General features: G+C 59.2%; 51 protein-coding genes (1 of these 51 running past the window's edge). 38 read left to right on the forward strand and 13 right to left on the reverse strand.

The genetic code is table 11. The features are described from left to right. Nucleotides 1-286 precede the first annotated feature (286 nt). The gene (gene ppk2, locus DCO47_RS00500; protein WP_083352961.1) at nt 287-1,102 is read right to left on the reverse strand and encodes a polyphosphate kinase 2; all 816 of its coding nucleotides are present in this window, start codon (nt 1,100-1,102) and stop codon (nt 287-289) included. 189 nt (nt 1,103-1,291) lie between these two features. Here ppk2 and DCO47_RS00505 point away from each other — a divergent pair, with 189 nt between their 5' ends. Further along, nucleotides 1,292-3,418, forward strand: a complete 2,127-nt coding sequence (locus tag DCO47_RS00505; protein WP_116657204.1) for a TonB-dependent receptor domain-containing protein — start codon at nt 1,292-1,294, stop codon at nt 3,416-3,418. 96 nt (nt 3,419-3,514) lie between these two features. After that, a complete protein-coding gene (locus DCO47_RS00510; RefSeq protein ID WP_116657205.1) occupies nt 3,515-3,829 on the forward strand; it encodes a tetratricopeptide repeat protein in 315 nt (104 codons plus the stop codon). Nucleotides 3,830-3,880: 51 nt separating this feature from the next. Here the strand turns inward: DCO47_RS00510 and DCO47_RS00515 are convergent, their stop codons facing one another. Next, nucleotides 3,881-4,768, reverse strand: coding sequence for a lysophospholipid acyltransferase (locus DCO47_RS00515; RefSeq protein WP_024014955.1), 888 nt, complete (start codon nt 4,766-4,768; stop codon nt 3,881-3,883). Nucleotides 4,769-4,808: 40 nt separating this feature from the next. Continuing rightward, nucleotides 4,809-5,366 carry a DNA-3-methyladenine glycosylase I gene (tag, locus tag DCO47_RS00520; RefSeq protein WP_042607974.1) on the reverse strand — a complete coding sequence of 186 codons (558 nt, stop codon included), beginning with the start codon at nt 5,364-5,366 and terminating at the stop codon, nt 4,809-4,811. A gap of 81 nt (nt 5,367-5,447) precedes the next feature. Between tag and glyQ the strand changes: the two genes are divergently transcribed. The 4 genes from glyQ to DCO47_RS00540 all read left to right on the forward strand — a co-directional run bounded on the left by glyQ (nt 5,448) and on the right by DCO47_RS00540 (nt 9,859). After that, nucleotides 5,448-6,401, forward strand: coding sequence for a glycine--tRNA ligase subunit alpha (gene glyQ / locus DCO47_RS00525; protein ID WP_003187265.1), 954 nt, complete (start codon nt 5,448-5,450; stop codon nt 6,399-6,401). After that, complete coding sequence (gene glyS / locus DCO47_RS00530; RefSeq protein ID WP_083353886.1) at nt 6,398-8,452, forward strand: glycine--tRNA ligase subunit beta; 2,055 nt, start codon at nt 6,398-6,400, stop codon at nt 8,450-8,452. Before glyQ ends, glyS begins: the two co-directional genes overlap by 4 nt. Before the next feature lie 4 nt (nt 8,453-8,456). Further along, on the forward strand, nt 8,457-8,996 hold the full coding sequence (gene gmhB, locus DCO47_RS00535) for a D-glycero-beta-D-manno-heptose 1,7-bisphosphate 7-phosphatase (RefSeq protein WP_165839171.1): 540 nt from the start codon (nt 8,457-8,459) through the stop codon (nt 8,994-8,996). Nucleotides 8,997-9,079: 83 nt separating this feature from the next. Next, nucleotides 9,080-9,859, forward strand: a complete 780-nt coding sequence (locus DCO47_RS00540; protein WP_042607977.1) for a 1-acyl-sn-glycerol-3-phosphate acyltransferase — start codon at nt 9,080-9,082, stop codon at nt 9,857-9,859. A 167-nt stretch (nt 9,860-10,026) separates the two neighbouring features. Here the strand turns inward: DCO47_RS00540 and DCO47_RS00545 are convergent, their stop codons facing one another. Continuing rightward, nucleotides 10,027-11,562 (reverse strand): PAS domain-containing sensor histidine kinase, encoded by a 1,536-nt coding sequence (locus DCO47_RS00545; protein WP_116657206.1) that lies wholly within the window; start codon nt 11,560-11,562, stop codon nt 10,027-10,029. Between the two features lie 164 nt (nt 11,563-11,726). Here DCO47_RS00545 and DCO47_RS00550 point away from each other — a divergent pair, with 164 nt between their 5' ends. Further along, complete coding sequence (locus tag DCO47_RS00550; RefSeq protein WP_116657207.1) at nt 11,727-12,446, forward strand: response regulator transcription factor; 720 nt, start codon at nt 11,727-11,729, stop codon at nt 12,444-12,446. Between the two features lie 47 nt (nt 12,447-12,493). Continuing rightward, nucleotides 12,494-13,684 carry a glycosyltransferase gene (locus DCO47_RS00555; RefSeq protein ID WP_116657246.1) on the forward strand — a complete coding sequence of 397 codons (1,191 nt, stop codon included), beginning with the start codon at nt 12,494-12,496 and terminating at the stop codon, nt 13,682-13,684. Between the two features lie 71 nt (nt 13,685-13,755). On the opposite strand, the gene gyrB is transcribed toward DCO47_RS00555, so the two are convergent. The 4 genes from gyrB to dnaA are packed head-to-tail and all read right to left on the reverse strand — an operon-like array spanning nt 13,756 to nt 19,957. After that, on the reverse strand, nt 13,756-16,173 hold the full coding sequence (gyrB, locus tag DCO47_RS00560; RefSeq protein ID WP_024014948.1) for a DNA topoisomerase (ATP-hydrolyzing) subunit B: 2,418 nt from the start codon (nt 16,171-16,173) through the stop codon (nt 13,756-13,758). Nucleotides 16,174-16,178: 5 nt separating this feature from the next. Then, the gene (gene recF / locus DCO47_RS00565; protein ID WP_042607980.1) at nt 16,179-17,282 is read right to left on the reverse strand and encodes a DNA replication/repair protein RecF; all 1,104 of its coding nucleotides are present in this window, start codon (nt 17,280-17,282) and stop codon (nt 16,179-16,181) included. A gap of 14 nt (nt 17,283-17,296) precedes the next feature. Then, nucleotides 17,297-18,400 (reverse strand): DNA polymerase III subunit beta, encoded by a 1,104-nt coding sequence (gene dnaN, locus DCO47_RS00570; protein ID WP_016772390.1) that lies wholly within the window; start codon nt 18,398-18,400, stop codon nt 17,297-17,299. 39 nt (nt 18,401-18,439) lie between these two features. After that, the gene (gene dnaA, locus DCO47_RS00575) at nt 18,440-19,957 is read right to left on the reverse strand and encodes a chromosomal replication initiator protein DnaA (RefSeq protein WP_064365206.1); all 1,518 of its coding nucleotides are present in this window, start codon (nt 19,955-19,957) and stop codon (nt 18,440-18,442) included. Between the two features lie 566 nt (nt 19,958-20,523). Here dnaA and rpmH point away from each other — a divergent pair. The 5 genes from rpmH (at nt 20,524) to mnmE (ending at nt 24,448) form a co-directional block, all read left to right on the forward strand. After that, the gene (gene rpmH / locus DCO47_RS00580) at nt 20,524-20,658 is read left to right on the forward strand and encodes a 50S ribosomal protein L34 (RefSeq protein ID WP_003213577.1); all 135 of its coding nucleotides are present in this window, start codon (nt 20,524-20,526) and stop codon (nt 20,656-20,658) included. Nucleotides 20,659-20,674: 16 nt separating this feature from the next. Continuing rightward, nucleotides 20,675-21,076, forward strand: coding sequence for a ribonuclease P protein component (gene rnpA, locus DCO47_RS00585; protein WP_064365270.1), 402 nt, complete (start codon nt 20,675-20,677; stop codon nt 21,074-21,076). Further along, complete coding sequence (gene yidD, locus DCO47_RS00590) at nt 21,069-21,314, forward strand: membrane protein insertion efficiency factor YidD (RefSeq protein WP_010465488.1); 246 nt, start codon at nt 21,069-21,071, stop codon at nt 21,312-21,314. The genes rnpA and yidD overlap by 8 nt, the downstream gene beginning before the upstream one ends. Nucleotides 21,315-21,316: 2 nt before the next feature. Then, nucleotides 21,317-22,999, forward strand: a complete 1,683-nt coding sequence (gene yidC, locus DCO47_RS00595; RefSeq protein WP_064365205.1) for a membrane protein insertase YidC — start codon at nt 21,317-21,319, stop codon at nt 22,997-22,999. 81 nt (nt 23,000-23,080) lie between these two features. Beyond that, the gene (mnmE, locus tag DCO47_RS00600; RefSeq protein ID WP_116657208.1) at nt 23,081-24,448 is read left to right on the forward strand and encodes a tRNA uridine-5-carboxymethylaminomethyl(34) synthesis GTPase MnmE; all 1,368 of its coding nucleotides are present in this window, start codon (nt 23,081-23,083) and stop codon (nt 24,446-24,448) included. 44 nt (nt 24,449-24,492) lie between these two features. On the opposite strand, the gene DCO47_RS00605 is transcribed toward mnmE, so the two are convergent. The 3 genes from DCO47_RS00605 to DCO47_RS00615 all read right to left on the reverse strand — a co-directional run bounded on the left by DCO47_RS00605 (nt 24,493) and on the right by DCO47_RS00615 (nt 28,500). Next, nucleotides 24,493-26,928 (reverse strand): TonB-dependent siderophore receptor, encoded by a 2,436-nt coding sequence (locus DCO47_RS00605; RefSeq protein WP_116657209.1) that lies wholly within the window; start codon nt 26,926-26,928, stop codon nt 24,493-24,495. 118 nt (nt 26,929-27,046) lie between these two features. Further along, nucleotides 27,047-27,994, reverse strand: coding sequence for a FecR domain-containing protein (locus DCO47_RS00610; protein ID WP_116657210.1), 948 nt, complete (start codon nt 27,992-27,994; stop codon nt 27,047-27,049). Next, nucleotides 27,994-28,500 carry a sigma-70 family RNA polymerase sigma factor gene (locus DCO47_RS00615; protein ID WP_116657211.1) on the reverse strand — a complete coding sequence of 169 codons (507 nt, stop codon included), beginning with the start codon at nt 28,498-28,500 and terminating at the stop codon, nt 27,994-27,996. Before DCO47_RS00615 ends, DCO47_RS00610 begins: the two co-directional genes overlap by 1 nt. Before the next feature lie 569 nt (nt 28,501-29,069). On the opposite strand from DCO47_RS00615, the gene mnmG reads away from it, so the two are divergent. The 18 genes from mnmG (at nt 29,070) to DCO47_RS00705 (ending at nt 46,530) form a co-directional block, all read left to right on the forward strand. After that, on the forward strand, nt 29,070-30,968 hold the full coding sequence (mnmG, locus tag DCO47_RS00620; RefSeq protein ID WP_064365200.1) for a tRNA uridine-5-carboxymethylaminomethyl(34) synthesis enzyme MnmG: 1,899 nt from the start codon (nt 29,070-29,072) through the stop codon (nt 30,966-30,968). After that, complete coding sequence (gene rsmG / locus DCO47_RS00625; protein ID WP_064365199.1) at nt 30,965-31,609, forward strand: 16S rRNA (guanine(527)-N(7))-methyltransferase RsmG; 645 nt, start codon at nt 30,965-30,967, stop codon at nt 31,607-31,609. The genes mnmG and rsmG overlap by 4 nt, the downstream gene beginning before the upstream one ends. An 18-nt stretch (nt 31,610-31,627) precedes the next feature. After that, nucleotides 31,628-32,425, forward strand: a complete 798-nt coding sequence (locus DCO47_RS00630) for a ParA family protein (protein WP_016772400.1) — start codon at nt 31,628-31,630, stop codon at nt 32,423-32,425. Between the two features lie 9 nt (nt 32,426-32,434). Then, nucleotides 32,435-33,307: a ParB/RepB/Spo0J family partition protein gene (locus tag DCO47_RS00635; protein WP_064365198.1), complete on the forward strand. Its 873-nt coding sequence runs from the start codon at nt 32,435-32,437 to the stop codon at nt 33,305-33,307. A 148-nt stretch (nt 33,308-33,455) separates the two neighbouring features. Beyond that, the gene (locus DCO47_RS00640) at nt 33,456-33,863 is read left to right on the forward strand and encodes a F0F1 ATP synthase subunit I (RefSeq protein ID WP_042607990.1); all 408 of its coding nucleotides are present in this window, start codon (nt 33,456-33,458) and stop codon (nt 33,861-33,863) included. Between the two features lie 16 nt (nt 33,864-33,879). Continuing rightward, complete coding sequence (atpB, locus tag DCO47_RS00645; protein WP_042607991.1) at nt 33,880-34,749, forward strand: F0F1 ATP synthase subunit A; 870 nt, start codon at nt 33,880-33,882, stop codon at nt 34,747-34,749. A gap of 133 nt (nt 34,750-34,882) precedes the next feature. Next, nucleotides 34,883-35,140, forward strand: a complete 258-nt coding sequence (gene atpE, locus DCO47_RS00650; RefSeq protein ID WP_003097235.1) for a F0F1 ATP synthase subunit C — start codon at nt 34,883-34,885, stop codon at nt 35,138-35,140. Between the two features lie 58 nt (nt 35,141-35,198). Beyond that, on the forward strand, nt 35,199-35,669 hold the full coding sequence (locus tag DCO47_RS00655; RefSeq protein ID WP_016772403.1) for a F0F1 ATP synthase subunit B: 471 nt from the start codon (nt 35,199-35,201) through the stop codon (nt 35,667-35,669). A gap of 12 nt (nt 35,670-35,681) precedes the next feature. Then, nucleotides 35,682-36,218, forward strand: a complete 537-nt coding sequence (locus DCO47_RS00660) for a F0F1 ATP synthase subunit delta (protein WP_016772404.1) — start codon at nt 35,682-35,684, stop codon at nt 36,216-36,218. A 21-nt stretch (nt 36,219-36,239) separates the two neighbouring features. Then, the gene (gene atpA, locus DCO47_RS00665) at nt 36,240-37,784 is read left to right on the forward strand and encodes a F0F1 ATP synthase subunit alpha (RefSeq protein WP_016772405.1); all 1,545 of its coding nucleotides are present in this window, start codon (nt 36,240-36,242) and stop codon (nt 37,782-37,784) included. A 50-nt stretch (nt 37,785-37,834) separates the two neighbouring features. After that, nucleotides 37,835-38,695, forward strand: coding sequence for a F0F1 ATP synthase subunit gamma (atpG, locus tag DCO47_RS00670; protein WP_007911960.1), 861 nt, complete (start codon nt 37,835-37,837; stop codon nt 38,693-38,695). Nucleotides 38,696-38,722: 27 nt separating this feature from the next. Then, nucleotides 38,723-40,102 (forward strand): F0F1 ATP synthase subunit beta, encoded by a 1,380-nt coding sequence (atpD, locus tag DCO47_RS00675; RefSeq protein ID WP_116657212.1) that lies wholly within the window; start codon nt 38,723-38,725, stop codon nt 40,100-40,102. Between the two features lie 45 nt (nt 40,103-40,147). Further along, a complete protein-coding gene (locus DCO47_RS00680) occupies nt 40,148-40,573 on the forward strand; it encodes a F0F1 ATP synthase subunit epsilon (protein WP_016772407.1) in 426 nt (141 codons plus the stop codon). 119 nt (nt 40,574-40,692) lie between these two features. Then, nucleotides 40,693-42,060 (forward strand): bifunctional UDP-N-acetylglucosamine diphosphorylase/glucosamine-1-phosphate N-acetyltransferase GlmU, encoded by a 1,368-nt coding sequence (gene glmU, locus DCO47_RS00685; RefSeq protein WP_042607992.1) that lies wholly within the window; start codon nt 40,693-40,695, stop codon nt 42,058-42,060. A gap of 126 nt (nt 42,061-42,186) precedes the next feature. Beyond that, nucleotides 42,187-42,963 (forward strand): DeoR/GlpR family DNA-binding transcription regulator, encoded by a 777-nt coding sequence (locus DCO47_RS00690; RefSeq protein ID WP_042607993.1) that lies wholly within the window; start codon nt 42,187-42,189, stop codon nt 42,961-42,963. A gap of 2 nt (nt 42,964-42,965) precedes the next feature. After that, complete coding sequence (glmS, locus tag DCO47_RS00695; protein WP_064365195.1) at nt 42,966-44,798, forward strand: glutamine--fructose-6-phosphate transaminase (isomerizing); 1,833 nt, start codon at nt 42,966-42,968, stop codon at nt 44,796-44,798. A 75-nt stretch (nt 44,799-44,873) separates the two neighbouring features. Then, a complete protein-coding gene (locus tag DCO47_RS00700; RefSeq protein WP_042608016.1) occupies nt 44,874-45,800 on the forward strand; it encodes a LysR family transcriptional regulator in 927 nt (308 codons plus the stop codon). A 103-nt stretch (nt 45,801-45,903) separates the two neighbouring features. Continuing rightward, a complete protein-coding gene (locus DCO47_RS00705; RefSeq protein WP_116657213.1) occupies nt 45,904-46,530 on the forward strand; it encodes a glutathione S-transferase family protein in 627 nt (208 codons plus the stop codon). Here DCO47_RS00705 and DCO47_RS00710 read toward each other — a convergent pair. Then, the gene (locus tag DCO47_RS00710; protein ID WP_082367961.1) at nt 46,513-47,949 is read right to left on the reverse strand and encodes a glycosyltransferase family 1 protein; all 1,437 of its coding nucleotides are present in this window, start codon (nt 47,947-47,949) and stop codon (nt 46,513-46,515) included. The two genes, DCO47_RS00705 and DCO47_RS00710, sit on opposite strands and share 18 nt — an antisense overlap. 525 nt (nt 47,950-48,474) lie before the next feature. On the opposite strand from DCO47_RS00710, the gene DCO47_RS00715 reads away from it, so the two are divergent. The 6 genes from DCO47_RS00715 to DCO47_RS00740 all read left to right on the forward strand — a co-directional run bounded on the left by DCO47_RS00715 (nt 48,475) and on the right by DCO47_RS00740 (nt 56,761). Further along, nucleotides 48,475-50,052 (forward strand): glycosyltransferase, encoded by a 1,578-nt coding sequence (locus DCO47_RS00715; protein ID WP_256590069.1) that lies wholly within the window; start codon nt 48,475-48,477, stop codon nt 50,050-50,052. Beyond that, nucleotides 50,046-51,347: a glycosyltransferase gene (locus DCO47_RS00720; protein ID WP_116657215.1), complete on the forward strand. Its 1,302-nt coding sequence runs from the start codon at nt 50,046-50,048 to the stop codon at nt 51,345-51,347. Before DCO47_RS00715 ends, DCO47_RS00720 begins: the two co-directional genes overlap by 7 nt. After that, entirely contained in the window at nt 51,344-52,498 is a 1,155-nt protein-coding gene (locus tag DCO47_RS00725; RefSeq protein ID WP_064365191.1) for an acyltransferase, read from the forward strand. Before DCO47_RS00720 ends, DCO47_RS00725 begins: the two co-directional genes overlap by 4 nt. After that, the gene (locus tag DCO47_RS00730) at nt 52,492-53,319 is read left to right on the forward strand and encodes a class I SAM-dependent methyltransferase (RefSeq protein ID WP_042608021.1); all 828 of its coding nucleotides are present in this window, start codon (nt 52,492-52,494) and stop codon (nt 53,317-53,319) included. Before DCO47_RS00725 ends, DCO47_RS00730 begins: the two co-directional genes overlap by 7 nt. Nucleotides 53,320-53,454: 135 nt before the next feature. After that, nucleotides 53,455-54,639: a DUF3142 domain-containing protein gene (locus DCO47_RS00735; RefSeq protein ID WP_116657216.1), complete on the forward strand. Its 1,185-nt coding sequence runs from the start codon at nt 53,455-53,457 to the stop codon at nt 54,637-54,639. Further along, the gene (locus DCO47_RS00740; RefSeq protein WP_116657217.1) at nt 54,626-56,761 is read left to right on the forward strand and encodes a hypothetical protein; all 2,136 of its coding nucleotides are present in this window, start codon (nt 54,626-54,628) and stop codon (nt 56,759-56,761) included. Before DCO47_RS00735 ends, DCO47_RS00740 begins: the two co-directional genes overlap by 14 nt. On the opposite strand, the gene DCO47_RS00745 is transcribed toward DCO47_RS00740, so the two are convergent. After that, nucleotides 56,758-57,387 (reverse strand): LysE family translocator, encoded by a 630-nt coding sequence (locus tag DCO47_RS00745; protein WP_042608024.1) that lies wholly within the window; start codon nt 57,385-57,387, stop codon nt 56,758-56,760. The genes DCO47_RS00740 and DCO47_RS00745 overlap by 4 nt on opposite strands. A 143-nt stretch (nt 57,388-57,530) precedes the next feature. Between DCO47_RS00745 and DCO47_RS00750 the strand changes: the two genes are divergently transcribed. Next, a protein-coding gene (locus DCO47_RS00750) for an Lrp/AsnC family transcriptional regulator (RefSeq protein ID WP_116657218.1) crosses the window boundary here: on the forward strand, nt 57,531-57,671 show its 5' end (the start). It continues 333 nt past the right edge of the window; the window shows 141 of its 474 coding nt (coding positions 1-141); the start codon lies at nt 57,531-57,533; its stop codon lies beyond the right edge, outside the window.

Below are 57,671 nucleotides of genomic sequence, written 5' to 3' on the forward strand. Positions count from 1 at the left end.
GGGAGAAGGCACCGCAGGCCGCGGCGGGAAACAGGGGGTTGAGGGGGAGCGAAGCAAACGGGAGCCGGTGGGCCGGGATCGATCCCGCAGCGAAGGAACCCGAGCCTGCGAGGGCCGAACGCAGGAGCAAGCCTTTTCGGTTACCTTTTCGGCGCCTGGAAAAGGTGACTCGCCGTAAGGGCGAAACCGCCAGCCGCAGCACCGAAAAAAAACGGATATCCCCCCAAAACCCCAGCGCATGGTCGGCCCAAAGGCCGCCAAGCCCCCCCCAAAAAAACCGGCAATGTCAAAACCGCTCAGCCACCCGCTTATACGGATAATCCGGCTCCCGGTACTTGCCCGGCTTCTGCCGTTTCGGCAATTCGACCTTGTCACGCTCCACCTCTTCATAAGGGATGCGACTGAGCAGATCGGTAATGATGTTCAGCCGTGCGCGCCGTTTGTCATTGGAGTCGGCCACCATCCACGGCGCCCGATCGGTATCGGTGTGCTTGAACATCTCGTCCCGCGCCCGTGAATAGTCGAACCAGCGGCTGTAGGATTTCAGATCCATCGGCGTCAGTTTCCAGATCTTGCGCCCGTCATTGATTCGCGCTTCGAGCCGGCGGGTCTGCTCTTCGGGGCTGACCTCAAGCCAGTACTTGAGCAGGATCACCCCCGAATCGACGATGGCGTTTTCCACCCACGGGATCGACTTGAGAAACTTGTCGGCCTGTTCCTCGGTGCAAAAACCCATGACCCGCTCGACACCGGCGCGGTTGTACCAACTGCGGTCGAAGATCACCACTTCACCGCCCGCCGGCAGGTGCGGAAGATAGCGCTGCACATGCATCTGGCTCTTCTCGCGATCGGTTGGCGCCGGCAGCGCGACAACGCGAAACACTCGTGGGCTCACGCGCTCGGTAATCGCTTTGATCGTGCCGCCCTTGCCGGCACCATCGCGGCCTTCAAAGACGATACACACCTTGACACCCTTGGCGATGACCCACTCCTGCAGCTTGACCAGCTCCACGTGCAGCTTGCGCAACTGGTCGAGGTAGTCCTTGTTTTTCAAGCGCGGGCGTTCTATGGCCTTTGCGGGTTTCTTCCTGTCTTTCGCCATGAATCGATCCTCGCGCTTCAACAGCCCAGTGAAATTGTTTATTGACCCTGGAGGCCTGATCCGTGAGGTTAGTCCACGCCCGGTTGTTTGCCATTGCCGGGGAAAAAAGCCGGATCATCATGTGTTTCCTGCATTTGTTCTGACGTCGCACTGTTCATTGCCCGATCCCCTGTTTGCTGGAGTTTTTCGATGCCGTCGTCCAAATCACTGCCCACTGCCCTGCTCGGTCTGGCCCTGGCCTGTCCGGCAATGGCCGAGACCCAGGGTCTGGAACTGGGGCAAGTGCTGATTTCGGCGGATGAGCGCAGCGGCACGGATGCAGCGGTCGAAGAGGCTCGCGAACGCCTCGAACAGGTGCCCGGCGGCAGCAACGTGGTCGACATGCGCCAGCCATTGCAGGGCCGCGTGGCCAGCAATCAGGACGTGCTGGCCTTTCAGCCAGGGGTGTATGCGCAGTCGGCGGGCAACGAAGGCGTGAAGATTTCCATTCGCGGATCGGGGATCAACCGCGCACCCGGCGCCCACGCCTCGGGGCTGTATACGATGCTCGATGGCCTGCCGTTGACCGGCCCCGGCGGCACTCCGTATGAATTGCTCGAGCCGCTATGGGTCGACCATGTCGAAGTGCTGCGCGGCGCCAACGGTTTTGATCGCGGCGCGCTGGCGCTGGGCGGCGCTATCGATTACGTCAGCCACACCGGTTATACCGCGCCGAAACTGCAAGTGCGCTACGCCACCGGCAGCCATGGTTATCAGCAAAGACAGGTCAGCTCCGGGCAAGTGCTGGGGGATTTCGATTACTACGTGTCGCTGACCGGTGCCGACGCCGATGGCTATCAGGACCACACCGCCAGTGAAAGCAAAGGCCTGATCGCCAACTTCGGCTATCGCTTCAACCCGAACCTGGAAACCCGCTTCTACTTCCGCTACCGGGAAACCGACAACGACCTCGCCGGCCGCGTGACCAAACATTCCATCGAACACAGTCCTCGGGCAGCCAACCCGGCGTATGTGGCGCGCGACGACAGCCGCAAACAACCCGGCAGTACCTTCATCGGCAACAAGACCACGTTCTACCTCGATGACGATTCGAGCATCCAGACCGGCCTCGTCTACCACGACTACCCGATGGATTTGCGCGAAGGCCCGAACCGGCTGAAGGTGGCTTACACCGACGTCAGCGGCACCTTCGACTACAAGCGCCGCGACACCCTGTTCGGCCTGGAAAGCCGCAGCACTGTCGGGCTGCGCGTCACCAAGCACCTGCCCAACGATGGCGCCAGCGAGTTCGTGCGCATCCCGAGCGGCAACACCGCCAGCTATGCACCGGGCACGCGTATGCGCAACTTCACTTATCAGGGGTCGGACACCGTGCTGCATTTCGGTAACGACCTGGAAATCGCCGACGACCTCTGGCTGACCACCGGCCTCGCCGCCATCTACACCCGCCGCGAGAGCGCCGTGACCTACCCGCAGGGCGGCGGCAAAACCAGTCTCAACGACTGGGACTACGCACCGCGCATTGGCCTGCGCTACCAGATCACACCGGACGTGCAAGTGTTCGGCAACCTCAGCCGCTCCGTCGAAGCACCCCATCCGTGGTCATTGATCTACAGCTCCAACGTTCGCTTCCCTGCCGGCAACGGTGCCGCCACCGGCACCCAGCGCGACCCGATCGAACTGCAAAACCAGACTGCCACCACCCTGGAACTCGGCGGCCGTGGCGACAGCGCCTTCGGCGAATGGAGCCTTGCCTGGTACTACGCGCAAGTTCGTCACGAACTGCTCTCGGTACTGCCCGACGCCAACGCCGTCACGCCTTACGAACTCAACGCCAGCCCGACCGTGCACCAGGGCATCGAGGCCAGTCTCGACAGCAAACTCTGGACCGCCGCCGACGGGCGCCAGTTGAGCTTGCGCCAGGCCTACACGTTCAGCGATTTCCACTACCGCGACGATGAACGCTTCGGCGACAACCGCCTGCCCGGTTTGCCGATGCACTACTACCAGGGAGAGCTGCGCTACGACTGGCCGCAAGGTTTCTTCGCGGCCGTGAACACGCAGCTGGTATCCAAAGTGGCCGTGGACTACGCCAACAGCTATTACGCCGACCCGTACGCCCTGTTCGGCGCCACGCTGGGCTACAACGCGCCGAAGGGTGACTGGCAAGGCTGGGTGGACATGCGCAACCTGACCGGCAAACGCTACGCAGCAACGGTCACCCCGGGGTATGACGACAAAGGGCTGGATGCCGCACGGTCGACACCGGGTGAAGGGATGGGTGTTTATGTTGGGGTTTCGTGGAGTTTGTTGTGAAGCCCAACCCAATTCCAATGTGGGAGCGAGCCTGCTCGCGAAAGCGGTATGAAAGACTCGCAGGTTCACTGACGAACAAAAGAAAGGAATCCACCAATGCTCGAATCCCTGGAAAAAATGCTCGCCAAGGGTGTGGATAACGCTTTGTTGCGCTTCGGCCTGGGCAAGGGGTATCTGGATCTGGGCGAAAACGCCAAGGCTGCCGAGCATTTTCAGCGCTGTGTGGGGTTCGATCCGAAATACTCGGCAGCGTGGAAATTGCTGGGCAAGGCGCAGCTGGCGCTGGGCGATCACGCCGCTGCGCGTCAGGCCTGGGAGCAAGGCCTGGAAGCGGCCCGCACCCATGGCGACAAGCAGGCCGAGAAGGAAATGACGGTATTTCTCAAGAAGCTTGAGCGACAGGCGCCTTGAGCTACGGACAGCGCAATGCGTCTGCATTGACCGTCACCAGATCGAGTCCACTCAGTACCAGCGCGCCTCACCCGGCGGACGCTTCTTGAAGCGTTTCATGCTCCACATGTACTGGCTCGGATACGCCGCGACGTAACGCTCGACCACTTTGCTCATGGCTGCGCAGGACTCTGCGGTATCGGTGCTGTACATCGCTTCTGGCGCGGCTTCGAGGATCACTTTGTAGCCTGAGCCGTCAGGCAGGCGCAGGGCGTGCAGGAACACTCCGACCGCTTTGCCGCCGGCGAGCATGTTCGGCACGAATTTGCTGGTCAGTGCCTGAGTGGCGAAGAACGGCACGAAAATCCCGGCGGACTCGGCCGGTTCCGGGTCGGCGGGAATGCCAACTGCACCACCCTTGCGCACTTCCTTGATCACACTGAGGATGCCTTCCTTGGTCGACGCTGCAACTTTGTTGCCCAATTGCACGCGCTGTTTGCGCAGCAATTCATCCACAGCCTTGAGCTTCGGCGGACGGTAGAAAATGATCGGTTTGCACTGGCTGCAATAGAAATGGTTGAGCACTTCCCAGTTGCCCAGGTGGCTGGTGATGCCGACCACGCCTTTGCCCGAAGCCAGCGCATCCTTGAGCACATCGAGGCCTTCGACTTCGCGGACCAGATCAATCGAACGCTGCGCCGGCCAGATCCATGCGCAGGCGCTTTCTGTCAGCGACTTGCCGATGTCCTTCAGACTCTGACCGACCAGACGCTCGCGCTCGGCCGCATCCATCTGTGGAAAACACTTGGCAAGGTTGATCCGCACTACGTCGCGGGAGCGGTTGGGGGTTTTCCACATGATCCAGCCGATCGCCGAACCCACGGCTTGCACGGCTCGCCATGGCAGCAGGGCAAACAGCCGCAGAGCGCCTACCAGCAAGGCGCCTTTAAACTTTTCCACAGGTCACTCCTGATTATGTGCGATGCGCGAGGCGGGCATTCTAACCGCCGTTGGCAAGCTGCGCGTAGCGGTCGCAATCCTGGGTGTGGTCCATGACCATGCCCGAGGCCTGCATCAGCGCGTAGCAAATGGTCGGGCCGACGAAGGTGAAGCCGGCCTTTTTCAGCGCTTTGCTCATCGCCAGCGCTTGGGGGGTGATCGCCGGGACTTCGCTGCGATCCTTGAAATGATTGATGATCGGTCGGTCGCCAACGAACGACCAGAGGAACGCCACCGGATCCTCCAGCGCCAGCCAGGCTTGCGCATTGCGCCGGGCAGCGTTGAGTTTCAGGCGGTTGCGGATGATGCCAGGGTCGAGCATCAGTTCATCGATCTCGGCGTCACTCATCTGCGCCACGCGCTGCACATCGAAGCCGAAGAGCACCTGACGATAACGCTCGCGCTTGCGCAGCACGGTGATCCACGACAGCCCGGCCTGGAACCCTTCGAGCAAAAGCAACTCGAACAAACCCTGCGCATCGCGTAGCGGCGTGCCCCACTCCTGATCGTGATAAGCCATGTACAGCGGATCTTCGGTACACCAAAAGCAGCGTGGCATAAGGCTCCAGGGGGCGTGCGCAGCAACGAATCGGGTATACTCCCGCTCTTTAAATCGCAGCCCAAGAAACAGGTGAATTTCGTGAGCCAGCCTACGCCAGCCGTGCGTACCTTCCAAGACTTGATCCTCGCGCTCCAGCAATACTGGGCCGAGCAAGGTTGTGTGGTACTTCAGCCCTACGATATGGAAGTAGGCGCCGGCACTTTCCACACCGCGACCTTCCTGCGCGCCATCGGCCCGGAAACCTGGAACGCCGCTTACGTACAGCCAAGCCGCCGTCCGACTGACGGCCGTTACGGCGAAAACCCGAACCGTCTGCAGCACTACTACCAGTTCCAGGTCGTGCTCAAGCCGAACCCGGACAACTTCCAGGAACTGTACCTGGGCTCGCTCAAGCATGTCGGCCTCGATCCGCTGGTGCACGACATCCGCTTCGTCGAAGACAACTGGGAATCGCCGACCCTCGGCGCCTGGGGTCTGGGCTGGGAAGTCTGGCTCAACGGCATGGAGGTCACCCAGTTCACCTACTTCCAGCAAGCGGGGGGCATCGAGTGCTACCCGGTGACCGGCGAGATCACCTACGGTCTCGAGCGCCTGGCCATGTACCTGCAAGGCGTCGATTCGGTCTACGACCTGGTCTGGGCTGACGGCCCGTTCGGCAAAGTCACCTACGGCGACGTGTTCCACCAGAACGAAGTGGAGCAGTCCACCTACAACTTCGAACACGCCAACGTCGACAAACTGTTCGAACTGTTCGACTTCTATGAAAGCGAAGCCAAGCGCCTGATCGAACTCGACCAGCCGCTGCCGTTGCCAAGCTACGAAATGGTGCTGAAGGCTTCGCATACCTTCAACCTGCTGGATGCGCGCCGGGCGATCTCGGTGACTGCGCGTCAGCAATACATTCTGCGCGTGCGCACCCTGGCGCGTTCCGTTGCGCAAGCCTACCTGCTGGCACGCGCCAAGCTGGGCTTCCCGATGGCGACCCCGGACCTGCGTGACGAAGTACTGGCCAAGCTGGAGGCTGCACAATGAGTGCGCAAGATTTTCTGGTTGAACTGGGCACCGAAGAACTGCCACCCAAAGCCCTCAACACGTTGGCTGAAGCGTTCCTCGCGGGTATCGACAAGGGCCTGCAAGCCGCCGGCCTGAGCTACGAAAGCAAAACCGTTTATGCCGCGCCGCGTCGCCTGGCCGTGCTGATCACTGCGCTGGCCACTCAGCAGCCGGATCGCAGCATCAACCTCGACGGCCCGCCACGTCAGGCCGCGTTCGACGCTGACGGCAATCCGACTCAGGCCGCCCTTGGCTTCGCCAAGAAGTGTGGCGTTGACTTGAGCGAGATCGATCAAAGCGGTCCGAAACTGCGCTACAGCCAGAACATCGCCGGCAAGCCGACCGCGAGCCTGCTGCCGACCATCGTCGAAGATTCGTTGAACGACCTGCCAATCCCGAAACGCATGCGTTGGGGTGCGCGCAAGGAAGAGTTCGTGCGTCCGACCCAGTGGCTGGTGATGCTGCTCGGTGATCAGGTCATCGACTGCACGATCCTCGCGCAGAAGGCTGGCCGCGATTCCCGTGGTCACCGTTTCCACCATCCGGAAGCCGTGCGCATCGGTTCGCCGTCGAGCTACCTCGCCGACCTGCGTGCCGCGTACGTATTGGCCGACGCCAACGAGCGTCGCGAGATCATCAGCAAGCGTACCGAAGAACTGGCCACGCGCCAGGAAGGCACGGCAATCGTGCCACCGGCGCTGCTCGACGAAGTGACCGCACTGGTCGAATGGCCGGTGCCGCTGGTGTGCTCGTTCGAAGAACGTTTCCTCGACGTGCCGCAGGAAGCGCTGATCACCACCATGCAGGACAACCAGAAGTACTTCTGCCTGCTGGATGCCGACGGCAAGTTGCTGCCACGTTTCATCACTGTGGCCAACATCGAAAGCAAAGATCCGCAGCAGATCATCGCCGGTAACGAGAAAGTCGTGCGCCCACGTCTGACCGACGCCGAATTCTTCTTCAAGCAGGACAAGAAGCAGAAGCTCGAAGCGTTCAACCTGCGCCTGCAGAACGTGGTGTTCCAGGAAAAACTCGGCAGCGTCTACGACAAGGCCGAGCGCGTATCGAAACTGGCCGCGTACATCGCCGCACGCATTGGCGGCAACGCTTCGTGGGCTGCCCGCGCGGGCCTGCTGTCGAAGTGCGACCTGGCCACCGAAATGGTTGGCGAGTTCCCGGAGATGCAAGGTGTCGCCGGTTACTACTACGCCCTCAATGACGGCGAGCCGCAGGACGTCGCGCTGGCATTGAACGAGCAGTACATGCCACGCGGTGCCGGCGCGGAATTGCCGGCGACCCTGACCGGTGCAGCCGTCGCCATCGCCGACAAGCTCGACACCCTGGTCGGCATCTTCGGTATCGGCATGCTGCCAACCGGCAGCAAAGACCCGTATGCCCTGCGCCGCGCGGCACTGGGTGTGCTGCGTATCCTGATCGAAAAGAAACTCGATCTCGACCTGAACGACGCCGTGGCTTTCGCCGTGACTGCGTTCGGCGGCAAGGTCAAGGCTGCCGGCCTCAACGAGGCGGTGCTGGAATTCATCTTCGACCGTCTGCGGGCGCGCTATGAAGACGAAGGCGTCGATGTCGCCACCTACCTGTCGGTACGTGCACTGAAGCCGGGTTCGGCGCTGGACTTCGACCAGCGTGTACAAGCGGTGCAGGCCTTCCGCAAACTGCCGGAAGCGGCAGCGCTGGCAGCGGTGAACAAGCGTGTGTCGAACCTGTTGAGCAAAGTCGAAGGCTCGGTACCCACCGTGGTCGAAGCCAAGTACTTCGACAATGCCAACGAGTTCTCACTGTATTCGGCGATCCAGCAAGCGGATCAGGCGGTGCAGCCGATGGCCGCGGCGCGTCAGTACAACGAATCGCTGGCGCGCCTGGCGGCACTGCGCGAGCCGGTCGACGCGTTCTTCGACGCGGTGATGGTCAATGCCGACGACGCCAATGTGCGGGCCAACCGTTACGCGCTGCTGGCGCGCCTGCGTGGCCTGTTCCTCGGCGTTGCCGACATTTCGCTGTTGGGCTGAGGGATTGGTGTTGAAACTGCTGATTCTCGATCGTGACGGCGTGATCAATTACGACTCCGATGCCTACATCAAGTCGGTGGAGGAGTGGATTCCGCTGCCCGGCTCGATCGCAGCGATCGCGCAGTTGAGCAAGGCCGGCTGGACGGTGGCGGTGGCCACCAACCAGTCGGGCATTGCTCGCGGCTATTACGACCTCGCCACCCTCGACGCCATGCACGCGCGCCTGCGCGAGCTGGTGGCGGAGCAGGGCGGTGAAGTCGGCTTGATCGTTTATTGCCCGCATGGCCCGGATGAAGGTTGCGATTGCCGCAAGCCGAAACCGGGGATGCTGAAAACCATCGCCGCGCATTACAACGTCGAGCTGGCCAATGTCTGGTTCGTCGGCGACAGCCTTGGTGACCTGGAGGCCGCCAAAGCCGTCGATTCACAGCCAGTTTTGGTGAAGACCGGAAAAGGCGAGAAGACTCAGGGCAAGACCCTGCCGGTTGGCACTCTGATTTTTGACGATCTGGCGGCGATTGCCGCAGAACTTATCCACAACTAGAGTACTTCTGAATTTCCTGGCCAGGGATTGCTCGGGAGTGCGCTTGAACAGTCGGGCATTGCCCCGTAACGGTAACCGTCGCCATGTCGATACTGCGGGCCTTCAGAATCTTTCTTTTCTATCTGCTGCTGGGCACAACAGCGTTGCTGTGGTGCAGCCTGAGCTTTTTCATTGCGCCCTTTCTGTCTTTCAAAGCGCGCTATCGTTTTATCAACGTGTACTGGTGCCGTTGCGCCCTGTGGCTGACCAAGGTGTTCCTCGGTATCCGCTACGAAATCAAAGGTGCGGAAAACGTGCCGGACCGGCCCTGTGTGATTCAGTCGAACCACCAGAGCACTTGGGAGACGTTTTTTCTCTCCGCTTATTTCTCGCCCTTGAGCCAGGTGCTCAAGCGCGAACTGCTTTACGTACCGTTCTTCGGCTGGGCCATGGCCATGCTGCGCCCGATCGCCATCGACCGCGACAACCCCAAAGCCGCGCTCAAACAAGTCGCGGCCAAAGGCGACGAGCTGCTCAAGGACAACGTCTGGGTGCTGATCTTCCCTGAAGGCACACGAGTGCCCTACGGCACCGTCGGAAAATTCTCCCGCAGTGGCAGCGCATTGGCAGTGAATGCGGCGCTTCCGGTGCTGCCGATTGCACACAATGCCGGCAAATTCTGGCCGAAAATCGGCTGGGGCAAACAGTCCGGAGTGATCACCGTGGTCATTGGCGAACCGATGTATGCCGAAGGTAGTGGGCCGCGGGCCATCGCTGATCTGAATGACCGAGTGCAAGCGTGGAACGAGAAAACCCAACGCGAGATGGGCTCGCTGCCACCGGCGCCACAGGCGCCGGCCGCAAGTGATCGACTGGCTGTCTGAATTTTGTGGATAACCTGTGTACGCTTTCGCCTGAAATGACCGTAATCGTTCTATAACTTACTGATTTTTATACATATTTCAAAATCGATAAGTTGAACGAAATCCGTGCATAAGTTTTATTCGGATGTAAAAAAACCGGCCGTTATAGCCGGTTTTTTTGTGCCCCTTCATTCCGCAATCAGCGGCAACTCGATGCAGAAGGTGGTTCCCGCATCGACCACGCTGTGACACTCGATTGTGCCGCCATGATGATCGATCACCGCCTTGACCATCGACAGGCCCAGACCCACGCCGTCGATGCCTTGGGCCGAGGAGAAGCGCCGATACTGGCTGAACAGGTCAGGCAATTCATCGGCAGCGATGCCCTTGCCCTGGTCGGTCAATTCGCAGCGCAGCCATGGCCCGTGACAAGTCACCTCCAGTTGCACTGTAGTGTCTGCCGGGCTGTACTTGATCGCGTTCTCCAGCAGGTTGAACAGGGCGCGCGTCAGCAACCCCTGATCGGCGAGAATCAGCCGCTCCTGACATTCCTCGTCGACTTGATTCAGCAGTTCGATACGTTTCTGCTGGGCGATGGGTAAGGCCTGATCCAGCACGTCCAAGACCAGCATCGCGAATAACGTCGGGCGGAACTGGTAGGTCTCGGACTCGGCTCGCGCCAACAGGACAAAACCATCGGTCAGATCCAGCGCGCGGCGAACCTGGCGTTCGATCTGCTCGAACAACGGTGCGTCAGCCCCCGCTTGGTGACGATGCACATCCAGCAGAGCGAGGATCGCCGAATGGGGCGCGCGCAGGTCGTGGGAGAGAAAACGCAGCAGCACGCCGCGCTGTTCCTCCGCCGCGCGTTCAGCGCTCAAGTCAGTCAGGCTGAGCAGCCAACCGATCGGCGTATCGCCGTCGACCGGCAGCAGCGCCGCTCTCTCCAGGCGCAGACTGCGTTCCTTGTGATCACGAAATTCCAGCAGCGCCAGCGTTGCCAGCGCTGGTCGCGGCGCTGTGGATAATTCCGGATAGCCGAGTCGTGCCAGTTGATCGAGTACGTCATCGCCCACCAACGGATCGTCGAACAACTCACGTGCTTTACGATTGCCTAGCAAAATCTTGCCCTGCGGGTCGCTGATCAGCGTCGCCACAGGCAAATACTCCAGGCCATCGGCAATGAAGCGCCGGGTATCGCGGGTGCGGCTCATGGCTTGTTCGAGCGCCATGATCTGTCCCTGCAAACGGTCAGCGCCGGTGAAGCGGGTCCGGCGTCGCTCCGGGAAGACCTTCGGTTCGCTGTCCAGACGCGCCAGCTCCCAGCCGAAGTAGGTGAGCACGACACTCAGGCGCCGCCAGTTCCAGATCAGGTAACCGAACAACATGCCCAGCGCGGCAGACGTGGGCGACCACCAGTAGCGAATCTCAGCGAGTATGGCGCTGCTGATCAGCGTACACGCCATACCAGTCAAGGTTACCCACAGCGCCCAACGCGGCCGCCACAGCAATAATCCCAGCACACCCGCGACCATCGCCACCGAAAGCAGCGCGCCAGAGGCAGGAGAGGGATTGTGCAGATTGTCCTGGGCGCGATAAGACAACAGAGCAGTCAGCGGCAATAGCACTAGACTTATCCACAACCACTCGCTCACCAGTCGCCGGAATAGACGCTGCACCTGGCTTGGCTCACGACTTTCATGTCGGCGTTGAGGTTTACGCATGGCGCGAACGGCAAGGCCGTGTGGTGGGTTTCATAAGTCTCAGGTCTGAGGCGTGGACCCGAAGAATCATAGCGGACGTCGAACGCCAACGGGCCGCTTCTTTCATCGCGGCTGTAGAGTGGTTATTGTCGACATCCCAGCCCCAGCGACAAGGAACACCGCCGATGCGCGTTGCCATTCTGGACGACGAACCCGCCGAGCTGCGCCGGGTCGAGCAAACCCTGGAGCAAATGGCCGAGGCCGGAGAACAGCCATGGTCACTGCACAGCTTCGAGCGCGGCGAAGACTTGTTGCGCCAGCTGCGTCGGGAGACTTTCGACCTGCTGATCCTCGACTGGCAACTCCCCGACCTGACAGGTCTGGCGCTGCTGCGCTGGACCCGCGAACACATGGATGCGCCACCGGCGGCGATCATGCTGACCAGCCGCGATGGCGAGAGCGATATCGTTCAAGCCTTGAATGCCGGCGCCGATGATTATGTCAGCAAGCCGTTTCGCCCCAACGAGTTGAAGGCGAGGGTGGCGGCGGTATTGCGTCGACATAGCCAACCGCGCAGCGCGGCGGGTGAAGTGCAGACCTTTCACGATCTGACTTTCGACGACGCCGAACTGACCATCACCCGTGAAGGCAAACCGATTCTCATGACTGAACGCGAGTATCGCCTGGCGCGGTGTCTGTTCAGTAATCTGGGTCGGCCGTTGTCGCGGGATTATCTGTATGAGCGCTTCTGGCCAAACGAAGAGACCACTTCCTCGCGACCGCTGGATACGCACATCTACCGGCTGCGCAACAAGCTCGGGCTGACCGCGGATCGGGGTTGGCAACTGCTGACGATTTATGGATATGGGTATCGGTTGGAGAGTGTGGCGACCGGGAATGAGTGAGCCACGACGGCCGGAAAATTATCAAAGATGAAAAAGGTCTGAGGGAATTGACTGCGTATTCCGAACAATCAAAAACCGCCGCCTCTATTGTGGTGTTCGAGGCCACCGTCATCTCGGCTGACTGTGCCGAGGCATTGCAGGCCCTGGGTCTGCGCGTGACAACGCTGGCGCTGAACGAAGACAACGTCATGGGCCTGATGAGCACGCGACCCGACTATGTGCTCACCATCAACTTCAATCAGTACATCAGTGAAGTCTGCGAGCTGCTGAAAATCCCTTACCTGGCTTGGGTGATCGATACCCCGTGTTACCCGATCTACGACAAGGCCATCAATCATTCGCACAGCTTTACCTTCATCTACGACGCGGCAGTGGCCCGGCGGCTGAGGCAGAGCGGGGTTCGTCAGGTTTACCATCTGCCGGTCGCGGCGAACCTGGAGCGCATCAGCCAGATCGATGTTCACGAGCAGCATTCACTGGCGGAACATGACATCAGCTTCGTTGCGAACCTGACCCGCACTGAGTTTCGCACCTCGATATTGCCGCATCTGTCGTCGCAGACCCGTGAGCGTTGCAAGCGACTGATCGACTCGCTGGATCAGCCCGACGGTTTCTTGAACCTGTCGGCGCAACTGGCTGATGAGTTCATCAGCACCATCAAGCTGGAGTCCAACTACCCGCTGGCGGGCGATCGCTATTTGTCGGTGGCGGAAAAACTCGCTTACCTGCTGGGTAGAGAGCACTCGTGGCAGGAACGCATCGAGGTCATCCAGCGGCTTGAAAAACGTTTCAGGGTTGCCGTGTATGGCAATGATGAATGGCAGGTCCAGGTAAGCAGCTATGTCGGCCATGCCGAGCACTTCACTGAGATGCCAAGGATTTTCCAGCGCTCGAAAATCAACCTCAACATCATCCGCTCATTCGTCGAATCCGGCCTGCCGATGCGCGTCTTCGATGTGCTCAGCTGTGGCGGCTTCCTTGTCACCAACGACAAGGAGGATCTGCACAGGCTGTTCACCGATGGCAAAGATCTGGTGATCTACCGGGACACTCAGGACTTGCTGGAGATCTGCGCTTATTACCTCGAGCACGATGATGAGCGCAGGACGATTGCCCAGCAGGGGCGGGTGACATTGGCGCAAAACCATACGTTTGTGCAGCGCATGAGCGACATGTTGACCACGGTGCAGAGCGAGCTGCGCGGAGAGCCGGGGGCGCTCAGCCGCTGGTATCGCTGAGCTCGTTCCTTCAGACATAAAAAAACCCCGGCGCACTGGCCGGGGTTTTTCTGAGCGGGTAGCAACCAGGATCAGAAATCCAGGTTGGATACCGCCAACGCGTTGCTTTCGATGAAGTCCCGGCGAGGTTCGACCGCATCACCCATCAGGGTGTTGAAGATCTGATCTGCGCCGATGGCGTCTTCGATGGTGACTTTCAGCATGCGGCGCACGCTTGGGTCCATGGTGGTTTCCCACAGTTGATCCGGGTTCATTTCGCCCAGACCTTTATAGCGCTGGATAGTGTGGCGCTTGGTACTTTCGGCCATCAGCCAGTCGAGCGCTTCCTTGAACTCGGTAACGGCTTTCTTGCGTTCTCCACGCTGGATGTACGCACCTTCGTCGAGCAGGGTGCTGAGTTGCGCGCCCAGGGTGACCACGGTTTTGTAGTCGTTGCTGCCGAAGAAGTCGCGGTTGAAGGTGACGTAGTTCGACAGGCCGTGGGAGATCAGCTCGACCTCTGGCAGCCAGACGCCACGTTCACGGTCTTCGCGCAGGCTGGCCTTGTAGACCAGGCCGGACTTCTCGTTGGTACGCAGGCGAACTTCGTACTGGGCCAGCCACTCTTGCATCGCTGCGTGGTCGCCCAGTGTTTCCAGGCTGACGGCTGGCAGGTAGATGAAGTGCTCGGTCAGCTCCTGTGGGTACAGGCGCGACAGACGCTTGAGGGTCTTCATGACCATGCGGAAGTCATTCACCAGACGCTCCAGCGCTTCACCGGAAATGCCCGGGGCTTCTTCGTTCAGGTGCAGGCTTGCATCTTCCAGGGCCGACTGAGTCATGTACTCTTCCATGGCGTCGTCGTCTTTGATGTATTGCTCTTGCTTGCCTTTCTTGACCTTGTACAGCGGCGGCTGGGCGATGTAGATGTAGCCCCGCTCGATCAGCTCCGGCAACTGACGGAAGAAGAAGGTCAGCAGCAGGGTACGGATGTGCGAACCGTCGACGTCAGCATCGGTCATGATGATGATGTTGTGATAGCGCAGCTTGTCGATGTTGTACTCTTCGCGGCCGATGCCGCAGCCCAGCGCGGTGATCAGCGTGCCCACTTCCTGGGACGAGATCATTTTGTCAAAACGGGCCTTCTCGACGTTGAGGATCTTGCCCTTCAACGGCAGGATCGCCTGGGTCTTGCGGTTACGTCCCTGCTTGGCAGAGCCGCCCGCGGAGTCACCTTCCACGAGGTACAGTTCGGACAGCGCCGGGTCTTTTTCCTGGCAGTCAGCGAGCTTGCCCGGCAGGCCGGCGATGTCCAGCGCGCCTTTGCGGCGGGTCATCTCACGCGCCTTGCGCGCGGCTTCACGGGCACGCGCGGCGTCGATCATCTTGCCGACCACCAGCTTGGCTTCGTTGGGGTTTTCCAGGAGGAAGTCGGAGAAGTATTTGCCCATCTCCTGCTCAACCGCAGTTTTCACTTCGGAAGACACCAGCTTGTCTTTGGTCTGCGAGCTGAACTTCGGATCCGGGACTTTCACCGAGATGATTGCGGTCAGGCCTTCACGGGCATCGTCACCGGTTGTGGCGACTTTGTGCTTCTTCGCCAGACCTTCCTGCTCGATGTAGTTGTTCAGGTTACGGGTCAGTGCCGAACGGAAGCCCACCAGGTGAGTACCGCCGTCGCGCTGCGGAATGTTGTTGGTGAAGCACAACAGGTTCTCATTGAAGCTGTCGTTCCACTGCAGGGCGATTTCCACGCCGATGCCGTCTTCACGCTGGATATTGAAGTGGAACACCTGATTGACCGCAGTCTTGTTGGTGTTCAGATATTCAACGAATGCACGCAGGCCGCCTTCGTACTTGAACAGCTCTTCCTTGCCGCTGCGCTCATCCTTGAGGACGATGCCGACACCGGAGTTGAGGAAGGACAGTTCACGAATGCGCTTGGCGAGGATGTCCCAGCTGAAGTGAATGTTCTTGAAGGTTTCGCTGGAAGCCTTGAAGTGAATCTGGGTACCGGTGGTCTCGCTGTCGCCAACGATGGCCATTGGCGCCTGAGGCACGCCGTGGACGTAGGTCTGTTCCCAGATCTTGCCGCTACGGCGAACGGTCAGAACCAGCTCTTCGGACAGCGCGTTCACTACCGACACACCTACACCGTGCAGACCGCCGGATACCTTGTAGGAGTTGTCGTCGAACTTACCGCCAGCGTGGAGGACGGTCATGATGACCTCGGCGGCGGACACGCCTTCCTCTTTATGCACGTCTACCGGAATGCCACGACCGTTGTCTTTAACGGTGATGGACTCGTCCGGGTGGATGATGATGCTGATGTCGTCGCAATGGCCGGCGAGGGCTTCGTCGATCGAGTTGTCGACCACCTCGAACACCATGTGGTGCAGACCGCTGCCATCGTCGGTGTCACCAATGTACATACCGGGACGTTTGCGTACGGCATCCAGGCCTTTCAGCACTTTAATGCTCGTTGAGTCGTACGTATTTTCTTCGCTCAATGCCTTCACTCCCGATGGTCGTGGGTCTGGGTGATACGGCCCTGTTCCACGTGGAACAAAGCGACCGGCGTTTCCGTCTGCCAGCCTTCCCTCAGTAATTCGTGATCTACACAGGTGATGAACACCTGGCAGCGTAAGTCTTCCAGCAAGCGGCACAGCGCGCGACGATGGCTCTCGTCCAGTTCGGACGGCAAGTCATCCACCAGATAAATACACTGACCGCGGCGGGCCTGGCTGACCAGGTGGCCTTGGGCAATCCGCAGCGCACAGACCACCAGCTTCTGCTGACCCCGGGACAGGATGTCCGCGGCATTGTGTGCGCCCAATCTGAGACGCAAATCAGCGCGTTGCGGGCCGGCCTGGGTATGCCCCATCTGCTGGTCCCGTTGCACGGATCCAGCCAGTACGGCGCTCAAATCGCGGTCCTTGTCCCAGCCTCGGTAATAGCTGAGCGTCAAACCCTCGAGCTCAACCAGTTCGCTCAAGGTCTGTTCGAAGACCGGTTTCAAGGCTGTGATGTAAGCGCGGCGGTATTCATCGATTTCAGCGCTGGCCTGGCACAGTTCCCTGTCCCAAACCGCTTGCGAAACGGCGTCAAGTGTACCATGCCGCAGCCAAGAGTTTCTCTGGCGCAAGGCCTTCTGAAGCCGCTGCCATGTGGCCATGAAACGCGGTTCGACGTGGAACACGCCCCAATCGAGAAACTGCCGGCGAATCTTCGGCGCACCTTCCAGCAGACGGAAACTGTCCGGGTTGATCAACTGTAGTGGCAGGATCTCGGCCAGTTGTGCAGCGCTGCGGGCGTTCTGGCCATCGATGCGAATCTGGAACTCGCCCTGACGGTCTCGAGAAATCCCCAAGGCACTCTGACCACCTTCCGCCAGTTCAACCTGACCGAATACGGTACAGGCGAGTTGTTCGTATTGAATGACAGGCAGCAGCCGCGTGCTACGAAACGAACGGGCAAGCCCCAGCAAGTGAATGGCTTCCAGAACACTGGTTTTGCCGCTGCCGTTGGCGCCGTAAAGGATGTTGATGCGGGGGGAGGGGGAGAAGGTCACCGGGTGCAGATTGCGCACCGCGGTGACCGAAACACGACTTAACGACATTCAGGATCAGCTGATTACAGACGCATCGGCATGACAACGTAAGCCGAGTCGTCATTGTCGGACTCTTGCACCAGCGCACTGCTGTTGGAGTCGGACAGGATCAGGCGTACCTGCTCGGTGGTCATCACGCCCAGCACGTCGAGCAGGTAGCTCACGTTAAAGCCGATTTCCAGGGAACCGCCGTTGTATTCAACACCCACTTCTTCTTCCGCTTCTTCCTGCTCGGGGTTGTTGGCCTGGATTTTCAACTGACCGCTGGCCAGTTGCAGACGGATACCGCGGTACTTCTCGTTGGACAGAATCGCGGTACGGCTGAACGCTTCACGCAATGCCTGGCGGTCGCCGAGTACCAACTTGTCGCCACCTTTCGGCAGTACGCGCTCGTAATCCGGGAATTTACCGTCGACCAGTTTCGAGGTGAAGGTGAACTCGCCGGTGGTGGCGCGGATATGGTGCTGACCGAGAACGATGCTGACGTTGCCATCCGGCTCGGTGAGCAGACGCGCCAGTTCGAGGATACCTTTGCGCGGCACGATCACCTGATGACGATCCGGCTGACCGATATCGGCCTGCATCGAGCACATCGCCAGACGGTGACCATCGGTGGCCACGGCGCGGATTACGCCCGCGGAAACCTCCAGCAGCATGCCGTTAAGGTAATAACGCACGTCCTGCTGGGCCATGGCGAAGCTGGTGCGTTCGATCAGTCGACGCAGTTTGCTCTGCTCCAGGCTGCAGGTCAGCGAGCCCGGGCCTTCTTCGACGGTCGGGAAATCGTTGGCCGGCAGGGTCGACAGGGTGAAACGGCTACGGCCGGCCTTCACCACCAGCTTCTGCTCGTCGACCTTGATGTCGATCAGCGCATCGTTGGGCAGGCTTTTGCAGATATCCATCAACTTGCGCGCAGGCACGGTAATGGAACCAGTTTCGGCCGGCTCTTCAAGTTGCACACGACCGACCAGTTCGACCTCAAGGTCGGTACCGGTCAGCGACAATTGCTGGCCTTCGACGACCAACAGCACGTTGGACAGTACCGGCAAGGTCTGTCGACGCTCGACGACGCCTGCGACCAGTTGCAGGGGTTTCAACAGGGCTTCGCGTTGAATGGTGAAATGCATGGTCTCGTCCCTTGCCTTAATAAGCTGCGCTGGTGTTCATCAAGTGGTCAGTGTACGCAGCAGGTTCTTGTAGTCCTCGCGGATGTCCGCGTCGGATTCCTTAAGTTCGTTGATCTTGCGGCAGGCGTGCAGCACGGTGGTGTGGTCGCGGCCGCCAAACACATCGCCAATTTCCGGCAGGCTGTGGTTGGTCAGCTCCTTGGACAACGCCATGGCCACCTGACGCGGACGTGCCACCGAGCGCGAACGCCGCTTGGACAGCAAGTCGGAAATCTTGATCTTGTAATACTCGGCGACGGTGCGCTGAATGTTATCCACAGAGACCAGTTTGTCCTGCAATGCCAACAGGTCTTTCAGGGATTCGCGAATCAGCTCGATGGTGATGTCGCGGCCCATGAAGTGCGAGTGGGCGATCACGCGTTTCAGCGCGCCCTCCAGTTCGCGGACGTTGGAACGGATGCGCTGGGCAATGAAGAACGCGGCGTCATGGGGCAACTCGACTTTGGCCTGGTCGGCCTTCTTCATCAGGATCGCCACGCGGGTTTCGAGTTCCGGCGGCTCGACGGCCACCGTCAGGCCCCAGCCGAAGCGGGATTTGAGGCGTTCCTCAAGACCTTCGATTTCTTTCGGGTAGCGGTCACTGGTGAGAATGACCTGCTGGCCACCTTCAAGCAGAGCATTGAAGGTGTGGAAAAACTCTTCCTGGGAGCGCTCCTTGCGGGCAAAGAACTGAATGTCGTCGATGAGCAAAGCGTCCACCGAACGATAGAAACGCTTGAACTCGTTGATCGCGTTCAGTTGCAGCGCCTTGACCATGTCGGCCACGAAACGCTCGGAATGCAGGTACACGACCTTGGCATTCGGATTCTTCTTTAATAGATGGTTGCCTACCGCATGCATCAAGTGGGTCTTACCCAGACCGACACCACCATAAAGGAACAGCGGGTTGTAACCGTGCTTGGGATTGTCCGCCACCTGCCAGGCCGCCGCACGGGCGAGCTGGTTCGACTTGCCTTCGACGAAATTCTCGAAGGTGAACGTGCGGTTGAGATAACTGGTGTGCTTGAGCGCACCTTCCACCTGCACGGTGCGCTGTTCGGCGCGAACCGGGGCCTGCTGCGAAGCGGCACCGGCCATCGGGTCGAAGCTGTCGCGGGACGGCTCTTCGCTGACTTCAGCGGTTTTCTGCGTGGCACGCTTGGCCGGAGCGGGTGCGGGCGCCGGGTTACTCGCAGGTACGTTATTGGCCTGCGCCTGGGAAACCTGCGCGGCCGCCAGTGGCGCGTTCGGTGCGGCACGGGGTGCCGAGCTGCGTTTGCTGCCTATTAACAAGGACAACGCCGGCGTCGAGCCATTGCCGTGCTCATCCAGCAACTCAATGACGCGACCCAGGTACTTTTCGTTGACCCAGTCCAGCACGAAACGATTCGGTGCGTAGACGCGCAACTCGTCGCCTTCGGCTTCGACCTGTAGTGGACGGATCCAGGTGTTGAATTGTTGGGCAGGCAGCTCTTCGCGCAAAAGCTCCACGCACTGCTGCCAAAGTTCCACTGACACGGATATCCCCTAAGTTGAAAGCCGGTGAGGCAAAAACAAGCGGCCATTGTAGCGGCGAGCGGTTCACTTATCCACATGCAGGTAGCGCCGTCGCCATCATTTATCAATGCACTATCGCTGCTAAAAGCGACCAACGGCGTGTGAATAAGCCCTGTGGATAAACGCCCTTGAGGGCACTGGACAACTGGGGGGTGAACTCGGTGGATAACCTCGCTGTGGATAACCACGCATTCCACACACAGCTTATCCGAGGGCGCAGCACAGGCTGAACACGGTTTTCCACTGTAGTTGTCATTCTCTGTACACCAGAAGCAACAAGGCCTGGTGGCACTTATCCACAGAAGATGCCGTGTCTAGCTTTTACAAGCTTTACAGAAAAGCTTTAAATACTTCCCTTCTTTATTTCTATATCTGGCGGACAGGCTTTCGAGCTGAAACCGTGCCGAGATCTATTTATAAGGAAACGCTGGTTGGAAATTGACCTGAAGGCTTGCTTTCTCTAGAATCCCCGGTCTCTTAAAACGGGGGCCATTCCGGCCCGTTGTGGACGAACCAGGTAACACGACATGAAACGTACTTTCCAACCAAGCACTATCAAACGCGCTCGTACCCACGGTTTCCGTGCTCGCATGGCTACTAAGAACGGCCGCGCAGTCCTGTCGCGTCGTCGCGCCAAAGGTCGTGCGCGTCTGGCAGTTTGATAATCCGGTACTGGAGGTGAGTCAGGACTTCAGTCGGGAAAAGCGTCTGCTTACCCCCCGGCATTTCAAGGCAGTCTTTGACTCCCCTACCGGCAAGGTTCCGGGGAAAAATCTCCTGCTCCTTGCACGCGACAACGATCTTGATCACCCCCGTCTCGGGCTGGTTATCGGGAAAAAGAGCGTAAAGCTTTCCGTTGAGCGCAATCGCCTCAAACGTCTGATGCGCGAATCGTTCCGTCTGCACCAGGATTCACTGGTCGGCTGGGACATCGTTATCGTCGCGCGCAAAGGTTTGGGTGATGTAGAAAACCCCGAATTGATTCAGCATTTCGGCAAACTCTGGAAGCGTCTGGCGCGCAACAAGCCCGTTCCGGCAGTCAAAACCGAAACTGTAGGGGTAGACAGTTCCGATGCGTAAACTGGCCCTCGTTCCGATCCAGTTTTATCGCTATGCCATTAGTCCTTTAATGGCCAGCCACTGTCGCTTCTACCCCAGTTGTTCCTGCTACGCGTATGAAGCCATTGAAAATCATGGCCTTCTGCGCGGTGGCTGGCTGACCTTTCGTCGTTTAGGTCGCTGTCATCCGTGGAATCCCGGTGGTTATGACCCGGTTCCACCTATCCCTACCTCCCGTTCTTCTTCGATGGCCGAGTAATCATGGATATCAAACGCACGATCCTGATCGTCGCCCTGGCAATCGTGTCCTACGTCATGGTTCTTAAATGGAACCAGGATTATGGCCAGGCTGCCCTGCCGACTCAGAATGTTGCTTCCAGTACGACTACATCCGGTTTGCCGGACACCGCCACTGGCACCAGTACTGCCGCCAGTGACGATATTCCGCGCGCCGCCAGCGATACCACCGCACCAGCCGAAACGCCGGTCGCCGCCAGCAAGGACCTGATTCAGGTCAAGACCGATGTGCTCGATCTGGCGATCGATCCACAGGGTGGCGACGTTGCACAACTGACTCTGCCTCTGTATCCACGTCGCCAGGACCGTCCTGATGTGCCGTTCCAGTTGTTCGATAACGGCGGCGAACGTGTATATCTGGCTCAGAGCGGTCTGATCGGCACCAACGGCCCGGATGCAAATCCGGCCGGTCGTCCGGTTTACTCGTCGGAGAAGAAGGTTTACCAACTGGCTGACGGTCAGGATCAACTCGTCGTTGACCTGAAATTCAGCAAGGATGGCGTCAACTACATCAAGCGTTTCACCGTGAAACGTGGCCTGTACGACGTGGCTGTCTCCTACATTGTGGATAACCAGAGCGCTCAGCCCTGGAACGGCGCAATGTTTGCCCAGTTGAAGCGCGACGCCAGCGCTGATCCATCGTCGACAACTGCTACCGGCACCGCGACTTACCTGGGCGCCGCCCTGTGGACAAGTTCCGAGCCGTACAAGAAAGTGTCGATGAAGGACATGGACAAGGCGCAGCTCAAGGAAACCGTAACCGGTGGTTGGGTGGCCTGGCTGCAGCACTACTTCGTGACCGCGTGGATTCCGGCGAAGGGCGAAAACAACATCGTCCAGACCCGTAAAGACAGCAAAGGCAACTACATCATCGGTTACACCGGTCCTACCTTGACCGCTGCTCCGGGCGCCAAGGTTGAAACCAGCGCTGTGCTGTATGCCGGTCCGAAAAGTCAGGCGGTACTGAAAGAGTTGTCCCCAGGTCTGGAACTGACTGTCGACTACGGCATCCTGTGGTTCATTGCCCAGCCGATCTTCTGGTTGCTGCAACACATCCATGCCATCGTTGGTAACTGGGGCTGGTCGATCATTTTCCTGACCATGCTGATCAAAGGGATTTTCTTCCCTCTGTCGGCGGCCAGCTACAAATCGATGGCGCGCATGCGTGCCGTGGCACCGAAACTGGCAGCACTGAAAGAGCAACATGGCGATGACCGGCAGAAAATGTCGCAAGCCATGATGGAGCTATACAAGAAAGAGAAGATCAATCCGCTGGGCGGCTGCTTGCCGATCCTCGTGCAGATGCCGGTGTTCCTGTCGCTGTACTGGGTTCTGCTGGAAAGCGTGGAAATGCGCCAGGCGCCGTTCATGCTGTGGATCACTGACCTGTCGATCAAGGATCCGTTCTTCATTCTGCCGATCATCATGGGCGCGACCATGTTCATCCAGCAGCAGTTGAACCCGACTCCTCCGGATCCGATGCAGGCGAAAGTGATGAAAATGATGCCAATCATCTTCACCTTCTTCTTCCTGTGGTTCCCGGCGGGCCTGGTACTGTACTGGGTTGTGAACAACTGCCTGTCGATTGCACAACAGTGGTACATCACGCGTAAGATCGAAGCGGCGACGAAAAAAGCCGAGGCGTAACTTGCACTGTGGATAACACCACTCAAAACGCCCCCTAGTGGGGCGTTTTGCTATCTGCCACTTTTGTCTGGATGCCGCTTTATGAGCACACCCCGTGAAACCATCGCCGCTGTCGCCACCGCTCAAGGTCGCGGCGGTGTGGGCATCGTCCGTATTTCCGGGCCGTTGGCCAGCGTGGCGGCAAAGGCCATCAGCGGCCGCGAACTGAAACCGCGTTACGCCCATTACGGGCCGTTTTTCAGTGACGATCAGCAGGTACTGGATGAAGGTCTGGCTCTGTATTTCCCGGGTCCGAACTCGTTCACCGGCGAAGACGTTTTGGAATTGCAGGGCCACGGTGGCCCGATCGTATTGGACATGTTGCTCAAGCGCTGTCTGGAACTGGGTTGTCGCCTCGCTCGGCCAGGTGAATTCAGCGAACGTGCTTTTCTCAATGACAAACTCGATCTGGCCCAGGCCGAGGCGATTGCCGATTTGATCGAAGCGAGTTCTGCACAGGCTGCGCGCAATGCCTTGCGTTCATTACAAGGTGCGTTTTCCCAGCGTGTCCATAACCTGACCGAACAGTTGATCGGCCTGCGTATCTACGTAGAAGCCGCGATCGACTTTCCGGAAGAGGAAATCGACTTCCTTGCCGACGGCCATGTGCTGAGCATGCTCGACAAAGTGCGCAATGAGTTATCCACAGTGCTTCGCGAAGCCGGGCAGGGTGCGCTGTTGCGCGATGGCATGACCGTCGTTATCGCCGGCCGACCCAATGCCGGCAAATCCAGCCTGTTGAATGCATTGGCGGGGCGCGAAGCCGCCATCGTCACCGAGATTGCCGGTACCACGCGGGATATCCTGCGCGAACATATCCACATCGACGGCATGCCATTGCACGTGGTCGATACTGCAGGGCTGCGGGACACCGATGATCATGTGGAAAAGATCGGGGTGGAACGGGCGTTGAAAGCCATTGGTGAAGCGGATCGGGTTTTACTGGTGGTCGATGCGACCGCACCGGAGGCATTGGATCCCTTTGCTCTTTGGCCGGAATTCCTCGAAACCCGACCGGACCCGGCAAAAGTGACGCTGATCCGTAACAAGTCCGACCTCTCTGGCGAAGCGATTGCTTTGGAAACCAGTGACGACGGTCATGTAACCATCAGCCTCAGCGCCAAGTCCGCGGAAGGCCTCGACCTGCTGCGGGACCATCTCAAGGCGTGCATGGGTTACGAGCAGACGTCGGAAAGCAGCTTTAGCGCACGTCGCCGGCATCTGGAAGCACTGCGTCACGCCAGCGCGGCATTGGAACACGGCCGCGCCCAACTGACCTTTGCCGGTGCGGGCGAATTGCTCGCCGAGGATTTGCGCCAGGCTCAGCACTCGCTGGGGGAAATTACCGGTGCGTTCAGCTCGGATGATTTGCTGGGGAGGATTTTCTCCAGCTTTTGCATCGGCAAATAATGAAAATGGGCTGTGGATAATTCATCCACAGCCCATTTTTTTGTTCACCAGTTATAAGACACCGTACCGAGCAGGGTGCGATCCTCACCCCAATAACAGCGGCCTGCGTCGTTGCAGCCCGACACATATTCCTTGTCGAACAGGTTTTTCGCATTCAGATCGACACTCCAGTGTGTATCGATCTGGTAACCAACCGCCGCGTCTACCAACGTGACGTCGCCGGCATCCAGCTTTCCGTACAGCGAAGGCGATGTGTAAGCGAATGCGCTGTCGAAATAACGCACACCACCCGCGACATACAAGCCTTTCAGATCACTGTCGAGGAAGCGGTATTTCGCCCAGACCGAGGCCTGATTACGCGGCACTCCGGTCATTTGATGGCCCTTGACCAGCGACGTCGCCGCATCCTTGGTGATTTTTGCATCGGTGTAGGTATAAGCGGCCGTGACATTGAGGTTCTGCGTCAGATTGCTGTTGAGTTCCAGCTCCACACCCTTGGCACGGCTTTCACCCACCTGGCGATAGGTCGACGTCGTTGCGTCGAAATAGGTGTCGTCCTTCTTGCGCAGGTCATACACCGAAGCGGTGAAGGCTGTATCCCAGCCGATCGGTTCGTATTTGAGGCCCACTTCGTACTGGCTGCTGGTAATCGGATCAAGTGGGGCGCCGGCATTGGAAATCTGCTGCACCGGCACGAATGCTGTGGAATAGCTGACATACGGCGTCATGCCGTTGTCGAACCGATACATCACACCGCCCTGGTACGTGAACTTCTTGTCTTCGGAGCTGATGTTGCTGCCTCGGGCTACCTTGTCGCGGAAGTCGCTGTCGACCCAGTCCTGACGCCCTCCCAGCAGGAACAGCCAGTGGTCGTACTTGCTCTGGATCTGTGCATAGACGCCCTTCATCTGCTGCTCGAGCAAGGTGTTTTGCACGGCAATCGGCGTGGTCGGATCGCGCAGGTAAACCGGGTCATAGACATTGATCGGCCCGACAACCCCGGCATTCCAGTCCTGATTGAACGAGGTGCGATCGTAGCTGGCGCCAAACAACACGGTGTTTTCCAGATCGCCCGCCTGGAATTTGCCTTCCAGCTGGTTATCCAGCGAATACACCATGGATTTGTTGAAGCGATCATAGGCGGTCATGTTCAACCGCGTGCCGAAGCCTGCGTTGTTCAAATTGCCCGGCCAGGTTTCGTGACGGGTAATGCGCGACTGCATGTAGCGCGAGTTCTGGCGGAACTGCCAGTCATCGTTGAACGAGTGGCTGAACTCGTAACCGGTGCTCCAGGTTTCCCGCTCGAAAGTATTCCAGTCGGGGTCACCGAGCATGGTGTCCTTGGACAGCTTGCCGTTGGGGTTGCTCAGCAACGTTCCGGCGGCCGGCAGACCGAGCTCCATATTGGTATGGTCTTTCTGGTAGTTGGCCAGCAGGGTCAGCGTATTGAAATCGTCGAAATTGAGGGTCAGCGAAGGGGCGATATAAATGCGGTCGTCAGGAACGTGATCGGTCTGGGTATCGGATTTGCGTCCGAGCATCACCACGCGCCCGAGGACATTAGCGCTGTCATTGAGCGGGCCGGAGACATCGACGCCGATCTGCCGGCGGTTGTTCGAGCCGTAGCTCAATTGCACTTCGCCCCGTGGCGCGGCCGTCGGGCGCTTGCTGACCAGATTGACCAGACCGCCCGGCGCGTTTTCGCCATACAACAGCGAAGAAGGACCACGGAATACTTCGACGCGTTCAAGTCCGTACGGCTCGGTGCTGGTGTCATAGCGATTGCCCTGCACGCGCAGTCCATCCCGGAGCAGGCCATAGCCGTAATCGGTGGCGTTGAAACCGCGGATGTAAAACAGATCGCCGGCCAGACTGTCGCCGGCAGCGAACGGCGGGGCGAAGATTCCCGGCACGTAGCCGAGTACGTCGGTGAGTGTCTGGGATTTCTGATCCTTGATGCGCTGCCCGGTCACTACTGACACCGAACGCGGCGTTTCCGACAGCGGTGTGCTGGTTTTCGTACCGATCCGGCTGTTTTGCGCTTTGTAGCCAACGTCGGCGGCGTAATCCAGATCCATTGGATTGGCCAACTGTGCATTGATGTTGGTCGGCGCCAGTTCCAGGGTATCTCCCTCAGGCAAGGGCTGCAGGATGTAGCTGCCGGGTGCTTGCGGCACCGCCTGTAAACTAGAACCTTGCAGCAACTGGGCGAAGCCTTGTTCGACGCTGAAGTCACCGCTTAACCCGGCGCTGCGCAGGCGGCTGGTCTGTTGCGGCGAGAACGACAGAATCACATTCGCGGTAGAGGCGAACTGGCTCAACGCATTGTCCAACGGGCCGGCAGCGATGGCATAGCGCTGGGATGCGGTCGCCGCGAAGGCGCTGTGGCCGGTGACCAGACAGGACACAGCGCTGGCCATCAATAAGCTGTAGGCAATGCAGTGGGGAGAAAAACGCTGACGGAACGTGGGAAGACGCATGTGTGGATTAGCCCTGAAGGTGGCGAAGAGCCGCGTTTATCGCGATTACCTGTAGGGCCGGGTCAGGGCAAAAAAAGATAACCCTGTCGGCAATTATTTTTCCCTGGCCTTGTTTCAATCAAGCGCTGTAGCTGATCGAGACCCAGTAACGGCTGAAATAGCGCACGTTGATTGGTAACGAAGCCTGAAGGTTGGCCAGCACCGCGTCGGTCGAATCGAGCCGGAAGGTCCCGGAGACGCGCAGATCCCTTGCCCGACGATCGCAATGCAATACACCGCTGCGATAGCGTCCCAACTCTTCGAGGACATCGCCCAAGCGGGCATCGAGGACGATCAACTGGCCGTTGATCCAGGCCACTTCTGCTGACTGGAAGGGATGAACAAGGCCGATATGCCGACTATCGAAATCCGCACCTTCGCCTGCCTTCAGCATGAGCGGAGCAATGGAGGACTGCGCAGGTTGAACGCTGACTCGATCTTCCAGCACCCCGACCCGTGTTGAGTTGGGCATTTGATGCACCGAGAAGCGGGTGCCCAACGCTTGAATCCGCCCGTCACGGGTCTGCACGTAGAAGGGTCGCTGATCCCCGAGCTTGCCGGTTTGAACGAGAATTTCACCGCCGCGCAGTCGAATCAGGCGTTGCGCTGCGTCGAAAGAAACATCGATCGCAGAGTCGGTGTTGAGCTGGATCTGGCTGCCATCGGCCAGGCTGATGGTGCGACGCTGGCCCACCCCGGTTTTATAGTCGGCCCAGACGTTTCCGAGGTACGTGTGTCGTTGAACATTCCAGCCCACGAAGCCTGTACCCGCTACGAGCAGCAACAGCTTGAGTACCTGTCGCCTGTGTTGGCCGCTATTGAGCGCACGTCGCTTCAGATCCTGCGGCAGCGTTCCCAAGTGGCGCTGCAATTGTTCCATCTGGTTCCACGCCGCCAGATGCGCCGGATCGCTATCTATCCACAGCTGCCAGGCTTTTTGTTCGGCAAGGCTCGGAGGCTGGGATTGAAACTGCACATACCAGCTGGCAGCGGTTTCGAATACCTGGCGGTTGGCAGCGACGGCCATCAGTACTGCGCCATGATCAGGGCACATTCCGTGAGGGCGCGGATCATGTGTTTCTTGATTGTGGTCAGCGATGCCTTCATCTGCAGAGCGATCTGTTGATAAGTCAGGCCGTCGACCTGCGAGAGGATGAATATCTGCCGTGTGCGCGTGCCCAGCCCGGCCAGGGCTTTATCCACAGCGAGCAGGGTTTCGATGATCAGCGCCTTGTCCTCTTCGCTGATAACCGCCGCTTCGGGCCGGGTGGCCAGTGTCTGCAAATACGCGGCTTCAATGGCGCACCTTCTATAGCGGTCGATGACCAGACCGCGTGCGATGGTCGCCAGGTAATCCCTCGGCTCTCGAATATGCGCCGCATTGCGCGCCGCCAGAATGCGCAAAAAGGTGTCATGCGCCACATCGGCTGCATCGCAGGTGTTGTGCAGTTTGCCCCTGAGCCAGCCATACAGCCACGAATGGTGTTGCTCGTAGATTTGCTCGATCGCAGCGGTATGGGCGAGTAGGGGCATAGGGAAAACTGGCGTGTTAATGATAATGGCTATTATTAGCCTCTGTTACGTTCTCTCACAATAGCCTTTTGATGTCCTGTCGCAGGCTTTCCAAGCGTCACCGATCCTTCGGTGACGTTTTTTTTGCGCATGGAAACATCCATCCAGCGGTTTCTTGCGGGTTAAGCCCTGTGAATAATTGGCGCTAAGGTCGGTTGATAACAGGGCCTGAAAATTGGATATAACCCGCCCTGTGGATAAGCATACCTTTAATCCACAGGCTTACACCGGTTATCCAAGGGCCTCCTGGACACCTGAGCACAGGGTTTTGAATCTCTGTACACATTGAAAAATAAGGCCTGTAGAAATCTATCCACAGAAAGTTTGCTCAGTAAGAATAAACATAAAAACAAAGGTTTTATAAATTTCTCTCTTTTTTATTCTTTTAACCTCGAGTTCTCCACAGCTGGTTAAATTTTGTGCAGAGGGTTCTTTAGAAAGGGCGAAGTCCCTATACTTGCCGACCAGGTCCAGAAACCTGAGCTCAAATTTTTCCTGAATGACCTACTTAAGCAGGCACGAGGTGCGTGGTGGATTTCCCTTCCCGTTTTGAAGTGATCGTCATCGGCGGCGGTCATGCCGGTACCGAGGCAGCACTGGCGTCAGCACGCATGGGGGCGAAAACCCTGTTGCTGACGCATAACGTGGAAACCCTCGGTGCCATGAGTTGCAACCCGGCCATCGGTGGCATCGGCAAGAGCCATCTGGTCAAGGAAATCGATGCCCTCGGCGGCGCGATGGCTACGGCCACAGATTTGGGCGGCATCCAGTTCCGTGTGTTGAACAGTCGTAAAGGCCCGGCGGTACGGGCGACCCGCGCGCAAGCTGACCGGATTCTATACAAGGCAGCTGTCCGTGAAATCCTGGAAAACCAGCCGAACCTGTGGATATTCCAACAAGCTGCGGATGACTTGATCGTCGAGCAGGAACAAGTCCGCGGTGTTGTCACGCAAATGGGTCTGCGCTTCTTCGCCGATTCCGTGGTGTTGACCACCGGTACGTTCCTCGGCGGACTTATCCACATTGGTTTGCAGAATTTTTCCGGCGGTCGCGCCGGTGATCCGCCGTCAATCGCGCTGGCTCATCGTTTGCGTGAACTGCCACTGCGTGTCGGTCGCCTGAAAACCGGCACACCGCCGCGTATCGACGGCAAGTCTGTGGATTTCTCGGTTATGACCGAGCAACCAGGTGATACGCCGATTCCAGTTATGTCGTTCATGGGCAACAAGGAACAGCATCCACGGCAAGTCAGTTGCTGGATCACTCACACCAATGCCCGCACCCACGAAATCATCGCGGCGAACCTTGATCGTTCGCCGATGTATTCTGCTGCCGGTGAAATCGAAGGCGTCGGCCCGCGCTATTGCCCGTCGATCGAGGACAAGATCCACCGCTTTGCCGACAAGGAAAGCCATCAGGTGTTCATCGAACCGGAAGGTCTGACCACCCATGAGCTGTATCCGAACGGGATATCCACAAGCCTGCCTTTCGACGTGCAATTGCAGATCGTGCAATCGATCCGCGGCATGGAGAACGCGCACATCGTGCGTCCGGGTTATGCGATCGAGTACGACTACTTCGATCCGCGCGATCTGAAGTACAGCCTGGAAACCAAAGTCATCGGCGGTCTGTTCTTCGCCGGGCAGATCAACGGCACCACCGGTTACGAAGAAGCCGGCGCTCAAGGTCTGCTCGCCGGGGCCAACGCTGCGCTGCGCGCCAAGGGCAAAGAAGCCTGGTGCCCACGCCGCGATGAAGCGTACATCGGGGTATTGGTCGACGACCTGATCACCCTTGGCACCCAAGAGCCGTACCGCATGTTCACTTCTCGTGCCGAGTACCGCCTGATTCTGCGCGAGGACAATGCCGATCTGCGTCTGACCGAAAAAGGTCGCGAGCTCGGTCTGGTCGATGACGCGCGTTGGGCGGCCTTCTGCAAGAAGCGCGAAAGCATCGAACTGGAAGAACAGCGCCTGAAAAGCACTTGGGTTCGCCCAAATACCCCTCAGGGCGATGCGATTGCCGAGAAATTCGGCACGCCACTGACTCACGAATACAATTTGCTCAACCTGTTGAGCCGTCCGGAAATCGACTACGCCGGTCTGGTCGAAGTGACCGGGCAGGGCGCGGAAGATCCACAGGTCGCCGAGCAGGTGGAAATCAAGACCAAGTACGCCGGTTACATCGACCGTCAACAGGACGAAATCGCCCGTCTGCGCGCCAGTGAAGACACGAAATTGCCTGTGGATATCGATTACACCAACATTTCCGGTCTGTCCAAGGAGATCCAGAGCAAGCTCGGCGCCACACGTCCCGAGACGCTGGGCCAGGCGTCGCGGATTCCGGGCGTAACCCCGGCGGCGATCTCGCTGTTGATGATTCATTTGAAAAAACGCGGCGCGGGCCGTCAGTTGGAGCAAAGCGCTTGAGTGCCAAGGTCACTTCGCAACACGCCGAAGAGTTATCCACAGGAGCCCGCGAGCTCGGGGTCGATCTCACCCCAATCCAGCACGAACGGCTGCTGGGCTATCTGGCCCTGTTGATCAAATGGAACCAGGCCTACAACCTGACCGCCGTACGAGATCCGGACGAAATGGTTTCGCGCCACCTGCTCGACAGTCTCAGCGTGATGTCGTTTATCGAAAACGGTCGCTGGCTCGACGTCGGCAGCGGTGGCGGCATGCCTGGCATTCCGCTGGCCATCCTGTACCCGGACTCGCAGGTGACCTGTCTGGACAGCAACGGCAAGAAAACCCGCTTCCTGACTCAGGTCAAACTCGAACTGAAGCTGGATAACCTGCAAGTTATCCACAGTCGCGTCGAAGCTTTCCAGCCTGCACAGCCTTTCAACGGAATCATTTCCCGGGCATTCAGCAGCATGGAAAACTTCACCAACTGGACTCGCCACCTCGGCGATGCCGATACACGCTGGCTGGCAATGAAGGGCGTTCATCCCGCCGATGAGCTGGTAGCATTGCCGGCAGATTTCAAACTCGATAGCGAACACGCCCTGGCCGTCCCCGGTTGCCAAGGCCAACGCCATCTGCTGATACTGCGCCGCACGGCATGATTGGGAACACAAGCAAGAATGGCTAAGGTATTCGCGATAGCGAACCAGAAGGGTGGTGTGGGCAAGACCACCACCTGCATCAACCTCGCAGCATCCCTGGTCGCGACCAAGCGCCGGGTGCTGTTGATCGATCTCGATCCACAGGGCAACGCCACCATGGGTAGCGGTGTGGATAAACATGGCCTGGAAAACTCGGTTTACGATCTGCTGATCGGTGAATGCGATCTGGGCCAGGCCATGCACTTTTCCGAGCACGGCGGTTATCAGCTGCTGCCGGCCAACCGCGACCTGACTGCGGCTGAAGTGGTATTGCTGGAAATGCAGATGAAGGAAAGCCGTCTGCGCAGTGCGCTGGCGCCCATCCGCGATAACTACGATTACATCCTGATCGACTGCCCGCCGTCGCTGTCGATGCTCACGCTCAACGCTCTGGTCGCCGCTGACGGGGTGATTATCCCCATGCAGTGCGAATACTTTGCCCTCGAAGGCTTGAGCGACCTTGTGGATAACATCAAGCGCATCGCTGAGCTGCTCAATCCGAACCTGAAAGTCGAAGGCCTGCTGCGGACCATGTATGACCCGCGCCTGAGCCTGATGAACGATGTCTCGGCGCAACTCAAGGAACACTTCGGCGATCAGCTGTACGACACGGTGATCCCGCGCAACATTCGCCTGGCCGAAGCACCAAGCTACGGCATGCCGGCGCTGGCTTACGACAAGCAATCGCGTGGCGCCCTGGCCTATCTGGCTCTGGCGGGCGAGATGGTTCGCCGTCAGCGCAAAAATTCACGCATTGCTGCTGCTCAGCCAACTTAAGGAATCCCCATGGCCGTCAAGAAACGAGGTCTCGGACGTGGACTGGATGCACTGCTGAGTGGTCCGACGGTCAGCGCGCTGGAAGAACAGGCAGCGCAGGCTGACACCCGTGAACTGCAACATCTGCCGCTGGACCTGCTGCAGCGTGGCAAATATCAGCCGCGCCGCGACATGGACCCGCAGGCACTGGAAGAGCTGGCGCAATCGATCAAGGCTCAGGGCGTGATGCAGCCGATCGTGGTGCGCCCGATTGGCGGCGGTCGTTTTGAGATCATCGCCGGTGAACGCCGCTGGCGCGCCAGTCAGCAGGCCGGGCAGGAGACGATCCCGGCGATGGTCCGCGATGTGCCGGATGAAACCGCCATCGCGATTGCGCTGATTGAGAACATCCAGCGCGAAGACCTCAATCCGATCGAAGAAGCGGTGGCTTTGCAGCGTTTGCAGCAGGAATTTCAGCTGACCCAGCAGCAGGTCGCCGAGGCTGTGGGTAAGTCGCGGGTGACTGTGGCTAACCTGTTGCGACTTATTGCACTGCCCGAAGTCATCAAAACCATGCTCTCGCACGGTGACCTGGAAATGGGTCATGCGCGCGCCTTGCTCGGTCTGCCGGACAATCAGCAGGTTGAAGGGGCGCGACATGTTGTCGCACGAGGGCTGACCGTGCGCCAAACCGAGGCACTGGTTCGGCAGTGGTTGAGTGGCAAGCCGGAGCCTGTGGAAGCAATAAAACCCGATCCGGACATCGCTCGCCTCGAGCAGCGCCTGGCCGAGCGGCTGGGCTCTGCGGTGCAGATTCGCCACGGCAAGAAGGGCAAAGGCCAACTGGTGATTGGTTATAACTCTCTCGATGAGCTTCAAGGTGTGCTCGCACACATCCGCTGAAACATTTCCTCATGTAGCGCGCAGTCGGAAATCACTACCTGACAGTTGAATAGGGGCAGAACCGCCCCTATACTCTGCGCGCATTTTGTCGGCACAAATTATGCCAAGTTATTGAATTTCGGCAGCCGACCATTGGAGAGCAATTGTGATGGAAACCCGCACGCCAAACCGCTTGCCTTTCCATCGCCTGGCGGTTTTTCCGGTGTTGATGGCTCAATTTGTCATTTTGCTCATTGCCGCTTTGGCGCTCTGGCAATGGCATGGAGTCGTTGCCGGATACTCGGGACTTTGCGGAGGCCTGATAGCCTTGCTGCCCAATGTTTATTTTGCTCACAAGGCATTTCGGTTTTCCGGCGCCCGAGCAGCCCAGTCCATCGTCCGGTCTTTCTATGCCGGCGAGGCAGGCAAACTGATTTTGACGGCAGTGCTGTTTGCACTGGTGTTTGCAGGTGTGAAGCCACTGGCGCCGATCGCAGTATTCGGCGTGTTCGTGCTGACGCAGTCGGTCAGCTGGTTCGCTCCCCTGCTGATGAGAACAAGACTTTCGAGACCTTAGGGCGTTTGAGGCAACCATGGCAGAAACAACCGCTTCGGGCTATATCCAGCACCACTTGCAGAACCTGACTTTCGGTCAGCTACCCAACGGCGGCTGGGGCTTTGCCCACACCGCAGCAGAGGCCAAGGAAATGGGCTTCTGGGCTTTCCACGTCGATACCCTCGGCTGGTCGGTCGCGCTGGGTCTGATCTTCGTTCTTCTTTTCCGCATGGCGGCAAAGAAAGCGACGTCGGGTCAGCCGGGTGCCTTGCAGAACTTCGTTGAAGTATTGGTCGAATTCGTCGATGGCAGCGTGAAAGACAGCTTCCATGGCCGTAGCCCGGTGATTGCACCGCTGGCACTGACCATCTTCGTCTGGGTGTTCCTGATGAACGCCGTCGACCTGGTACCGGTCGACTGGATTCCTCAGTTGGCCATCCTGATCTCCGGCGACCACCACATCCCGTTCCGCGCCGTGTCGACTACTGACCCGAACGCGACCCTGGGCATGGCGTTCTCGGTGTTCGCACTGATCATTTTCTACAGCATCAAGGTCAAGGGCATCGGCGGCTTCATCGGCGAACTGACCCTGCACCCGTTCGGCAGCAAGAACATCTTTGTTCAGGCGCTGCTGATTCCGGTGAACTTCCTGCTGGAATTCGTCACCCTGATCGCCAAGCCGATCTCTCTGGCTCTGCGTCTGTTCGGCAACATGTATGCCGGCGAGCTGGTGTTCATTCTGATCGCTGTGATGTTCGGCAGCGGCCTGCTCTGGCTCAGCGGCCTGGGCGTTGTTCTGCAGTGGGCGTGGGCGGTGTTCCACATCCTGATCATCACCCTGCAGGCGTTCATCTTCATGATGCTGACCATCGTCTACCTGTCGATGGCGCACGAAGAAAACCATTAAGACCAGTCTCGACTAGTCTGATGTTCCTCCCGGTCAAACGGGAGGGAGCTCCTTGCGGGGCAACTGAAACGATTTGTTTTACCGCTTTAATCTAAAAAACCTAAACCATACGACGTAAAAGTCGGGAGGAAAGATGGAAACTGTAGTTGGTCTAACCGCTATCGCTGTTGCACTGTTGATCGGCCTGGGCGCACTGGGTACCGCAATTGGTTTCGGCCTGTTGGGCGGCAAGTTCCTGGAAGGCGCAGCGCGTCAGCCAGAAATGGTTCCAATGCTGCAAGTCAAAATGTTCATCGTTGCCGGTCTGCTCGACGCCGTAACCATGATCGGTGTTGGTATCGCTCTGTTCTTCACCTTTGCGAACCCGTTCGTTGGTCAGATCGCTGGCTGATTACTCGGATCTTCCGGGTAATTTGGTGTGATGGACAACGTAACTGCGAGGTGTTGGCGTGAACATTAATGCGACCCTGATTGGCCAGTCCGTTGCGTTCCTGATTTTTGTACTGTTCTGCATGAAGTATGTATGGCCTCCGGTCATCGCTGCTCTGCACGAACGTCAAAAGAAGATCGCTGATGGTCTGGACGCTGCCAGCCGTGCAGCTCGCGACCTGGAGTTGGCCCAAGAGAAAGCGGGTCAGCAACTGCGCGAAGCGAAAGCTCAGGCAGCTGAAATCATCGAGCAAGCCAAGAAACGCGGTAACCAGATCGTCGAAGAGGCTGTTGAAAAAGCCCGTATCGACGCTGACCGTGTGAAGGTTCAGGCTCAAGCCGAGATCGAACAGGAACTGAACAGCGTCAAAGACAAGCTGCGTGCCCAAGTGGGCTTGCTGGCTGTTGGCGGCGCCGAGAAGATCCTGGGTGCCACAATCGATCAAAACGCGCACGCAGAGCTGGTTAACCAACTGGCTGCTGAAATCTAAGCGAGGGCGATCATGGCAGAACTGACCACGTTGGCCCGACCTTACGCTAAGGCGGCCTTCGAGCACGCTCAGGCCCACCAGCAACTGGCCAATTGGTCAGCCATGCTCGGCCTGGCAGCAGCGGTGTCGCAAGACGACACCCTGCAGCGCGTGCTCAAGGCCCCGCGACTGACGAGCGCAGAAAAGGCCGCCACGTTCATTGACGTGTGCGGCGACAAGTTTGATGAAAAGGCACGCAATTTCATCAACGTCGTTGCCGAGAACGACCGTCTCCTGCTTCTGCCGGAGATCGCCGCTCTGTTCGACCTGTACAAGGCCGAACAAGAGAAATCGGTAGACGTTGAAGTAACCAGTGCATTTGCATTGAACCAAGAACAGCAAGACAAACTCGCCAAGGTTCTCAGTGCACGACTCAACCGGGAAGTGCGCCTGCAAGTTGCGGAGGACGCTGCCTTGATTGGTGGTGTCGTGATCCGCGCCGGCGACCTGGTTATCGATGGCTCGATTCGCGGCAAAATCGCGAAACTTGCCGAAGCATTGAAATCTTGAGTTTGAAGGGGCAGCAGAGCAATGCAGCAACTCAATCCTTCCGAAATAAGTGAAATTATCAAGGGCCGCATCGACAAGCTCGATGTGACCTCCCAAGCCCGTAACGAAGGCACTGTCGTCAGCGTATCTGACGGCATCGTGCGGATTCACGGTCTGGCCGACGTCATGTACGGCGAGATGATCGAGTTTCCGGGCGGCGTCTACGGTATGGCCCTCAACCTGGAGCAGGACTCCGTAGGTGCCGTGGTATTGGGCTCCTACCAGTCGCTGGCTGAAGGCATGAGCGCCAAGTGCACCGGCCGCATCCTCGAAGTTCCTGTTGGTAAGGAATTGCTGGGCCGCGTAGTCGATGCTCTGGGTAACCCTGTTGACGGCAAAGGTCCACTGGGCAACACCGAGACCGACGCGGTCGAGAAAGTTGCTCCAGGCGTGATCTGGCGTAAGTCGGTAGACCAGCCTGTACAGACTGGCTACAAGGCAGTCGATGCCATGATCCCTGTCGGCCGTGGCCAGCGTGAGCTGATCATCGGTGACCGTCAGATCGGTAAGACCGCTCTGGCGATCGACGCGATCATCAACCAGAAAGACAGCGGCATTTTCTGCGTCTACGTAGCCATCGGTCAGAAGCAATCGACCATCGCCAACGTGGTTCGCAAGCTGGAAGAAAACGGCGCCCTGGCCAACACGATCATCGTGGCTGCCAGTGCTTCGGAATCTCCTGCGCTGCAATTCCTGGCACCGTACTCCGGTTGCACCATGGGTGAATTCTTCCGCGACCGCGGTGAAGACGCGCTGATCGTTTATGACGATCTGTCCAAGCAGGCAGTGGCTTACCGCCAGATTTCCCTGCTGCTGCGCCGTCCACCAGGCCGTGAAGCTTACCCAGGCGACGTGTTCTATCTCCACTCCCGTCTGCTGGAGCGCGCATCCCGCGTTTCGGAAGAATACGTAGAGAAGTTCACCAACGGCGCAGTGACCGGCAAAACCGGTTCCCTGACCGCACTGCCGATCATCGAAACCCAGGCTGGCGACGTTTCCGCGTTCGTTCCGACCAACGTGATTTCCATCACCGACGGTCAGATCTTCCTGGAATCGGCCATGTTCAACTCGGGCATCCGCCCTGCAGTGAACGCCGGTGTTTCGGTATCCCGTGTGGGTGGTGCCGCTCAGACCAAGATCATCAAGAAGCTCTCCGGTGGTATCCGTACCGCTCTGGCTCAGTACCGTGAACTGGCGGCATTCGCCCAGTTCGCTTCTGACCTGGACGAAGCGACCCGCAAGCAACTTGAGCATGGTCAGCGCGTTACCGAGCTGATGAAGCAGAAGCAATACGCACCAATGTCGATCGCTGACATGGCGCTGTCGCTGTATGCCGCTGAGCGTGGGTTCCTGACTGACATTGAAATCGCCAAGGTCGGCAGCTTCGAACAAGCGCTGATCGCTTTCTTCAACCGCGATCACGCCGATTTGATGGCCAAGATCAACGTTAAAGGTGACTTCAATGACGAAATCGACGCTGGCATGAAAGCCGGTATCGAGAAGTTCAAGGCCACCCAAACCTGGTAAGCCGCAGCGGGAGCCGCGAGGCTCCCGCTTGCTAACCTGATAGGTGTTACATGGCAGGCGCAAAAGAGATTCGCAGTAAGATTGCGAGCATCAAAAGCACGCAAAAGATTACCAGCGCCATGGAAAAAGTGGCGGTCAGCAAAATGCGCAAGGCACAAATGCGCATGGCTGCTAGCCGTCCTTATGCGGAGCGTATCCGCCAGGTAATTGGGCATCTGGCCAACGCCAACCCGGAATACCGCCACCCGTTCATGATCGACCGCGAAATCAAGCGCGTCGGTTATGTCGTCGTGAGCAGTGACCGTGGTCTGTGCGGCGGCTTGAACACCAACCTGTTCAAGGCCCTGGTCAAGGACATGGCGGTAAACCGCGAAAACGGCGTCGAGATTGATCTGTGTGTAGTCGGTAGCAAGGGTGCGGCCTTTTTCCGCAACTTCGGCGGTAACGTCGTTGCAGCTATCAGCCACCTGGGTGAAGAGCCGTCGATCAATGATCTGATCGGCAGCGTCAAGGTGATGCTGGATGCCTACCTGGACGGCCGTATCGACCGCCTGTCCGTGGTGTCCAACAAGTTCATCAACACCATGACGCAACAGCCTACCGTGGAGCAGTTGATTCCACTGGTGGCGACCCCGGATCAGGATCTCAAGCACCACTGGGACTATCTCTACGAACCGGACGCCAAAGAGCTGCTTGACGGCTTGATGGTCCGTTACGTCGAGTCGCAGGTCTACCAGGCGGTGGTCGAGAACAACGCGGCTGAACAGGCTGCGCGGATGATCGCGATGAAGAACGCTACCGACAACGCCGGTGATTTGATCAGCGATTTGCAGCTGATCTACAACAAGGCGCGTCAGGCTGCGATCACCCAAGAGATCTCGGAAATCGTCGGCGGCGCTGCCGCGGTTTAACGGTTCAAATATTCAGAGGATCCAGCTATGAGTAGCGGACGTATCGTTCAAATCATCGGCGCCGTTATCGACGTGGAATTTCCACGCGACAGCGTACCGAGCATCTACAACGCGCTGAAAGTAGTGAGCGCGGCTGAAACCACTCTGGAAGTTCAGCAACAGCTGGGCGACGGCGTGGTTCGTACCATTGCGATGGGTTCCACCGAGGGCTTGAAGCGCGGTCTGGAAGTTACCGACTCTGGCGCAGCCATCTCCGTACCGGTCGGTAAAGCGACCCTGGGCCGGATCATGGACGTCCTCGGTAACCCGATCGACGAAGCAGGCCCGATCGACACCGAAGAGCGTTGGGGCATTCACCGTCCAGCGCCTTCGTTCGCTGAGCAAGCAGGCGGCAACGACCTGCTGGAAACCGGCATCAAGGTTATCGACCTGGTCTGCCCGTTTGCCAAAGGCGGTAAAGTCGGTCTGTTCGGTGGTGCCGGTGTAGGCAAAACCGTAAACATGATGGAACTGATCCGTAACATCGCCATCGAGCACAGCGGTTATTCCGTGTTCGCCGGTGTGGGTGAGCGTACTCGTGAGGGTAACGACTTCTACCACGAGATGAAGGACTCCAACGTTCTGGACAAAGTGGCACTGGTTTACGGTCAGATGAACGAGCCGCCGGGAAACCGTCTGCGCGTAGCACTGACCGGCCTGACCATGGCCGAGAAGTTCCGTGACGAAGGTAACGACGTTCTGCTGTTCGTCGACAACATCTATCGTTACACCCTGGCCGGTACTGAAGTATCCGCACTGCTGGGCCGTATGCCTTCGGCAGTAGGTTACCAGCCGACCCTGGCTGAAGAGATGGGCGTTCTGCAGGAACGTATCACTTCGACCAAGGAAGGTTCGATCACCTCGATCCAGGCGGTATACGTACCGGCGGACGACTTGACCGACCCGTCGCCAGCGACCACCTTCGCCCACTTGGACGCCACCGTCGTTCTGTCCCGTGACATCGCTTCCCTGGGTATCTACCCGGCGGTAGATCCACTGGATTCGACTTCGCGCCAGCTGGACCCGAACGTGATCGGCCAGGACCACTACGACACCGCTCGCGGCGTCCAGTATGTTCTGCAGCGTTACAAAGAGCTGAAAGACATCATCGCGATCCTGGGTATGGACGAGCTGTCGGAAGCCGACAAACAGTTGGTTAACCGTGCTCGTAAGATCCAGCGCTTCTTGTCGCAGCCGTTCTTCGTGGCTGAAGTCTTCACCGGTGCTTCGGGTAAATACGTTTCCCTGAAAGACACCATTGCTGGCTTCAAAGGCATCCTCAACGGTGACTACGACCACCTGCCAGAACAAGCGTTCTACATGGTTGGCGGCATCGAAGAAGTGATCGAGAAAGCCAAGAAACTGTAATCCCGGCGCCCGGCAACGGGCGCTAATTTAGGTTGAGGCAATCAGATGGCTATGACAGTCCATTGCGATATCGTCAGCGCGGAAGGGGAAATCTTTTCCGGCCTGGTCGAGATGGTGATTGCGCACGGTGCACTGGGTGATCTTGGTATCGCTCTGGGTCACGCGCCGCTGATCACTAATCTCAAGCCGGGTCCGATCCGCCTGATCAAGCAAGGCGGGGAAGCCGAGGTGTTCTACATCTCCGGTGGTTTCCTCGAGGTTCAGCCGAACATGGTCAAGGTACTTGCCGATACCGTGCAACGTGCCGCCGACCTGGATGAAGCTCAGGCTCAGGCAGCTCTCAAGGCTGCCGAGAATGCCCTGAACGAAAAAGGCGCGGACTTCGATTACGGCGCCGCTGCCACTCGTCTGGCCGAGGCTGCAGCCCAGCTGCGCACCGTCCAGCAGATCCGCAAGAAGTTTGGCGGTTAATCCGTCAGCCGCTTGTTGTGCGATTGATAAAAAAGGGTAGCCTCGGCTACCCTTTTTTCTTTTCCGAATTCCCCAAAAACCGGTCGCAGTCGCTGACCACCCAGGATTGGTAGCCAGTCATGTCTCTCGAAATCGTTATCCTCGCGGCCGGTCAAGGCACTCGCATGCGCTCGGCGCTGCCCAAGGTGCTGCACCCGATTGCCGGCAACTCCATGCTCGGTCACGTTATCCACAGCGCTCGGCAACTGGATCCCCAGCGCATTCATGTGGTGATCGGTCACGGTGCCGATGTGGTGCGTGAGCGCCTGGCGGCCGATGACTTGAATTTCGTGCTTCAGGACAAGCAACTGGGCACAGGCCACGCCACTGCTCAGGCCGTGCCGTTCATCGATGCCGACACCGTGCTGATCCTTTACGGTGACGTGCCACTGATCGAAGTCGAAACCCTGCAGCGTCTGCTCAAGCACGTCGTGCCGGGACAAATGGGCCTGCTCACCGTAGAGCTGGATGACCCGACCGGTTATGGCCGCATCGTGCGCGATGCCGACGGCAAGGTTGCTGCGATCGTCGAGCACAAAGACGCCAGCGAAGCGCAACGTGCGATCAGCGAAGGCAACACCGGCATCCTCGCCGTGCCTGCCAATCGCCTGGCGGACTGGATGAGTCGCCTGTCGAACAACAATGCGCAGGGCGAGTATTACCTGACCGACGTGATCGAAATGGCGGTGAGTGATGGCCTGGTGGTTGCCACCGAACAACCGCATGATCCAATGGAAGTGCAGGGCGCCAATGATCGCAAGCAATTGGCCGAACTCGAGCGTCATTATCAGTTGCGCGCTGGCCGTCGCCTGATGGCTCAAGGCGTGACCTTGCGTGACCCGGCGCGTTTCGACGTGCGTGGTGAAGTCACCGTCGGCCGCGATGTGCTGATCGATATCAACGTGATCCTTGAGGGCAACGTGGTCATCGAAGACGACGTTGTGATCGGTCCGAACTGCGTGATCAAGGACAGCACCTTGCGCAAGGGTGTGGTGATCAAGGCCAACAGTCATATCGAAGGCGCGATTCTCGGCGAGGGCAGCGACGCCGGTCCATTCGCACGTCTGCGCCCCGGCACGGTGCTCGAAGCTCGCGCCCATGTGGGTAATTTCGTTGAGCTGAAAAATGCGCACATGGGCGAAGGCGCGAAGGCTGGCCACCTGACTTATCTGGGCGACGCTGAGATCGGCGCGCGCACCAACATTGGCGCCGGCACCATCACCTGCAACTACGATGGCGCCAATAAATGGAAGACAGTAATGGGCGCTGATGTGTTTATCGGTTCGAACAACTCGCTGGTTGCGCCTGTGGATATCTCCAGCGGTGCAACCACTGCGGCCGGCTCGACCATCACGCAAAATGTGGATAACGCCCAACTGGCGGTGGGCCGTGCGCGTCAAAAGAATATCGACGGCTGGAAGCGTCCGGAAAAAATCAAAAAATCCTGAGTTATCCACAATCTCTGTGGGAGCGAGGTTCTATCTTTCTGAATTTTTCTCCTCGCGTCTTGACGGCAACCTTTCGATAGAGTTTCATTGCTTCACGTTATCTTTCGAACCGAAACTTAAGCCGCCATGTCCAAGCGCAACACACCCCAGCGTCGCCACAACATCCTTGCCCTGCTCAACGAGCAGGGCGAAGTCAGTGTGGATGAACTGGCCAAGCGCTTCGAAACTTCCGAAGTTACGATTCGCAAGGATCTCGCCGCGCTGGAAACCCACGGCCTGTTGCTGCGTCGTTATGGCGGAGCGATCAGCATGCCGCAGGAACTTGTCGCGGAAACTGCGCAGACTATCTCCAGATACAAGCAGGCGATTGCCCGCGCAGCGGTCCAACGCATTCGCGAACACGCACGCATCATCATCGATAGTGGTAGCACCACCGCCGCAATGATTCCCGAACTGGGCCAGCAACCGGGGCTGGTGGTGATGACCAACTCCCTGCACGTCGCCAACGCCCTGAGTGAACTCGAACACGAGCCAGTGCTGCTGATGACCGGCGGCACCTGGGATCCGCATTCGGAATCCTTCCAGGGTCAGGTCGCCGAGCAGGTACTACGCTCTTACGACTTTGATCAACTGTTCATCGGCGCCGACGGCATCGATCTGGTTCGCGGCACCACGACCTTCAATGAATTGCTCGGTCTCAGCCGGGTGATGGCTGACGTTGCACGCGAAGTCATCGTGATGGTCGAGGCGGACAAGATCGGCCGCAAGATTCCCAATCTGGAGCTGCCGTGGAGCAGCATCCATACCCTCATCACCGATGATCGCCTGCCTCAAGAGGCGCGCGATCAGCTTCAGGCCCGCGGGATCACCTTGATCTGTGCGGCTGTCAGTCAGGAGAAATAACCATGTGTGGCATTGTCGGCGCTGTAGCTGAACGTAATATCACCGCCATCCTCCTCGAAGGCCTGAAGCGCCTCGAATACCGCGGCTATGACAGCGCCGGTGTGGCGGTTTATACCAACGATGAAACCCTGGAACGCATGCGCCGTCCGGGCAAGGTCAGTGAACTGGAAACGGCGCTGGCCGAACACCCGCTGGCCGGCCGGCTCGGTATTGCCCACACCCGTTGGGCCACCCATGGCGCGCCGTGCGAACGTAACGCCCACCCGCATTTTTCCGGGGACATTGCGGTGGTGCACAACGGCATCATCGAGAACCACGAAGCCCTGCGCGAACAACTCAAAGCACTGGGTTATGCGTTCAGCTCAGACACCGACACTGAAGTTATCGCGCACCTGTTGACGCACAAGCTCAAGGAGCAACCTGACCTGGCGGCCGCACTCAAGGCTACGGTCAAGGAACTGCATGGCGCTTACGGGCTGGCGGTTATCAATGCGCAGCAGCCGGATCGTCTGGTCGCCGCGCGCAGTGGCAGCCCACTGGTGATCGGTCTGGGCCTGGGCGAAAACTTCCTCGCTTCCGACCAGTTGGCCCTGCGGCAGGTCACTGACCGTTTCATGTACCTGGAGGAAGGCGATATCGCTGAAATCCGTCGCGACAGCGTGCAGATCTGGGACGTGAACGGCAACGCTGTCGAGCGCCAGACCGTGCAGTACACCGATGGTGCCGAAGCCGCCGACAAGGGCGAGTTCCGCCATTACATGCTCAAGGAAATCCACGAGCAGCCGGCCGTGGTCCAGCGCACCCTCGAAGGCCGCCTGGGCAACAATCAAGTGCTGGTTGAGGCCTTCGGTCCTCAAGCCGCCGAACTGTTCGCCAAAGTGCGCAACGTGCAGATCGTCGCCTGCGGCACCAGCTATCACGCCGGCATGGTCGCGCGTTACTGGCTCGAAGAGCTGGCGGGTATTCCGTGCCAAGTCGAAGTTGCCAGCGAGTTCCGTTATCGCAAAGTCGTAGTGCAGCCAGACACGTTGTTCGTCACCATCTCGCAATCCGGCGAAACCGCTGACACCCTCGCGGCCTTGCGCAATGCCAAAGAGCTGGGTTTCCTCGCCAGCCTGGCGATCTGCAACGTTGGCATCAGCTCGCTGGTACGCGAATCCGATCTCACCTTGCTGACCCAGGCCGGTCGCGAAATCGGCGTGGCCTCGACCAAAGCCTTCACCACGCAATTGGTCGGTCTGTTGCTGCTGACGTTGTCGCTGGGTCAGGTCCGCGGGACTTTGGCTGATGGCGTCGAGGCGACGCTGGTCGAAGAGCTGCGTCGTCTGCCAACTCGCTTGGGCGAAGCGCTGGCGATGGACAGCACCGTGGAAAAAATCGCCGAGCTGTTCGCCGAGAAAAACCACACCCTGTTCCTCGGCCGAGGTGCGCAATTCCCGGTGGCGATGGAGGGTGCCTTGAAGCTCAAGGAAATCTCCTACATCCACGCCGAAGCCTACCCGGCCGGAGAGTTGAAACACGGCCCGCTGGCGCTGGTGGATAACGACATGCCGGTGGTCACCGTGGCGCCAAACAACGAACTGCTGGAAAAGCTCAAATCCAACCTGCAGGAAGTCCGCGCCCGCGGCGGCGAGCTGATCGTGTTCGCCGACGTGAAAGCTGGCATGACCGACGGTGAAGGCACTCACGTGGTGCAAATGCCGCACATCCACGACATTCTCTCGCCGATCCTTTACACGATCCCGCTGCAACTGCTGTCGTACTACGTGGCTGTGCTCAAGGGCACTGACGTCGACCAGCCGCGCAATCTGGCGAAGTCGGTGACTGTGGAATAAGTTATCCACCGTTGATCTACGCTCTCACAATCGCAGCCTCGGCTGCGATTGTCGTATCCGCCGCCGAGGAATCCCATGGACCGCTTTCAGGAAATGCAGATCTTCGTTGTCGTCGCCCAGGAGCAAGGCTTTTCGGCGGCGTCGCGGCGTCTGGGGTTGTCGGCGGCGAGTGTCACCCGCGCAGTGGCGGCACTGGAGCAGCACATCGGTACGCAGTTGCTGGTGCGCACCACGCGCACGGTGCATCTGACCGAAGCCGGGCAGCGTTACTGCGATGACTGCCGACGGATTCTCGCCGAAGTCCAGGAGGCCGAGGATTCGGCGGCAGGCAGTCATGCGTTGCCGCGGGGGCAGTTGACGATCACTGCGCCGGTGCTGTTCGGCGATCTGTTCGTAACCCCGGTGATGGCCGATTATCTGTGTCGTTATCCGGATGTGTCGATCAACGCGCTGTTGCTCGACCGGGTGGTCAATATGGTCGAGGAGGGCATCGATGTCGCGGTGCGCATCGGCGAACTGCCGGACAGCAATCAGCATGCGATCCGCGTCGGCGAAGTGCGGCGAGTGATCTGCGCCTCGCCGGATTTCCTCGCCAGGCATGGCCGACCGGATCATCCGCAGGCGTTGGCCGGACTGCCGGTGGTGGCGACGTCGGCGATCGGTCAGCAACGCAATTGGCCGTTTCTCGACGCGGGTGAAGCACTCAGCGTGCGCACCGAACCGCGACTCACGGTCACGGCCAATCAGTCCGCGATAACCGCTGCACGCAAAGGCCTGGGACTGACGCGAGTGCTGTCGTATCAAGTGGCGGACAAGGTTGCGGCAGGCGAACTGGAAATCGTCCTCGCCGAATTTGAATTGCCGCCGTTGCCGATTCATGTGGTGTATCAGGGGGGGCGCAAGGCGCCGGCGCGGATCCGCAGCTTTGTCGACTTCGCCGTGAAGGCGTTGCGCGAGCATCCGGCCTTGAACACGGCGGCGTTATTGCAGCCACTGAAATAATCGATTGCATTGGCTGGTGATTCTTTAGTTTTGCCGATCCGTAGATGATGACTCCATCGGCGCGCTCATTCCGTAGCGTCGTCACTTTCCAGCGGAGTCGACCATGCAACCGATCAAACTCTACAACTTCCCCCGTTCCGGACACGCCCATCGCGTCGAGTTGATGCTGTCCCTGCTGCAGCTACCGACCGAGCTGATCTTCGTCGACCTGGCCAAGGGTGAGCACAAGCAGCCGCAGTATCTGGCGATCAACAGTTTCGGCCAGGTGCCGGCGATTGATGACAACGGCGTGGTGCTGGCCGATTCCAATGCGATTCTGGTGTATCTGGCGCAGAAGTATGGCAACGGTCGCTGGCTGCCCGCCGACCCGGTGGGCGCAGCACAGGTGCAGCGCTGGCTGTCGGCAGCGGCGGGGCCGATTGCCTTTGGCCCGGCGGCGGCACGCTTGATCACGGTGTTCGGTGCGCAACTGAATGCCGAAGAAGTCATCGGCCGCGCGCACAACCTGCTCAAGGTCATGGAGCTGGAGTTGGGCAAGACCGCCTATCTGGCAGGCGATGAGCCAACCATCGCTGATGTGTCTGCCTACAGCTACATCGCGCATGCGCCGGAGGGCAATGTCTCGCTGGAGGAATACGCCAATGTCCGGGCCTGGCTGGCACGCATCGAGGGCCTGCCCGGTTTTGTGGCGATGCCGCCTACCGCGGCCGGGCTACTGAAAACTGCCTGACGCGCGCATTCGCGAATATTCAGGGGGCGTCGGCAACGCTTCAACCGGTGCACTGATGCCCTCAAGCGTAACGGCCGGTTGCGCGGCCTCTCCTCGCAGGACATGCAGCGCGCTGCGCTCTACCAACTGTTGGCTGGCTTGGCGCCAGTCAATCCAGCGCCAGTCGCGTACATCCTTGCCGGCGGGGAACTGACCACTGGCCTCGAAGGCCGTGATCAGTTCGGTCAGGCTCTGCGGCTCCTGCAGATCGAAATAGGCCATGTACTTGCCACCGATTTCACGAAACACCGGAATGTCACTGCCCATTGCCGGCAAACCGCGCTGCATGGCTTCCACCAGCGGCAGGCCAAAGCCTTCGACGAATGATGGGAAAACCAGCGAACTGGCGTGGGCGTAAGCATGCTCCAGACTGGTGTCGCTGAGGTTGTTGAACATGAACAGGCGCCGGTTCAATTCCGGATGGTGGCGTATCCGTGAGAGCAGCTCGTCGCACTTCCAGCCGATATGTCCAGCGATACACAACCTGGCGCTGGAACCACCTGCCCAGGCACGCTCGAAAGCATCCAGCAGATAAGCATGGTTCTTGCGCGGCTCGATCGTGCTGACCATCAGGAAAACCGGGCCGGGTGCCTCGAACATCTGTCGCAACGCCGGTTCCACGGCCGCGGTCGAGCTGTGCAAGTCCAGCTCGGAACCCAAGTGGAAGTAGTCGAACCAGCGTTTTCCCGCTTGCAGGGGCCCAAGCCGTCGCTGCAGTTCATTGCGCACCTCGTCGCGCACCGTGGCGGAAATGGCCATGTAGCCGTCGGCAGTGCGGCAAATCCAGTCAAACCATTCCCCGAACACCTGCGCCGGGCGGGTTTCGTAAAAGTGTGGATGCGTCATGGGAATCAGGTCATAGATCACCGCAATGATCCCGACGCCATCACGCTTGAGTCGCTCGACATGAGGAAAGAAATCCGAATGCCACGAGGAGTCGAGCAGTATCAATTGATCATCGGCCTGATGCTGCAAGGGCGAGCAGCGCTTGAGCAGCTGCAAGTGCCTCAGGCGTTTGAACAGCCTCAACGGGATCCCGAATGCGGTGAACGAGGTCAGGCGGTAGGCAACATATACAGCGCGGCGAGCCAGCTTCGACTCACATTGGGCCTCGCGCCGCTGGTGCCATTGCCAAAAACGATGGGCAAGGCGTTCCAGGCGGTCAGCGAATGTCGCGAAGGCGTTGAAAACCGGCGTGTTCAGAGGGGCCAGGCGCAAGACCCGGTAGAGTTGGCCGTTGACGAAAACCACCGGCATGCATTCGATATCAGCAGCACCGGACGGCAATTTATTGATGACATTGCGCACCACCCGCTGAATCCCCGAGTTGAGTTTCGGGTGGTTGAAGACGTGGGTGCACTCCACCAACAGTCGAGTCATAGCGCGCGCTCCGTGTTCGCCGATCCGGCGGGCAACAGGGGTGTCCGCAGAGGGTATTGCGCGAAACTGGCGAGACCTGTGGCGACCAGGCAATTTTTCAAAACCGCGACCCCTTGGGCTTATGTTTCGCTATTTCCTACAGCTGGTGTAGGAGGGTCTGTCAGACCGAGACGAAAGCTCGGTAGGACAACAGGCGAAACAGTTGTTGTATTTGTTCTGCGATCAATCTGTGCCAATTACACGACAATTTCAACAGGGCAAACCGTGACCGGTCAGTTCTGGACAGCGTAGACCGAATTATTCACGCCCGATGGTTCCCGAACCCTCAATGGATGTGTTTAGAATGCCCCTCGTCGCGATATTCCGAAGTTGTACACGGGGGTTGCGACGCAGAGTGAAACTGACCACTAAAACAAGAACTAAGACGTGTCTGATGAAGGACGCCGTGTCGGGATTCCCGGCCCGATCCATCTCTGGCCGTCACAGCATGAAGTTGCCGGAATGGCAGCTTTATCGTGGGATGCCATGAATTTCATTCTTTACTCGGACGTCAGCGACAGCTCCATCAGCCAGAGTCTCGGCCGTCCCGAATACAGTTATTACTTCGTGCTCAAGGCCTATCGTCCGTTGCTGGAAAGTCTTGGTCGTGTGCATGTCGTATCCGCCCCGGCAGAAGTCGATCCCCTTTACCGCCGATTGCTCGCCGCAGGCGAAGACAGCGTATTCCTGTCGTTTGCCCCACCGCAGAAAACCCCGGCCGATCTGCAATGCCCGACGGTCTGCGTCGTGGCGTGGGAGTTCGACTCGATTCCCGATGAACGGTGGGACAACGACCCGCGCCAGGACTGGACGCAAATGCTCGCGCGCCAGGGCCGGGTCATCACCTTGTCGAGCCACACTGCCCGGGCGATCCGGCGGGCCATGGGTGAGGATTTTCCGGTGCTGGTGCTACCGACAGCGCTATGGGAAAGGTTTTCGGATATCCGCCAGGCGCATGTCCCGACACCGATCAATGCGGGGGCAACCCTGGCGATCAGAGGCTGTATTTTCGATAGCCGCGAACTTGGCTTGTCCGCCGATGCGCTGATTCCCGTCCCTTTGACACCTGAAGAAGAAGCTGCGCTGGCGGCTGAAATAGAAGCCGCGCGTCCACCGCCGCTGACCCTGAAGCGCCGGTTCGTCATCGCCCGGCATTATCTGCGGCTATGGGCACTGGATCTCGGGCGTAACCTGGCAGAGCCGGTCCCACGGGTGAAATACCTGCAGAACTGGTATTGGGAAGGGGTTCGTGATCGCGTTCCCGACAACCTTCACGCCTGGCTCGAGCAACGTCTGCCCGCCATTTGCGGCGCGCACCCGATTCCGCTCAGCGAACCACCGCCGCTGGACCTGCCGGCCACCGACGGCATCGTTGAAACCCGTGTCGACGGTGTGGTGTACGTCTCGGTCTTCAATCCCAAGGATGGCCGCAAGAACTGGCATCAACTGATTACCGCGTTTTGCTGGGCATTTCGCGAGCAGCCGGACGCTACCCTGGTGGTCAAGATCACCCAGAACGATCTGGCCGTGTATTACAGCGAATTGATGACGTTGCTCGCGCAGCTCAGCCCGTTCGCTTGCCGCGTTGTGGTGATGCACGGCTACCTTGACGACGCGCAGTATGCCGAGCTCTACAAGGCGGCGACGTTCTACGTCAATGCCTCGCGCTGCGAAGGCCTGTGCCTGCCCTTGATGGAGTTCATGTCCAGCGGCAAACCGGTGATCGCGCCGGCCCACACCGCCATGGAGGATTACATCGACGAGTCGGTGGCATTCGTGGTCAGGTCCAGCGAAGAGTTGACGATCTGGCCCCAGGACACGCGGATTATTTACCGCACCCTGCGCTACCGACCGGACTGGGGTTCGCTGAAAAGCGCCTACGAAAACAGTTACCGCATGGCCACTGCGCACCCGCAGGACTATCAGCGGATGTCGGCCGCCGCCATCGAGCGGATGCACGATTACTGCGCGTTCGCGCCATTGCAGACACGCCTGGCGGATTTTTTCGCGCTGGCTCCCACGGCCGCTGATATCGAGCCTGTTCTGGATAACGCCTCATGCTGATCATCGTTCATTCTGAAACCAATCAGCACACCATTACGCAAAACCTGGGGCGTTCCGAATACAGCTATTACTTCGTCCTCAAGGAATATCGACCGGTTCTCGAACGAATCGGGCGAGTTATCGAAGTGGCTGATCCGCAGACGCAAGTCGATGCGCTCTATGGCGAATGCCTGGCTCGGGGCGAGCCCTGTGTGTTCCTGTCGTTTTCCCCGCCGCACCGTACGCCCGTTGATCTGGCGTGTCCGACCGTGCCGGTGTTTGCCTGGGAGTTCAGCACGATCCCCAACGAGCCGTTCGCCGGTGAGCCACGCAACGACTGGCGCAGCGTTTTGCACGCCTGCGGCGCGGCTGTCACCCATTCCAGTTATACCGTCGCTGCGGTCCGCGAAGCCATGTCCGCGGACTACCCGATCAGCGCTATCCCGGCGCCGGTGTGGGACCGCTTCGCCGCACGCGGCAGGCAAGCACAGGATCATTGCGCTGCCGAGCCGCTGCGGCTGACGATCAAAGGGGTGGTGGCCGACAGCCGTCAGCTCGACTTGAATGCCTTCGCCCCAGAGCATTTGCGCAGCGGCGAGGGGATTGATTTTGCCGCACCGGTGACCGAGCAGACCCTGTCCCTTGAGGGCGTGGTGTATACGTCAGTGTTCAATCCCGGCGATGGCCGCAAGAACTGGGAGGACATGCTCAGCGCGTTCTGTGTGAGCTTTCGCGAAGTCGAAGACGCCACCTTGGTGCTGAAACTGACGCACTTCGATGCTGAAGAGGCGCTGGCTGACATCCTCCATCATTTGTACAAAAACCAGTCCTATCGATGCCGTATCGTGTTGATTCACGGTTATCTCGCCGATCCGGACTACGAGCGACTCGTGCAGGCGACTCGCTATGTCGTGAACACGTCCTACGGGGAAGGCCAGTGCCTGCCTCTGATGGAATTCATGTCTTGCGGCAAGCCCGCAGTAGCGCCTCGAACCACGGCAATGATCGATTACCTGAACGCTGAGAACGCGTTTCTGATCGAGTCCACCGACGAATTGACCGCCTGGCCGCACGATCCGCGCAAGGCATTTCGCACGCTGCGTTACGTGACCAACTGGGCATCATTATGTGAGGCCTACCGGGCCAGTTACGACGTTGCAAAAAACCAGCCGCAGCGTTATGCCGCGATGTCCGCACAAGCTGTCGACAGCCTGCAGGCTTTTTGCAGTCAGGCTGTGGCCGAGCAGCGCCTGCGGGCATTTCTTGCACAGTTGTTCGAACACCGTGCCGCTGCGGGGGAAACCTGCCAAGCATGAACGGCAAGCGCATCATGGATATAGAAGTGCTGCGCGCCGTCGCCGTGCTGGGGGTATTGTTCCATCACCTGCAGGGCAGTCTGTTCGCGGACCCGGTGCCTTTGCTGGACAGCATTCACGGCAGTCTGCAAACGTGGTGGGGCGTCGATCTGTTTTTCGCCATCTCCGGCTTTGTCATCGCTCGCAGCCTGGTTCCGGCGTTGCAAGGTTGTACCAGTCGCCAGGAGTGCTGGCAGCAGACGCGCAACTTCTGGCTGCGCCGCGCCTTTCGCCTGTTGCCGTCGGCCTGGCTATGGCTCGCGCTGATGCTGCTGGCCTGTGTGTTCCTCAATCGCTCCGGCGCTTTCGGTACCTGGCATGCCAACTTGCAAGCGACCCTGGCCGGCGTGTTGCAATACGCCAATTTCCGTTTTGCCGACAGCTTCTTCCGATACGAATACGGCAGCAGTTTTGTCTACTGGAGCCTGGCGCTGGAGGAACAGTTTTATCTGCTGTTTCCGCTGCTGATTCTGCTGTTTCGCCAGCGTCTGGTCTGGGCGCTGCTGGCGCTGGTCGCGGTGCAGATTCTGACCGTGCGCACCCCGTTGCTGATGGTGGTGCGCACCGACGCGCTGGCCCTTGGCGTGCTGTTGGCGATGTGGAGCGCACGGCCCGGCTATCAGCGCTGGCAGCCAACCTGGCTGGCGCGGCCGTGGGCCGGGATTTCAGTCTTCATCGCCATCGCATTGCTGCTCAGCTTCATGGCCACCGATCGTTTCACCTTCGCGCCTTATCGGATCGGTTCAATCGCCCTGCTCAGTGCCGTGCTGGTGTGGATCGCTTCATACAACCGCGATTACCTGGTGCCTGCCGGTGCGGTGCAACGGTTGCTCGCGTGGGTCGGCAGCCGCTCCTATGGCATTTATCTGATCCATATCCCGGCCTATCAACTGGTGCGTGAACTGATTTTCCGTTTGCAGAGCGCCGGTCTGCCGAGTCCGGCCGGGCATCCGGTGTTCACGCTGTTGCTGGGATTCGGCCTGATCGTGCTGTTCAGTGAACTGAATTACCGCTTGATCGAAATGCCGATGCGCAACCGTGGCGCCGCGCTGGTCAAGCGCCTCGGCACGCCCCGATCCGCCCTTCCATCCCCTGGAGCCACCTCATGCTGAGCCTTTTGAAGAAACTCACGAACGCCACGCCGGCGCAGCCTGTTGTGGCGGTTGCCGAGAAGACCGACCCGTACATGCTCGGCCTGCACGATGCGATGCTCAGCGGCTGGTTCAATCAGCAAACCGGCGAACTGTTCACAGGGTTCCCGGTGACCCCCGACGACACGCTGCTCGATGTGGGCTGCGGCGATGGCGGTAACGTGCATTTCTGCGGCATGCGCGGGGCGAAGATCATCATTGCCGATATCGATGCGGCCAAGGTCGAAGCCACCCGTCAGCGCTTGAGCGATACCCCGGCGCGCGAAGTCGAGTGCCACGTCACCGATTGCAATCCGCTGCCGATTGCCGACGCCACGGCGACACGTGTGGTCTCGACGGAAGTGATCGAACATGTCGACGACCCTGCGCAGTTTCTCGCTGAGCTGGTGCGGGTCGGAAAGCCTGGCGCGTTGTACCTGCTCAGCGTGCCGCACCCAAGCTCCGAAGACCTGCAAAAGGACATCGCCGCGCCCGAGTACTTCCAGAAACCCAATCACATACGCATCATCAGTGAAGAGCAGTTCAAGGCAATGGTCGGCGACGCCGGGCTGGAAATCATCAGCCATAGCCAATACGGCTTTTACTGGTCGATGTGGATGATGCTGTTCTGGGAAGCCAAGGTCGAATTCAGCAACCCTGATCACCCACTGCTCAATCACTGGGCCGACACGTGGCAAGCGGTACTCGACTCCCCGCGCGGGGCGCAGATCAAACAGGCGCTGGATGCGGTGGTGGCGAAGAGTCAGGTGATCATTGCGCGCAAGCCTGCGGCATCCCTGTAGGAGCTGCGGCACGCTGCGGTCTTTTGATCCTGATTGTTAACGCACGATCAAAAGATCGCAGCTTCGTTTCACTCGTCAGCTCCTACGGGGTTTTTGTGTAACCTTGCGGCTTGTGGTCTCAGGGATTTTCAGGGTATGCGGTTTATTGTGGGTCTGTTTCTTGGCGTCTTGCTTGCGGGTTGCGAGCAACACGTCGCACCTGCCCTGGACCAGCAACTCTACGTCTGGCAGCGCCAATGGACGTCCGCGCACGCGCCGGCATTGAGCGACAGTCGCAGTGACTTCTCGACGTTGCGGGTGCTGGCATTGCAGGGTTTTCCCGGTACCCGTTGGAGCAGGGCGCAGGTCGATCCAGCGTTACTGAAAGCGGATGGCCGACCTTTGATCGCGGTGGTTCGCCTCGACGGTCAACTTCGATCGCTGGATCAGGAGCAGGTCACCGCGCAGATTCTGCAAGTCATCGCCGACTGGCAGGCGCGGGGCCTCACGCTGAGCGGCGTCGAGATCGACCACGATGCCGGCAATGCACGGCTGCCCGCATACGCTGCCTTCCTCAAGCATCTACGCTCCGTCTTGCCGCCATCTCTGCCTCTGAGCATCACCGCGCTGCCGGCCTGGCTCGACAGCCCTCGGCTGCCGGCACTGTTGCAGAGCGTCGACAGCAGCGTGCTGCAGGTTCACGCGGTGAGCGATCCGCGACGAGGTCTGTTTGATCCACAGCAGGCCTTGAAGTGGGCCAAGGCCTGGGCACGTGCCAGCGACAAACCGTTCTATCTGGCGCTGCCGGCTTATGGCGTTGCGCTGTTGGCAACTGACGGTGGTGCGCCGGTGGTGGAAAGCGAAGTGCAACTCGAGCGCGGCGGACAGCGCCGGGAGCTGCTCGCCGATCCGCTGCAACTCAGCCAATTGGCCAAGACCTTGCGCGACGACCCGCCCGAGCATCTCGCCGGGCTGATCTGGTTTCGTCTGCCGCTGGCCAACGACCGTCGCGCCTGGAGCCTGACGACTTTACGCGCCGTGGCTCGAGGTGATTTGCTCAGCAGTCATTTCGGCCTGTCGCTCAAAGAGCAGGCCGGACTCTATGACATCCAGCTCGAAAACCGCGGCAATCTCGACAGCCCGTGGCCCGCGCAAATCACGCTGAAGGTGCAGGACTGTGCTGGCGCCGATGCGCTCGCCGGTTACTCGTTGCAACAAAGTGCCAATCTGCTTACCTTCACCCGCCTGCGTGACGGCCGCTTGCCGGCGGGCGGGCAGCGCGCTATCGGTTGGGCGCGTTGTGCACATATTGATCAAGGAGGTTCGCATGTTGACCCGTAACTGGCCCCGCCATCTGCTGTGCCTGAGCCTCAGCCTGCCGCTGGGCTCGGCGTTGGCCTGCGGCCCGGACTTCCCGATGCGCCTGCTCGACAATCGCGCGCAGACGTTGGCCGATTTGCCCGAAGGCAGCTTCAGCTTCGAAATCAGTCGCCTCGGCAAAACCATTGCCGGGCTGAAAAATGTCACCGCCGCGACCCATAACCCCAACGATTACGCCGAAGACAACGCGTCGGAGCTGGCACGGGAACAGGCTGAACAGGTCGGCCTGAGCGCCGAGCAGCAAGCCTTGGTCAAGCGCTTGCGCGGGCTCAGCGACGCGCGTCAGGCTGACGAGCAGGGCGCCGGTCTGCCGGCGGAAATCCGTTTGTATGTTGCGGGTGCGGTGGCCTTTGCCACGGGCAATCATCAACTGGCCACGGAGTATTTCAACAAGGTGCTGGCGCTGCCGGCAGAGCAGCGTCCGTTGCGCAGTACCTGGGCGGCGTATTCTCTGGGGCGCATCGCTTTCGCCATGAGCACCGAGGCGCATGACCGCATCGAAGCGCTTGAACAGGCGCGCGCTGCCTTTCGTCAGGCCCGGCAGCTGAGCATCGATGGCTTCAGCGATCCGCTGGAACTGGGCGTTGCCAGCCTCGGTGAAGAAGCGCGGGTGTTGCGCAGCGCGGGCGACTGGAGCGGCGCCATCGAACTGTACGAAGCGCAGAACCTGCACGGCTCGGCGGTCGGTTACACCTCGCTCAAGCAACTGATGAACGAACTGGCCGAATTGCCCCAAGCCCAACTGGCGAAGCTGCTGCAGCAGCCAGCGGTGCAGCAACTGGTCACGGCGTCGCTGGTCAGTCGTCAGGGCTGGTCATTCGGTGAACAGCCGCCGAACGAAAAGAAACTGGTAACACTGCTGCAGACCAGCACACGTGGCAGCCTCGACAATGCCGATCGATTGGCGGCAATGAGTTATCAACAGGGCGATTACGCGTCTGCCAAGGCCTTCCTGGAAAATGCCGGGGACGGCGGGCTCGCTTGGTGGTTGCGGGCGAAACTGGCGGTGCGTGATGGCGACACGACTGCCGCCGCGGCAGCCTACGCCAAAGCCGCCCAGGCTTTCCCGCAGAACGAAGACTGGGGTTATCGCCGCACACCGGACTGGGCGTTTGAAACCGTGCAGCCGAAATGCCGGGTCGAGGGCGAAAGCGCGATCCTGGCGTTGCAACGCGGCGAATACCTGCAAGCCTTTGTCCAGTTGTACCGCAGCAACAGCATTTACTGGTTCGATGCCGCCACCGTTGCCGAGCGGGTGCTGACGGTCGATGAGCTTAAACAGTATGTTGATGAGAACGTGCCGGCGCCGCCGCCATTGACGCAGCAGGAACGCGATAACTACGTGCCGCTGTCGGTGGCCGCCAATCTGCGCAACCTGCTCGGTCGACGGTTGCTGCGTGAGGGACGTTACGAGGAAGCGGTCAGTTACTTTGCCAGTGACGATCTGCAGCACAAGGCCCGGCTCTATGGCGAGCAACGGCTCAAGGCCGAGGCGGCATGGTGGCCGAGCAAACGCGCCAGTGCGTTGTACAACGCCGCATGGACAGCCCGGGAGTGGGGCATGGACATCCTCGGTTATGAGATGGCGCCTGATTACGCCACATTCGGCGGCAGCTACACGCTGGAGAGCACGAAGCTGGATGTCGGCCCGCTGATTTCCGCAGCGGAAGTCCAGCGCCAGCAGGCCAGCGCCGCGCAACCGGATCAGCGTTATCACTATCGTTTTGTCGCCACGGCATTGGCCAGTCGCGCCGCCGATCACCTGCCGCACACCAGCCAGGCATTTGCCGCGGTGCTGTGCAACGCTGCCGGCTGGAACAGCAGCCTTGCAGACCAGAGTGCGCTGTATCAGCGCTACGTCAAAGAAGGTCCTTACGTGGCGTGGGCGCAAGACTTCGGCAATCAATGCCCGTACCCGGACTTCGAAAATGCCGACAAGCGCTACGTCACCCAAGTGACCGACGCGGTGCGTGCGACGCTGCGACCTTACAAGTGGCCGGTGCAGATTGGCGCGATGGTGCTGGTCGCTCTTGCCGCGCTTGTGTTGATCACCCGTCGTCAACGCAAGGTGCGCCAGGCTTAAGCCTGCTGAAGGAAGCTCAGGCGTACGGCGAAGCCGATCAACAGGCTGCCGAACAGCCATTGCTGAACGCGCTGGGCTGTTGGACTGTGTTGCAGCCAACGGCCCAGTGCCGCGCCGGTCAGGGCGACAACACTGTCAAACAGCAGGCCGACGCTGACCAGCACCAGGCCAAGTACGGCGAACTGGCTCAACACCGGCGCGCCGTGACTGACGATGAATTGCGGCAGCAGCACCGAGCAGAACAACAAGGCCTTGGGGTTGAGCAGGTTGGTCAGCAGGCCGCGCTGGATCGCTTCGCGCCAGTGGCCGTGTGCAGGTGCCCGCTCTTGGGATTGCAGGCTCGGCACCAGCGAGCTGCGAAAACATTGAATACCGATCCACAGCAGGTACGCCGCACCCGCGATGCGCACCACATCAAACGTCCACGGTGCCGTTTTGAACAGCGCTGCCAGCCCCAGCGCCGCCAATGCCACATGACAGGCCCGTGCGATGGCCAGGCCCACGGCTGTGGCCAAGGCAGCGCCGCGACCCTGCCGCGCACCGGTTTGCAAGAGCAGGATCATGTCCGGCCCCGGCAATAGAAGCACTACAGCCAGGGTCAGGATAAACAGCCAGAGACTTGCCACGTCGCGCCCTCTCATTGTCGATTTGGTCGCGCCAGTCTAGAGCGAGAGGGCAGGGCAGGTGCTTGCGTAGTCCGCTTCAAAATCCTCTGTGTTTGGCATAACCTGCTGGTTTTCCAGCATGTAACTATCGGAATCTGCCAAAGATGAAACTCGACGCCTATGACCGCAAGATTCTCGCTGCGCTGCAGCGCAACGGCCGCCTGAGCAACGTCGAGCTGGCGGAGGAAATCGGCCTGTCAGCCTCGCCCTGCCTGCGGCGGGTGCGCATGCTTGAAGAATCAGGA

The sequence above is a fragment of the Pseudomonas sp. NDM genome (genome assembly GCF_003105095.1).
GTDB classification, from domain to species: Bacteria; Pseudomonadota; Gammaproteobacteria; order Pseudomonadales; family Pseudomonadaceae; genus Aquipseudomonas; species Aquipseudomonas moraviensis_A.

Bases quoted from the DNA above. Each gene is read 5' to 3' on its own strand.
- ppk2 (WP_083352961.1), bottom strand. From the start codon at position 1,102: ATGGCGAAAGACAGGAAGAAACCCGCAAAGGCCATAGAACGCCCGCGC.
- DCO47_RS00505 (WP_116657204.1), top strand. From the start codon at position 1,292: ATGCCGTCGTCCAAATCACTGCCCACTGCCCTGCTCGGTCTGGCCCTG.
- DCO47_RS00510 (WP_116657205.1), top strand. From the start codon at position 3,515: ATGCTCGAATCCCTGGAAAAAATGCTCGCCAAGGGTGTGGATAACGCT.
- tag (WP_042607974.1), bottom strand. From the start codon at position 5,366: ATGCCACGCTGCTTTTGGTGTACCGAAGATCCGCTGTACATGGCTTAT.
- glyS (WP_083353886.1), top strand. From the start codon at position 6,398: ATGAGTGCGCAAGATTTTCTGGTTGAACTGGGCACCGAAGAACTGCCA.
- DCO47_RS00540 (WP_042607977.1), top strand. From the start codon at position 9,080: ATGTCGATACTGCGGGCCTTCAGAATCTTTCTTTTCTATCTGCTGCTG.
- DCO47_RS00545 (WP_116657206.1), bottom strand. From the start codon at position 11,562: ATGCGTAAACCTCAACGCCGACATGAAAGTCGTGAGCCAAGCCAGGTG.
- DCO47_RS00550 (WP_116657207.1), top strand. From the start codon at position 11,727: ATGCGCGTTGCCATTCTGGACGACGAACCCGCCGAGCTGCGCCGGGTC.
- recF (WP_042607980.1), bottom strand. From the start codon at position 17,282: ATGTCGTTAAGTCGTGTTTCGGTCACCGCGGTGCGCAATCTGCACCCG.
- dnaN (WP_016772390.1), bottom strand. From the start codon at position 18,400: ATGCATTTCACCATTCAACGCGAAGCCCTGTTGAAACCCCTGCAACTG.
- rpmH (WP_003213577.1), top strand. From the start codon at position 20,524: ATGAAACGTACTTTCCAACCAAGCACTATCAAACGCGCTCGTACCCAC.
- yidD (WP_010465488.1), top strand. From the start codon at position 21,069: ATGCGTAAACTGGCCCTCGTTCCGATCCAGTTTTATCGCTATGCCATT.
- yidC (WP_064365205.1), top strand. From the start codon at position 21,317: ATGGATATCAAACGCACGATCCTGATCGTCGCCCTGGCAATCGTGTCC.
- mnmE (WP_116657208.1), top strand. From the start codon at position 23,081: ATGAGCACACCCCGTGAAACCATCGCCGCTGTCGCCACCGCTCAAGGT.
- DCO47_RS00605 (WP_116657209.1), bottom strand. From the start codon at position 26,928: ATGCGTCTTCCCACGTTCCGTCAGCGTTTTTCTCCCCACTGCATTGCC.
- DCO47_RS00610 (WP_116657210.1), bottom strand. From the start codon at position 27,994: ATGGCCGTCGCTGCCAACCGCCAGGTATTCGAAACCGCTGCCAGCTGG.
- DCO47_RS00615 (WP_116657211.1), bottom strand. From the start codon at position 28,500: ATGCCCCTACTCGCCCATACCGCTGCGATCGAGCAAATCTACGAGCAA.
- DCO47_RS00630 (WP_016772400.1), top strand. From the start codon at position 31,628: ATGGCTAAGGTATTCGCGATAGCGAACCAGAAGGGTGGTGTGGGCAAG.
- DCO47_RS00635 (WP_064365198.1), top strand. From the start codon at position 32,435: ATGGCCGTCAAGAAACGAGGTCTCGGACGTGGACTGGATGCACTGCTG.
- DCO47_RS00640 (WP_042607990.1), top strand. From the start codon at position 33,456: ATGGAAACCCGCACGCCAAACCGCTTGCCTTTCCATCGCCTGGCGGTT.
- atpB (WP_042607991.1), top strand. From the start codon at position 33,880: ATGGCAGAAACAACCGCTTCGGGCTATATCCAGCACCACTTGCAGAAC.
- atpE (WP_003097235.1), top strand. From the start codon at position 34,883: ATGGAAACTGTAGTTGGTCTAACCGCTATCGCTGTTGCACTGTTGATC.
- DCO47_RS00660 (WP_016772404.1), top strand. From the start codon at position 35,682: ATGGCAGAACTGACCACGTTGGCCCGACCTTACGCTAAGGCGGCCTTC.
- atpA (WP_016772405.1), top strand. From the start codon at position 36,240: ATGCAGCAACTCAATCCTTCCGAAATAAGTGAAATTATCAAGGGCCGC.
- atpG (WP_007911960.1), top strand. From the start codon at position 37,835: ATGGCAGGCGCAAAAGAGATTCGCAGTAAGATTGCGAGCATCAAAAGC.
- atpD (WP_116657212.1), top strand. From the start codon at position 38,723: ATGAGTAGCGGACGTATCGTTCAAATCATCGGCGCCGTTATCGACGTG.
- DCO47_RS00680 (WP_016772407.1), top strand. From the start codon at position 40,148: ATGGCTATGACAGTCCATTGCGATATCGTCAGCGCGGAAGGGGAAATC.
- glmU (WP_042607992.1), top strand. From the start codon at position 40,693: ATGTCTCTCGAAATCGTTATCCTCGCGGCCGGTCAAGGCACTCGCATG.
- DCO47_RS00690 (WP_042607993.1), top strand. From the start codon at position 42,187: ATGTCCAAGCGCAACACACCCCAGCGTCGCCACAACATCCTTGCCCTG.
- glmS (WP_064365195.1), top strand. From the start codon at position 42,966: ATGTGTGGCATTGTCGGCGCTGTAGCTGAACGTAATATCACCGCCATC.
- DCO47_RS00700 (WP_042608016.1), top strand. From the start codon at position 44,874: ATGGACCGCTTTCAGGAAATGCAGATCTTCGTTGTCGTCGCCCAGGAG.
- DCO47_RS00705 (WP_116657213.1), top strand. From the start codon at position 45,904: ATGCAACCGATCAAACTCTACAACTTCCCCCGTTCCGGACACGCCCAT.
- DCO47_RS00710 (WP_082367961.1), bottom strand. From the start codon at position 47,949: ATGACTCGACTGTTGGTGGAGTGCACCCACGTCTTCAACCACCCGAAA.
- DCO47_RS00715 (WP_256590069.1), top strand. From the start codon at position 48,475: ATGAATTTCATTCTTTACTCGGACGTCAGCGACAGCTCCATCAGCCAG.
- DCO47_RS00720 (WP_116657215.1), top strand. From the start codon at position 50,046: ATGCTGATCATCGTTCATTCTGAAACCAATCAGCACACCATTACGCAA.
- DCO47_RS00725 (WP_064365191.1), top strand. From the start codon at position 51,344: ATGAACGGCAAGCGCATCATGGATATAGAAGTGCTGCGCGCCGTCGCC.
- DCO47_RS00730 (WP_042608021.1), top strand. From the start codon at position 52,492: ATGCTGAGCCTTTTGAAGAAACTCACGAACGCCACGCCGGCGCAGCCT.
- DCO47_RS00735 (WP_116657216.1), top strand. From the start codon at position 53,455: ATGCGGTTTATTGTGGGTCTGTTTCTTGGCGTCTTGCTTGCGGGTTGC.
- DCO47_RS00740 (WP_116657217.1), top strand. From the start codon at position 54,626: ATGTTGACCCGTAACTGGCCCCGCCATCTGCTGTGCCTGAGCCTCAGC.